Source organism: Actinoplanes oryzae (genome assembly GCF_030757795.1).
Classification (GTDB): domain Bacteria; phylum Actinomycetota; class Actinomycetes; order Mycobacteriales; family Micromonosporaceae; genus Actinoplanes.
In genome coordinates this window covers 1-57,671 of the sequence record NZ_JAUQWH010000006.1, presented here as the reverse complement: position 1 = coordinate 57,671, position 57,671 = coordinate 1, and the positions used below count along the sequence as shown (strand labels likewise).

Here is a 57,671-nt window from a genome sequence, read left to right as displayed (position 1 = left end):
GATCGTGCGGCGGCTGCTGGCCGTACCCGTGGTGCTGTTCTTCCTCGCCAGCATCGTCTTCGTGGCCATGCGGCTGCTGCCGGGATCCCCCGCGACCTCGCTGGCGGCCGGCGGTGCGAGCGGCGACACCAGCGCCGCGGAGATCACCCGCAACCAGGCGCGCATCAACGAGGCGCTCGGGCTGGACAAGTCGCTGCTGCACCAGTACGGCGACTTCCTGCACGACCTGGTGACCTTCAATCTGGGCTCGTCGTTCTTCGGCGGCACCAAGGTGACCAGCCTGCTGGGCGGGTCGTTGCCGGCGACCATCGAGCTGACCGTCGCCGCGATGGTCATCGCCGTCGTGCTGGGCCTGGTCACCGGCGTCATCGCCGCACTGCGCAAGGACACGTGGGTCGACAGCACCCTGCGTACGGTCGGCACCATCGGCTTCTCGCTGCCGTGGTTCGCGCTCGGCGTGCTCGCGGTGGTCGTCTTCGGCGTGTGGCTCGGCTGGCTGCCGGTCATCGGGCGGCTGCCCAACCAGCTGGACTACAAGCCGTTCACGAACTTCGTGCTGCTGGACGCGATCCTGCAGAACCGGCCCGAGCTCGTGTGGCCGTGGATCCAGCACCTGATCCTGCCCGCGACCACGCTCGCCCTGTCGATGGCCGGGTTCATCACGCGGATCGTGCGGGCGTCGGTGCTGGAGGTGCTCGGCGACGACTTCGTGCGTACGGCGCGGATGAAGGGCCTGTCCGGCGGGCAGATCCTGCGCCGGCACGTGCTGCGCAACTCGTCGCTGCCCATCGTCACGGTGCTCGGCCTGCAGTTCGGCTCGCTGCTCGGCGGGTCGGTCATCACCGAGACCGTCTTCAGCTATCCCGGCGTCGGCAACCAGCTCGTCAACGCGATCCTGCAGCGCGACTACCCGGTCGTGCAGGGCGCCGCGCTGGCCATCGCGCTGCTCTTCGTGCTGGTCAACGTCGTCGTCGACCTGCTCTACCTCGTCCTCGACCCCCGGCTCCGAAAGGCTTAAGCATGAATATCGTTCTCGTCCACGGCGCCGGTGGAACCCCCGTGACCTGGACCGAGGTGGCGCCCCTGCTGCGCGACGCGGGCCACGACGTCGTGGCGGTGACCAACCCGATGACGTCCCTGGAGGACGACGTCGCGAACACCGTCGAGGCGATCCGGTCCTTCGGCGGAGGGCCCGTGGTGCTGGTCGGGCACTCGTACGGCGGCGCGGTCATCACCAACGCCGGCCGCGAGCCCGGCGTCAAGGCGCTCGTGTACGTGGCCGCCTTCGCCCCGGACGAGGGCGAGACGGTCAACGGCATCGTCGAGAAGTACCCGCCGGCCGAGGTCTCCAAGTTCATGCGCCGCGGCCCCGACGGCGAGTGGTCCTCGGAGCACACCGAGGAGTACTACGCCGAGATCGCCTGGGACCTGGCGCCGTCGCAGCGCCGCGCGTGGGACGAGGAGTCGCGGCAGGTCTCCAACCTCATCTACACGCAGGCGACCGGCGTGCCGGCGTGGCGGACCGTCCCGGCGTACTACCTGGTCGCCGCGGACGACAAGACGCTGCGGCCGGAGATCCAGCGCGACATGTCCTCGCACGCGGGCATGACCGTCGAGGAGATCGAGGGCAGCCACTTCACGACGCGCGTGCACCCCGGGGCCGTGGTGGCGTTCATCGAGAAGGCCATCGCGGCATGAGTGAGCCGCTGCTGTCGATCCGCGGGCTGCGGGTCGAGTTCGACGTGCCGGGCGGGCGGCTGCCCGCGGTCGGCGGCGTGGACCTCGACCTGGGCGCCGGCGAGGTGGTGGCGATCGTCGGCGAATCCGGATCGGGCAAGTCCGCACTCAGCATGAGCCTGGTCGGGCTCAACCGCGGCCCGCGTGCCCACATCAGCGGGACGGCGGTCCTGCGCGGCAAGGACCTGATCGGCGCCAGCGAGGACGAGCTACGGACCGTGCGCGGCAAGGACATCGCCGTGGTGTTCCAGGACGCGCTCGCCGCGCTCAACCCGACGCAGAAGGTCGGCGCGCAGATCTCCGAGATGCTGCGCATGCACCAGAAGCTGTCGCGCAAGGCGGCCTGGGCGCGGTCGGTGGAGCTGCTGCGCGAGGTCGGCATCGCGAACCCGGAGCAGCGCGCGAAGGCGTACCCGCATCAGTTGTCCGGCGGCATGCGGCAGCGCGTGATGATCGCGATCGGGCTGGCCAACGAGCCGGGCGTGCTCATCGCCGACGAGCCGACGACCGCGCTCGACGTGACCATCCAGGCGCAGGTGCTGCGGCTGCTCAAGCGGCTGCAGACCGACCACGGCACCACGATCGTGCTCATCACGCACGACCTGGGCGTGGTGGCCGAGGTCGCCGACCGGGTCGCCGTCATGTACGCGGGACGGATCGTCGAGCAGGGCACGCGGGACCAGGTGCTTTTCGCGCCGCAGCATCCGTACACGAAGGCGCTGTTGTCCTCGGTGCCGCGCATCGACGGCCCGGCGCAGGACCGCCTGCCGGCCATCGCGGGCAGCCCGCTGACCGGGGTGACGCGCCCGCCCGGCTGCGCGTTCGCCCCGCGCTGCGCGTTCGCCCACGACGCCTGCCTGCCCGCCCCGCCGGCTCTCACCCATCGGTACGGACAACCCGGCCAGCTGGACGCGTGCGTGCTCGGCCCCGACAGGAACCTGGTGGCTGTCCCATGACCACACCGTTGATGGAGGCCGAGGGTCTCCGCGTCGAGTTCGCCAATCGGGTGCGCGCCGTACGCGATGTGGACCTGACGGTGTACGAAGGCGAGACGCTGGGACTCGTCGGCGAGTCCGGCTGCGGCAAGTCCACGCTGGGCAAGGCGCTGCTGCGGCTGATCGAGCCCAGCGCCGGAGCCGTGCGCTACCGGGGCCTCAACATCACCGGCCTGCGCGGCACCCTGCTGCGCAGCACCCGCGCCGAGCTGCAGATGGTGTTCCAGGACCCGTTCGGCTCGCTCAACCCGCGGCGCAAGGTGGCCGACATCATCGCCGAGCCGCTCCTGCGCGCTCGGGGCGCCGACAAGGCCGCCGCGCGGAAGAAGGCCGCCGAGCTGCTGGAGTTCGTGGGCCTGGGCGCCGAGGCGGGTGACCGGCGCCCGCACGAGTTCTCCGGCGGCCAGCGCCAGCGCATCGGCATCGCCCGCGCGCTTGCCCCGGACCCGAGGTTCATCGTCGCCGACGAGCCGGTGTCCGCGCTCGACGTGTCGATCCAGGCGCAGGTCATCAACCTGCTCGCCGACCTCACCCGGGACCGCGGGCTGACCATGCTGTTCATCTCGCACGACCTGGGCGTGGTGCGGCACGTCGCCGACCGGGTCGCCGTCATGTACCTGGGCCGGATCATCGAGATCGCGCCGCGCGACGACTTCTTCGCCGCGCCCGCCCATCCGTACAGCGAGGCGCTGCTGTCCTCGGTGCCGCAGCTGAATCCCGAGCCGGCCCGCGAGCGGATCGTCCTCGAAGGTGAGCTGCCCGACCCGGCCGCGCCGCCGCCGGGCTGCGCCTACCACACCCGTTGCCGGCTGGCGATCGACAAGTGCCGGACCACCGAACCGCCGCTCGCCGAGATCCAGCCGGGTCGTTCCGTCCGTTGCCACCTTCCGCTCATCCCCGTTTCGTCCTTGAGGGAGCCAGTCAGTTGATCATCGATGCGTACAACACCACTCAGGACGTCCGCGGGCGCTCCGACTATCTGACCGGGGCCCGGCCGGGGCAGGCGCCGCCGCCGTACACCCCGTTCGACCCGCAGCGGATCCTCACCCGCATGGACGCGGCCGGCGTGGACATGGCGATGGTCTGCTCGCTCGCCCAGCGCATCGAGAACGACTTCATCATCGACCTGGTCAAGAAGCACCCGGACCGGCTGTTCGGCTTCGGCATGGTGATGCCGCAGGCCGACGACGCCCTCGACGAGATCGAGCGGATCGCTTCAGAAGGCCTGTCGGGGCTGAAGCTGCACCCGAGCCTGCACGGCTACCACGTGGCCGATCATGGGCTGCTCGACCCGGTGTTCGACAAGTGCGCCGAGGTGGGCCTGCCGGTGCTGATCAACGCATTGGACGACGCGTTCTGTGCGCCCCTCGCCATCGAGGAGATCGCGAAGGGCCACCCCGAGGTGCCGACGATCATCGCGCACATGGGCGCCGTGTGGAACGTGCCCGAGGCGATCATCGTGGCGGAGCGCAATCCGCACATCTACCTGGAGACCTCGGCGACGCTGATCGCGGACGTCAAGCGCGCGTACGCCCGGATCGGCCCGGACCAGATCCTGCTCGGCACCGAGTGGCCCGGCTCCGACTTCGACCTGGAGCGCATGAAGATCGCCAAGGCCGTGCCGGACGCCATCGACCGGGCCAAGATCGAGGGCGGCAACATGGCCCGGATCCTCAAGCTGGACGCGAAGTGATCACGCCGGTCAGGGCGCCGCAGTACATGCCCCCGGCCGACGTGGAACTGCTCCGGCTCGCCGAGCAACTGCTGGAGAAGGTGTACGTGCACGGACGGCACGAGGTCGCCACGGCCCTGCGTACGGCCGACGGCAGTGTCTTCACGGGTGTGCACCTCGAGGGCTCGTGCCGCCGCAGCTCGATCTGCGCCGAGGGGATCGCGCTCGGCGCGGCCCGGGGCGGCCTTCCGCAGGGCACGCCGCTGCACGTGGACGTGGTGGTGTCGGTGCAGATCAAGCCGGCGGACACCTTCCGGATCATCGCCCCGTGCGGGGTGTGCCGGGAACTGATCAGTGACTACAGCCCGGACGCGACAGTCTGGCTGACCACCGACGACGGCCCGGCGCCGATGAAGGCGCTGGACCTGTTGCCGGAGAAGACGAGGCGAGCATGGTGAACGCAGTGCACTGGGAGGACCAGACCTTCGCGGAGGCCGGCGCGGCCGGTGACGCGGTCATCATCCCGATCGGCGCGATCGAGCAGCACGGGCCGCACCTGCCGCTGTCGGTCGACACGACGATCGTCACCGCGGTGGCCGAAGCGGTGTCCGCCCAGACGGGCGTGCCGGTGATCCCGACGCTGTCCTACGGTGTGTCCGCCTCGCACGGCGACTTCCCCGGCACCATCGCGCTGCGCCCCGAGACGGTGATCGCGATGATGGAGGACATCATCGACTCGCTGCACGCGAGCGGGATCCGGCAGTTCGTCATCATCAGCGGGCACATCTGGAACAGCGGCTCGCTCGACGTCACCGCCGAGAAGCTGCGGGTACGCCACAAGGACTCGCGGATCCGGTCGATCGGCTACGTGACCATGTACCCGGGGCCGGAGGTCGACGGGCACGTCACGTACGGCCGCGGGCTGATGCACGCCAACTTCTTCGAGACGTCCGTGATGCTGCACCTGCGCCCCGACCTGGTCCGGATGGACCGCGCGGTGTCGCACCAGGACGTGGACTCGTTCTGGGACTACCGCATGGACCAGGTCAGCGAGACCGGGGTGTGGGGCCGCGACGTGCAGACCGCCAACGCGGAGCACGGCAAGGCCGAGTTCGACCGCTGCGTGTCCACCACCGCCGCGGCGGTGTCCAAGGCCGTCCGCGAGCCGTGGCCGTCCGCGGCGCACCGTCCCTGAAAGGCAAGCTCATGGAGATCTTCGACATCACCCTGCCGATCCACCCGCAGATGCTGCACTGGGGCCGCAAGCCCGAGGTGGAGATCGTCGAGTCGGTGGACAACGGCGACGCCTCGAACGTCACCCGCTGGCGGCTCGGCGCGCACACCGGCACCCACGTGGACGCGCCCGCGCACTTCGTCAACGGCGCCACCCCGATCGACAAGGTGTCGCTCCACTCGCTGGTCGGCCCGGCCGTCGTGGCGGACATGACCCACCTGACCGGCGACATCACCGTGGACGATCTGGCGGCCGCCGGGCTGCCGGGCGAGCAGAAGCGGATCCTGTTCAAGACGTCGAACTCGGCCGGCCCGCTGAAGGAGACCGAGCGCGCCCCCTCCTGGGTCGGGCTGTCCCCGGAGGCCGCGAAGGCGCTCGTCGACGCCGGTGTCGAGCTGGTCGGCATCGACTACCTGACGATCGAGAGCCACTCGCGCACCGACACCTGGGACGCGCACCACGTGCTGCTCGGGGCCGGGCTGCTCATCCTGGAGAACGCCGACCTGGACGCGGTGCCGCCCGGGGACTACGAGCTGGTCTGCCTGCCTGCGAAGCTGGTGGATGCCGATGGCTCCTTCACGCGGGCCATCCTGATCAAGAGGGATGCATGACCGTGTCTGTTGCACTCGCCGCGCCGCACCCCGCGGCGGTCGAGGCCGGGCGGGCCGCGGTGGCGGCGGGCGGGAACGCGCTCGACGCCGCCCTGGCCGCCGCGGCCGCGCTGACCGTCGTCTACCCGCACCAGTGCTCCATCGGCGGCGACCTGATCGCCGTCGTCCGCCCGGCCGGCGGGGCACCGCGGGCCGTGCTGTCGATCGGTGCGGCCGCGCGGAACGTCGACGTGGCCGCCTTGCGCGCCGCGGGCGAGCGCATGCCCATGAACGGCCCGCTCAGCGTGACCGTGCCGGGCGTGGTCGCCGGTTGGGCCGCCCTCGCCGACCTGGGCGCCCGCCTGTCCTGGGCGCAACGGCTCGCCCCGGCGATCGAGCTCGCCTCGGCCGGCGCCCCGGTCAGCGCCGGCCTGGCCCGGACCATCCGCGATCGCGCGGACATCGTCGAGGCCGACGCCGGGCTGTCCGCGGTCTTCGGCGGGCTGAGCGAGGGCGACACGGTCGCGCAGCCCGCACTGGCCGCATCGCTGACGGCCATCGCGCGCAACTGGCGCACGTTCTACAAGGGCCACCTCGCCCACCGGCTCGCCGCCGGGCTGGCCGCGCTGGGGAGCCCGCTCACCGCCGACGACTTCGCCGCGCACACCGCCGAGGTCACCGAGCCGCTCACCGCCGAGGCGCACGGCGCCCGGTGGTACGCCGCTCCCCCGCCGAGTCAGGGCGCCACCTTCCTGGCCGTGCTCGGCGCCGCCGACCTGCTGACCACCTCCCGCCGCGCGCAGCTGGCCCGCGACGCGCTGCTCGGCGACCCGCGCACGGGCGACGTGGACGTGGACGGCCTCCTGCTGCGGACGACCGGGGCCTTCGCGCCGGTGGCCGCCGGGCCCAAGCCCACCGGCGACACCGTGGCCGTCACCGCGGTCGACGAGGACGGCACCGCGGTCACGCTGATCCAGAGCGTGTTCCAGAGCTTCGGCTCCGGGCTGCTCGAGCCGGACACCGGCATCGTGCTGCACAACCGCGGCTCGATGTTCAGCCTCGACCCGCGCCACCCCGGCCGCATCGCCCCCGGCGCCCGCCCGCCGCACACGCTGTGCCCGTCGATCGCCCTGACCGGCGACACCGTGCTGGCGCTGGGCTGCCAGGGCGGCCGCTCCCAGCCGTGGATCCTCGCGCAGGTCGCCGCGGACACGCTCGCCGGGCCCGACCCGGCCGCGGTCGTGGGCCGCCCCCGCTGGGTCATCGGCAGCCGCGACGTGGGATACGACCAGTACACCCTCGTGCTCGAGCCCGGCCTCCCCGCATCCCTCGCCGAGACCGCCGCCGGCCTCGACCTCGACGTCGTCACGACGACCGGGTTGCACGACGACGCCGGTCACGTGCAGGTCGCGCGGCTCTCCGGCGGCGTGCTGAGCGCCGCGAGCGATCCGCGCGCCGACGGCATCGCGGCCGTTCTGTGACTCATCTGCTCATCACGGGCCGGGTGCGGACCCAAGACCCGGACCAGCCGGTTGCCTCGGCGGTCGCCGTCGCCGGCTCCCGCATCGTGGGGGTCGGTGACCTTTCCTCGGTACGACGTGAGGTCCCGGCCGGCACGCCTGTGCTGGACCTTCCCCACGTGGCCCCCGGTTTCGTGGACAGCCACGTGCACGTGCTCTGGGCCGGCCGGGCGGCGGCACGGCTCGATCTGCCCTCGGCTTCCGGGGTGCTCGCCGCGGTGGCCGGCTTCGCCGCGGCACACCCGGAGCGGGAGTGGATCGAGGCCGACTTCCACGGCGAGGGGCGGCTGCCGTCCGCGGCGGAGCTCGAGGCCGCCGCCCCGGGCGTCGGCGTGGTGATCGACATCAAGGGGCACGACGCGCAGGTCAGCGAGACGGCGCTGCGCCGGGCGGGCATCGGGGCGGACACTCCCGACCCTCCGGGCGGCCGCATCGAGCGGGAGGCGGACGGGACAGCCACCGGGCTGCTCGTGGAACACCCCGCCGTGGCGCTGGTGCGGGCGGTCATGCCCGAGGCCACGGTGGCCGACCGCGCCTCGTGGATCGCGGCGGCGCAGGACGAACTGCTGCGGCACGGGATCACGACGGCGGTGGATCCGGCGGTGGACGGGGGCGGGCTGGTCGCGTACTCGGAACTGGCCTCGGCCGGAAAGCTGAAGGCGCGGATCGTGGCCATGCCGCACGGCGTCGCGTCCCCCACGCTTGGGGAGTCCGACCGGCTGCGTCTCGGGCCCACCAAGATCTTTCTGGACGGTGGCGGGTCGCTGGGGACGGCGCTGCTGTCCACGCCGTGGCCCGGCACGGACGGCTATCACGGCAACCAGACGGTGTCGCGGGACGACCTGGTGGCGGCCGTGCGGTCGGCACCGCGCGGGGTGGGCGTGCACGCGGTCGGCGACGCGGCGATCGACCTGGTGCTGGATGTTCTCTCCGAGGTGCGGCCGCAGGCGCCCTGTCATCTGATCCACGCGTATCTCGGGCCGTCGGCGGCGGCAATGGAGAAGGCGCGGGCGCTGGGTGTGGCGGTGTCGGCCCATCCGGCGCTGCAATGGGACTTCGGGGCGGGGCTGATCCGGCGGCTGGGTGTCGCGCGGGCGGCCGAGGCGAACCCGCTGCGCTCCTGGCTGGACGCGGGCGTGCTCGTGGGCGGCGGCTCGGACGCGCCCGGGCCGCCGGTGTCGGTGCTGCACGGCATGTGGCAGGCGCGGACCCGTAGGGTGCGCGGTGTGGATCAACCTCTCGGGCCGGGGCAGGCGGTGAGCGCTCTTGAGGCGTTCGACCTGTTCACCCTCGGGGCGGCCGCCGTGGCGGGGTTCGGTTCGACCGGGCGGATCCGGGTAGGCGATCCCGCGGACATCGTGGGACTGTCCGTGGACCCCCTTTCAGACATTTCTGATTTATACGACGGTCGCGTGCTGGCGACGATCGTGGACGGCAACGTGGAGTATTCAGCGTGAGCATCTGGGAAGCGCTCGCCCTGCTCGGGGCGGGCCTGGCGGCGGGCGGCATCAACGCGATCGCGGGCGGCGGGTCACTGATCTCGTTCCCGATCCTGGTCGGCATCGGGCTGCCGGGCGTCGCGGCGAACGTCACGAACGCGCTGTCGGTCGCCCCCGGCTACTTCGCCAGCGCCCTGAGCAGCCGGCCCGAGCTGACCGGCCAGCGCCCGCGGATCCTGCGCATCATCCCGACCGTGGTCGCCGGCACCCTGGGCGGCAGCGCGCTGCTCCTGCTCACGCCGCGCGAGGCGTTCGACTACGTGGTGCCGTTCCTGGTGCTGGGCGCGACGGCGATGATGGCCTTCCAGACCAAGCTGCGCGGGCTCACCGGACATCCGGAGCGGCACACGCCACGCAAGGCGGCGCTCCTGCTGCACCTGACGGTCTTCCTGTGCGGCCTGTACGGCGGGTACTTCAACGCCGCCCTGGGCGTCCTCCTGATCGCCGGGCTGTCCCTGGTCCTCGACGAGAGCATCAAGCGCATCGGCGCGCTCAAGAACGTCCTGTCCGCCGTGGTCGGCTCGACCACGGTCCTGATCTACAGCATCTTCGGCCCGGTCAACTGGGCCGCCGTCGCCGTTCTCGTCCCGGCCACCGTCGTGGGCGGCGTCTTGGGCGCCCGCCTGGCCCGCCGCCTGCCCGCGGCCCTCCTCCGCCGTCTGATCATCGGCTTCGGCGCCGTGGTCGGCGTCGTCCTGCTGGTCGAAGCCTTCTCCTGAGCCGTCACCCGGAGGGCGGCCGCTTGGCGCGGCGCGCCGACCCGGAGGCCTTGCCCTGGCCGGGCTCCTTGACCCCGCTGCGGCGCGGCTTGGGGCCGTCCGCGAGCTCGGGACGGCACGCGAGGATCCACCTCTCGACATCCTCGCGACGCCAGAGACGGCCCATGGCGAGCACGTCGAAGGGCGCCGGGAAGCTGTCCAGGGCGATCAGCTGCTGAACGCGCTGCCTGCTCAGCCCGAGCCGCTTCGCGATCTCCTGCGCGCCCATGAGATGCCGTGTCACCCATCGAAAATAGGCAGAGGTCAACTAGTCACTCCACAAGAGTGAGGGGCCTCACCACCGGGCGGCCCCCGCCGGCCCGGCTCGCGGGCCCGCGGGCCGGCCGATGGCACGCGCTGTCCGTTGCCGTCGATCCCCCGGCGTGATTACCTGGCGGGGCCGTGCCGCCGGACCTCACCGCTGGAGCTGCTCCATGCCGGACGATCCCGCCCGCCCCGGCGGCCCGTGGGCGGCCGCGACCTTCCTGGGCGGACTCGCCGCCGGCACCGCGACGGAGCTGCTCGCCATGGGAGTGCGCCGCCAGTACGCCTCCGGCACGGTCATGCTGCGCGAGGGCGCGGTCGCGGCGCACGCCGTCCTGCTGCTGACCGGCTTCGCCAAGGTGACCACGGCCGTCGAGGGGCTCGCCACGCTGCTCGGCATCCGGCTGCCCGGCGAGGTGATCGGCGAGATCGGCGTGCTCACCGGCGAACCGCGCAACGCGACGGTCACCGCGTGCGGGCGGGTCGGTGCGGTGCTCGTGCCCCGCGCCGACTTCGAGGCCTTCCTGCGCCGCCGCCCGGAGGCCGCGACCTCGGTGACCGCCGCCGTGGTCCGCCAGCTGCGCTGGGCCAACCGCCGGCGGAGCGACTTCGCGGCGTTCCCCGCGCACCTGCGGCTGGCGCGGGTGCTGACCGAGATCGCGGAGGTGTGCGGCAGGGAACGCCCCGACGGCAGCATCGAGATCACCGTGCCGCTGAGCCAGCCCGAGCTCGCCACGATGATCGCCATCGCCCAGGCGACCATGCACAAGGCCGTCGGCGAGCTGCGCGAACGCAACCTCGTCGCGACGGGATACCGCCGGGTGGTGATCCTGGATCCCGCGGCCCTGCGCCGGCTGGGCGACGCGCGATGACCCTGCCCGCGCGCCCGGACATTCCCGTCGGCAACCCGACTTCCTCCCCGGATCTCCTACTTCTGGCCGGTCTCCCCCGCCGCCTCGCCCCACCATCGGTCGTGTCGATCGGCCCACCGCCGGGCCGCGCCAGCCGAGGGAGGACCGATGGCCACGCGCCTGGACACACCGCGGGGACGCCTCACCGGACGCGACCGTGAGCTCCGCCTCGCCTGGGCGGCACTCGACGACGCCCGCGCCGGGCAACTCTCGGTGCTCCTCCTGACCGGCCCCGGAGGCAGCGGGCGCTCCCGGATGCTGCGGGAGACGGCCGCCGCGGCCCGCGACCGGGGACACGAAGTCGTCGCGGAGGTGCCCGACCGCCCCGCCGCGGGATCCACGCTCGTCGTCTGCAGCGACCACCCGCACCGCATCGCCGCGGCGGACTGGGACGGGCTCGATCGGCTCGCGGACTCCGTACCCGTGCTCGTGGTCCTCACCGCCCGCACCGGCCACGACCCGGTGCCGCTCGACCGCCTCGCCTCCCCGCGCGTGCGGCGGGTGACACTCTCGCCGCTCGGCCCGGCCGCGGCGACCGCCCTGACCGCCGGCCTGCTCGGCGCCGAGCCCGGACGCGACCTCGCCGACCTGCTGCGCGTCGCCGCGGGCCGGCCGCGGGTGCTCCACGACCTGATCACCGGACTCCAGGAGGAGGGCCTGCTGCGCGGCGGCCGGCCCGGAACGCCGGTCACGCTGACCGCGGTGCGGCTTCCCGCCCGTACGGCCGGGTGGGTCCAGGAACAGCTCGCCGCCCTCTCCCCGCAGGCCCGCCACCTGGCGCACGCCGCGACGACGCTACGGGCGGCGTTCCCGCTGGTGCAGCTCACCCGCCTGCTCGCCGTCCCGCCGCTGCACGTGGTGCCGGCCGTGGCCGAACTGCTCGACTCGGGGCTGCTGGCCGGCGACGGGGAGCTGCTGACCTTCACCCACGATCTGGTACGCCGGGCCGTGTCGGCCGATCTGCCGCGCCCGGTGGCGGCCGCGCTGGCGGGGGCGCCGGGGTGGGCCGCGCCGGCGGGGGCGCCGGGGTGGGCGGCGCTGAGCCCGCGCGAACGGGAGATCGCCCTGCTGGCCGGGCAGGGCCTCACGAACCAGCAGATCGCCACGCGGGTCGGCCGCACCACGCACACGGTCAACTTCCACCTGCGCCAGATCTTCCCCAAGCTCGGCGTGGCGTCGCGCGTGGAACTGGCCGCCCTGATCCGCGACACCCACCCCTGATCTTGCGCGTGCCCTTCCTCCCGCCCGCGCGCTTCGCCGTCCGGCTGTCCGCGTCCCCTTCCCTTCCCTTGTGTGCGCGTCCCTTGTATGCGCGCTTCGTCAGCCGGCTGTGCGCGAGTCCTTTCCTTTGTGCGCGCGTTCCGGCAGCCGGCTGTGCGGGAGTCCTTCCTCTGTGCGCGTTTCGTCAGTTGGCTTCTGCGCGTTCGTGCATCAGGTCCGCGGTCAACGCCGCCGTCGACGCCGTGACAGCGCAGCTGCTCGCCGCCCACCGCAGCGCCCGCAGGTGATCGGCCCGGCTGAAACCGGCCAGCGCGTCGCCGGCCAGAAACGGCTGCACGTCCCGCACGAACGCATCCGCCGCCGTCGCAACACACCCGATGTGCGCGAACACCCCGCACACCACGAGCTGATCGCGCTCCCCCAGCCGCTCCGCCAGATCGGTACGCGCAAACGCGCTGTATCGAAACCGCGTGATTACACACTCGCCCGCCGCCGGCGCCACCGCGTCGAGCACGGCCCGGTCCTCGGCCGCGCCACTCATCCCCGGCCCCCAGAAATCGTGCAGCAATCCCCGCTCGTCCCGGCTCATGTCCCCCGGCTGAGCGGTGTAGATCACCGGCACCCCCGCCGCCCGCGCCGCGCGCAACAGCCGCTGCACGTTCGCGATCAGCTCCACGGTCGGCGACCGCCCCGCCGGCAGGAACCGCACGAAGTAGCGCTGCATGTCATGCACGAGCAGCACCGCCCGCCGCGCCTCCAACCGCCATCCCACCACCGGTTCCGGGATCTCCCGCGCCCCCGGCATCGCGTACTCCCCGATCACAGGTACGCCCACAGCCCGCCATCCCCTCGCATCGTCAAACTCCCAGTGACGCCCCGCCGTCGACGGTGAGCGTGTGCATCGTGATGTGCCGCGCCCGCTCCGACACGAGAAACGCCACCGCCGCGGCCACGTCCTCGGGCTCGGCGATCCGGCCCAGCGGAATGCCCAGCTTGAAAAGCCCGGGACTCCCCGCGACAACGCCGGCCGCCCCGGTCACCGGGTCGTCCCACAGGCCCCGCTGCATGGCCGTGTCGGTGGATCCCGGCGAGACCACGTTGCACCTGATCCCGTACGGCGCCAGCTCCACCCCGAGACAACGGGTGAAGTGGGCAGCCGCCGCCTTGGCCGCCGCGTACGCCGCCATGTGCGCCCGAGGAACCGAGGCCGAGTTGGAGGCCACGGTCACCACGGCGCCCCGCCTCCTGGCCACCATGCGCCGCGCCACCTCCCGGCTGACCCGGAAGACCCCTGCCGCGTCCACATCGAACACGTCGTCCCAGTCCTCGTCACTGGTGTCCACCACCGGCCCGGTACGCAGCACCCCCGCCACGTTGACCAGCACATCGATCGCCCCGACCTCCGACTCGACCCGCGCAACGACATCCCGGACAGCCGCCCCGTCGCGAACGTCCAGAACGAACATGCGCGTTCTGCTCGTTCGCACAATCGCCGGCTCCCGGTCGGTGGCCGCAACGGTGTACCCGTCCGCCACCAGCGCCCGCACCACCGCAGCCCCGATCCCCCGCCCCGCCCCCGTCACCAACGCGATCCCTCCGCCTGCCACCCGACCACCACCAGTCATCGGCGCGCCCTCTGCGCCCGCCGCCCGCCCGCCGCCAGTCATCGCCGCACCCCTCCCGCCCGCCGCCCGCACGCCACCGACCCTCGGCACAAACCCCTCGCCTGACACCCGCCGCCGGCACACACTCCTCGCCTGCCGCCCGCGCCGTACCCGGCGTCGGCGCATCCTCCGCGCCTGCCGCGCGTGCGCTGCCCGGGTCGGCCATCGGCGCGGCTTCTCCGCGGGCCGTCCGCCTCCGCCCGTACCGGAGAAGGGCTCACGACCGTGCTGCGCCGCCGGGATCATCGGGACATCACCGCCGCCGCGCCGGGGGCGTACAGCCAGTCGAGCTCCGCCGTCCCCGCAGCGAGCCGGGCGTCACGCTCCCGCTGCGCCGGCCCGTCCGGCAGGTGGTGATCCACGGCACCGGCCGCGGCCATGGCAGCGACCCGGGCCGCCCGCGGCATGCGCGAACGCTCATACCGCGCAAGTCCGTTCCGCCACCCGGACGCTGTGGCGGGCATCCGCCCACGGTCGTCGCGCAGACAGGCGACGAGAGCAACCGCGTCCTCGATGCCCTGCGCGGCACCCTGAGCCAGAAACGGCAGCATCGGCTGAGCAGCGTCCCCGACCAGCACGACCGGCCCCGAGAACCGCGACTTCGGAGCCGGCCGCATCGCCAGCCCGTGCAGCTCGACCCGACCCGCCACGGCCATCAACGCGCGCAGCACCGGATCCCACCCGCCGAACTCCGCCAGCATCTCCGCCGCGACGACCTCCCGCCCGGCCCGGGGCGGCACCGGCGCCGGCACCACGGCCACGAGATTCAGCGCCCGCCCGCCGTCGATGGGATACACCACGCAATGCCGCCCGGGCCCGAGCCACACCCGCACCTCGGCCGTCCCCTGCCCACCGATCGCGAAGCGCTCCCCCTGGGCACCGAGCCCCGCACGCCCCCGCCGGGTCCCCGGGATCCCGGAGGCCCCCCACCCGACCCTGCCGGCAGGGATCACACACCGGTAGACAGCCCACCCGCTGTGCCCCACGGGCGCGGGATCCACGCCGTCCCGAACCGTCGACCGCAACCCGTCGGCACCGACAATCAAGTCCCCCGTCCACAAGGAGCCGTCGCTCAACCGCGCGAAGCCCTCCGCGCAGGACCATGGGCGGCCGCCCGAGCCGCGCTGACCGCCCGCATCGCGGTCAGTGCCCGGGCCGGCTGAGCCGGGGACGCCCACGCCGGTGCAGCGCACCCCGAAGCGCACCGCCCGCGGCCCCTGCACGCGCTGCACCTCGGCCAGCAGCGCACGGCACAGGGTCGCCCGGCGCACGGTCAGATACGGCGACCGGTAGATGTCCAGGGGCACCCGGCCCAGCACCCGGCCGTCCCGCCACCGCATCAGCTTGCGCCCGGCCGGGTGGACCACGTCCGCTGGCGGCAGCGTCACACCGAGCCGCTCGAGCTCCGCGGTGGCATTGGGCGAGAGTTGAATGCCGCCGCCGGAAGTGGGCAGTTCGTTCGCACGTTCGATCACGTCGCACGCGAACCCGGCCCGGCCGAGAGCGAGCGCGGTGGTGAGGCCGGCGATCCCGGCGCCCGCCACAAGGATGCGAGTCACGACAATCCTCCTCAGTAGTAGCGCAGCGCCTTGTCCCAGTCCTCGCCGGGCCCGAACAGCCCCCGCGGCTTCAACACATCCGGCGCGGAGGTGAGCAGGCTCGCCGGAACCAGCGAACCCGGCGCCAACGGATCCACCACCACCTCGACACCGAGCGCCTCGCGCAGCGACGCATCCAGTGCGCGCACCGCGGCCCCCCGGAACCGGTCCGCCACCTCGATCTGCACCCGAAGCCGGACCCCGCCGCCCGGACCACGGACCCTGCCGCCGGGACCACGGACCCCGCCGCCCGGACCACGAGTCCCGCCGCCCGCACCACCAGCCGCGTCAGCGACCGCCACGCCGGACGAGCCCCGGGCCGACTCCACACGCGCACGCCAGAACATGACCCCGTACTCCCGCGGCAACCGGAAAACCCGCTCCTCCACGTCGATCTGGCCGAACCCCGGCTCGTCCCGGCCGGAGCTCGCGCCCCGGCCGAGCACCCGCACCACCGGCAACGCCCATCCGCACGGACACGCGTCCCCGTCGCTCACGTCCACCTCGTCCGCGATGGCATACCGCAGCAGCGGCATCGCATCCCGGTACAGCGGCGTCACGACAAGCTGCCCCCGCCCCATCGGCGTGACGCGTCCCGTCCGCGGGTCGTGCACCTCGAAGATTGCGCGGTCCGCCCACAGGTGCAGCCGCCCGTGCGGACACTCGCCGGCGAGGCTGCCGGTCTCGGTGGCGCCGTACTCCTCGACCACCGGGGCCTGCCAGATCTCCTCGATGCGCGTTCTGCGCGCCGTACTGAGCGTTTCGCCACCCACGAACAAGGCGCGCAGTCCCGCGAAGTCCCGGTCCGGCCGGTACCCGGCATGACCGGCCGCGGCGGCCCACAACAGCGCGTCGGTCGGCAGCGACCAGGTGAGCGACACGCGCAGGTCGTGCACCAGCCGGACCACCTTCGCGTACGGGGTGGCAAGCGACCGGTTGTCCGCGGGAACCACCGTCGCACCCGCAGCCCGGGCGGCCGCGTGCGCGAGATGCCCCGTGATCATGAGCGCGTACGGCGTCCGCACCAGGAGCGTGTCGTCCGCCCCGATGCCGACGTGCTTACGGGCGTACCGTTCGGTCAGATCGAGCCAGTCCTCGGCGGTGTAGTACGAGGCGGTCGGAGTCCCGCTGCTCCCGCTGGACTCGTGATAGGTCGCCAGCTCCCGCCGATCGACGGCCAGCATCCCGAAGGGATACGCCGCCCGCAGATCCGCCTTCGTCGTGAGCGGACACGCATTCAGCTCCGCGCGGTTCGCCGGCACGCCGTCGCCCCGGGCCCGGTAGAACGGCGACCGCCCGGCCGCCGCGAGCACCCGGGGCAACGCCGCATCCTGCAAGGCCGCCAGCTCGTCGGCGTTCCGCCAGTCGCCCAGCCGCGGGCGCCAGGACATGACAGTACTCATTCTTGTTCTCCCCTCACTTCCGCGCCGACGCATCCGGGGAACTCCCTGCGACTCAACCGCGGCGCAATTCGCTTGCCTGCCGGGACGACGGGCCCCGGCCGAGCATCGGGATCTTCACCGAGCAGCCGGCAGGCGTTGCCCCACATCACCTGCCGCCGGGTGTCCGGGGACAGCCGGAGCGCCGCCACTTTGGCCAGCTCCACGGCGGGGTCCTGCAGCGGGTACTCCGTGCCGAACAGCACCCGTCCGGCACCGAGCCGGTCGACGGCGGCACGGGCCGTCACGGTGAGGCAGCCGGAGAGCTCGGCCAGGACGTTCGGTTCGTCAGCCAGGTCCTCGAGTCCGGACACGTCGATCCCGGTGTGACCGCAGTGCCCCCAGACGAAGGCGACCTGCCGGAATCTGCGGGCCAGCGCCGCGAGATCCGACGGGCGGACCCCCGGCCGGGCGAGCGTGACCGTGTAGACCGGGTGTCCGGCGGCCCCGGCAATGGTGACCAGTTCGGCCACCTCCCGGGAGTCGTATCGGAACCCGTGCACGGCCGGCGAGATCTCCAGCCCTCGGAACTGCGCGACCACCCGCCGGTACGCGCGGACGTCCCGCACCGGATCGGCGAAGTAGAACGGCACGAGACGCCCTCCCGCGCGATCGCACACGTCGAGCGTCGCGGCATTGTTCGCTTGCGCGTCCGCCCGGCCGCCGTCGTTGATCTGGCGGGACAGCTGCCGCAGGGGAACCACCCCACCGGCGGACACCGCCGCACGCGTGATCCCGTGGTTGTCCAGGACGGACAGCAGAGCATGCTCGTCTCCCGCCCACCGGACGTGGAAGTCGAACACCCCACGACCGGGCGGGTGGGTACGGGCGGCGGGCGGTTCCGGCGAACTCATTGTTCGTAGCAGAGTTCGTCGATGGGGTAGCCGACGTGGCGCTCGCGGCCGGGGAGGTGACCGAGGACCTGGTCGCCCGGCTTGAGATCGGTGGAGTTGCGCACCGTGCCGCCGGGACCCAGGACTCGGACGTGCCAGTCGTCCTGCACGATGAGAGTGGCCCGCTCGCCGGTGGGGGCGGTGGCGTGGATGGCCAGCAGCGGGCGGGTCTCGATCTTGACGCGGCCGACCGTGACGCGCCGGGTGCGGCCGTCGGCGGAGACCGCCAGGACCGTGCCGCCGGCCGTCAGTTCGCTCAGGTAGCGGGTGTGCTCCTGGTCCGCCAGCGTGTACGACATGACGGCGCCCGCGTTCACCCGGAACGGGCGGGTCGGCATGTAGGGCAGCGGGTGCGTCTCGCTCACGCAGAGCATCAGGGCGCGGGAGCGTGATCCGACCAGGATGCCCTCGTCCGGCCGGAGCCACGTGCACGTGTCGATGCAGGCGCGCTCGCCCGTACCGGCGTGGGCGACCGCGTCGACGGTGAGGGTGACCAGCTCGATGTCCGGCGAGTGGTCCCGCACGACGGCGGCCAGGCGGGTGGCGTCGCCGGGTTCGCGCGGGGCGAGCAGGACGCCGTCGGGGCCGTGTTCGAGCACGCTCAAGTGGACACGCGCGTCCTGCACGTCGCGCACAGCCGTGATGATCGTGCCCGGGGCGCCGTCGGCGGCGGCGAGCACGATCTCCATCGGGATGTTCGTCGGGTCGCGGAAGCTGAGCAGCGTGCACTCGTCCTGGCGGACGGCGCGGCAGGCGGCTTCGAGCGTGGCGGGGTCGACGACGTCGTGGCGGGTGCCGAAGCGTACGCCGGGATGGCCGGCCGCCTCGTGCAACCGGTCGGGTGTGACCAGCACCAGGTCGACGGCGCCGAGCTCGGCGGGGACCGGGCCGGCCGGCGCGAGGACCCGGGTGACCGTCGGCGGCAGGCCCTCCAGGCCGGCGGGATCCTCGGCGAGCACGGCGTCGAAGCACTGGTGGATCGCCTCCGTCCGGGCCGCGTCGAGCCAATGGCCGGCATCGCGCAGATCCAGCCAGCACTGCCGGGTCCCGCGGGCGGAAGCGTGGTAAGCAGTGGAGACAGTCATCCGACAAGCACCCCCGGGGCATGCGACGAAGAGGAGAGAAGGGCAGTGAGCCGCCGCACCATCGCGCCGGGGTCGGGAGCGGTGAAGACGAGCCGCCCGGCCGCGATCCCGCCGGCCCCCGCGCCGACGGCCACGGCGAGCCGGTCGAAGCTGTCGCCGTCCACCGCGCCCCCGGCGGCGAGCACAGGCACCGGGCACCCGCCCACCACCCGCGCCGCAGCGGCCGGCGACGACGGAAGTGCCGTCTTCACGAGATCCGCGCCGAGTTCCGTGGCGACGGCGAGGGCGTGGGCCAGCCGCCCGGGATCCGAGCCCGCCGAGCCGGCATACGAAGCGGCCGGCCGGACGTACATCATGGCGAGCAGGGGAATCCCCCACCGCGAGCAGTCCGCGGCGACCTCGGCCAGATGCCCGACCTGCCGGTCCTCGGTCGCCGAGCCGATGTTGACGTGCACGCTCACGGCGGTGGCGCCCAGGCTGAGCGCCTCGGGAACAGTCGCGACCGGGTACTTCGCGTCGGGGTCCGGGGCGAGCGCGGTGCTGGCGTTGAGGTGCAGCACCAGTGACATGCGGCGGAAACGGGCGGGATCCACGCGGCGCAGGGCGCCCTTGTGCAGGATCACCGCGTCGGTGCCGGCGGCGTCCAGCTGGGCGAGCAGGCCGTCGAGGTCGGGGCGGGCGAGCGGCCCGCTGCCGACGGCGTGGTCGAGCGGCACGACGAGCAGGCCGGGGCCGTCCCGGCGGGACAGCCGGCGCAGCCGCAGCCGCCGGGCGAACGGGATGGTGTCGTCCATGGGAGCGCCTTTCGTCGGACGCGGAGTGACGGTCTGCGTCCGACGCTAGGGACGGGCGCGGCGGCCCGGTACTACTCGTTCCGGTAGGTACCGGACGGCCGCCCGGCGCGCGACTCTGCTGTCATGACGAACGCGTTCGCCCTGCTGCGGAGGGCACCGGACCGGGTCGAGCTGCTGGCGTGCGAGCCCACGGACGCCCCCGGCGACCGGGAGACGCTGACCCTGCTGCCGTACCGGAACGCCGCCGGGGAGGGCGGGAAAGCGACGGTGCTGGCGGTGACCGGACGCGAGGAGATGACGGTCGCCGAGGCAATGCGCCGGCTGCCCGAGGCGCTGCCGCCGCTGCGGGTGCAGGGCTTCGACCGCAGCGACGCCGAGTACGAGTCCATCGTGCGCGACGTGATCGACGGCAACATCGCGCGCGGCGACGGATCCAACTTCGTGGTGCGCCGGACCCTCCGGGCGCGGTACGACGGGTGGTCGCCCGACGCGGCGCGCGCGTTGTTCCGCCGGTTCCTGCCGGCCGAGCGGGGCGCGTACTGGACGTTCGTGGTGCACGCCGGCGGCCGTACCGTCGCGGGCATGTCACCCGAGTGTCACGTGCGCCTGCGGGGCGGCCGGGCGATGATGAATCCGATCAGCGGCACCTGGCGTCTTCCTCCGGCCGGCGCGGATCCCGGCGGCCTCGAACGGTTCCTGGCCGACGGCAAGGAGACCGGCGAGCTGCTCATGGTGCTCGACGAGGAGCTCAAGATGATGGCCCGCGTGTGCGACCGCGGCCTGCCCCGGGTCGAGGGTCCCCGGCTGCGGATGATGTCCCGGCTCGTGCACACCGAGTACGTGATCTCCGGTCCCACCAGCCGCACGCCGGCCGAGGTGCTGCGCCTCACGATGCCGGCCCCGACGGTGACGGGCAGCCCGGTCGCGCGCGCCTGCGAGGTGATCGCCGCGCACGAGGGCACCGACCGCGGGGTCTACGGCGGCGTCCTGGCCCTGAGCAGCCACGGCGAGCTGGACTCGGTCCTGCTGATCCGCACGGCGGAGATCACCGCGGACGGGCGGGTGACGGCCGGCGTGGGCGCGACGCTGGTCCGGGGCTCCGACCCGCGCGCCGAGGCCCGCGAGACCCACGCCAAGGCCGCCGCGCTCCTGGCGGCCCTGCGCGGCGACCCCATTCCCGCGGCACCGAACCCGCACCCCCCGATCACTGCCGCCGTACGCCGTCAGCTGCGCGACCGCAACGCCGGCCTCTCCCGCTTCTGGCTCCACGGGCCGGACGCGACGGGACCCGATCCCCGCCTCGCGGGCCGGCGTCTGGTGATCGTGGACGCCGGCGACGACTTCACCCGGATGCTCGCGCGGATGGCGGGGACGCTCGGCGCCAACGTGCAGGTGCGGAGCTGGCGTGACGGCGTGGCGCCGGAGGCCGACGTCGTGCTGCTCGGCCCGGGACCCGGCGACCCGCTCGACCGGCGGGATCCCCGGGTCGACCGGTTGCACAGCATCGCGCGGTCGCTGCTCGCCGCCCGTACGCCGCTCGTAGCGGTCTGCCTTGGTCATCAGGTCCTCGCTGCGCAACTCGGCTTGCGTATCACCCGTAAGAGTGAACCTGCTCAGGGCGTCCGTGCCGATGTCACGCTCGGCGGACGGCGTTACTCGGTGGGCTTCTACAACTCGTACGCCGCCGTCAGCGCCGGCGACATTCTGGACAGTCCGCTGGTCAGGTGTCCCGTACGGGTGGTGCGGGATCCGGCATCGGGCACCGTGCACGCGCTCGCCGGTCCCGGGATCCGTTCCGCGCAGTTCCACGTGGAGTCGGTGCTCACCGAAGACGGCCCCGGCCTGCTCAGGGGCATGCTGGCGGGCGCCTTGACGGACAGGACGGCCGGCGGCCCGGCGGCCCGATCCGGCGAGGATGCACGTCTGACCATGCGGTGATACAAAAATCATCCGGCCCGTAACCCGCTCCGGAAAGCGCAGCGGAACCGTCCGAACGGGTCTTCAGTGGATCTCCGGAAACGGACAGAATCGCCCCGTAACGCCGAGAACCGGCAAGCCCGCACAACCACAGCAACGCAGGGCACATCGATGCACCGGAACAACCGCACATTTTGGAGCCGGTCCTGAGCGAGCACACTTTCGGCCGCGACGGGGAGCTCGCCGCTCTCCGGGGCGCCCTCGCCGACACCGCGGCGGGCGCCGGTGGGTGCCTGGTGCTGCGGGGCCAGGCGGGGGTCGGCAAGTCGCACCTGCTGCGCGCCACCGTGACGCTGGCCGGGGGCCTCGACGTGGCGGTCGCGCACCGCGAGGCGTTCAAGCTCGACCTCGCCGCGCCCCTGGTCACCCTGGCCGGGGCGCTGCGCGCGTGCACCCAGGAGGCGCCCGAGTTCGGCTGGCTGTTCGAGGGCCCCCGCGGCGAGGAGCCGTTCCGGACCATCGACCGGCTGCGCACCGCGCTGGAGGACTTCGCCGCGCGGCAGCCGCTGCTGGTCGTGATCGACGACGCGCAGTGGATGGACGAGCTGAGCGCGCTGGCCGTACGCGAGCTGGTCCCCGCCCTTGCCTCCGCCCCCGTGTGCTGGCTGCTGGCCGGGCGCCCGGACGGCGGCAGCACCCCGGGCATGCAGACCCTCGACTGGCTCGCCGCGCACCACGCCACCAGCATCGACGTCCCGATCCTGGACGAGGATGCCGTCGCCGGGCTCAGCGCCGCCGTGCTGGGCGCCGACGTGGACAACACCGTGCTCGCGCTGGCCGGCAGCTGCGGCGGCATCCCGCTGCGCGTCACCCAGCTGATGCGGGCCCTGCGCGCCAGCCACCAGGTGCTCATGCAGGCCGGGCGCGCCACGGTGACCGGCGACGAACTGCCGTCCAGCTTCATGGACACCGTCGAGAACGTACTGACCAGCCTGTCGGAGGACGCGCAGTGGCTGGTCCGCGCCACCTCGGTGCTGGACCGCCCGTTCGGCATGGCCGCGGCGGCCCGGCTCACCGGCCGCCCGGGCCCGGCCCTGTTCTCCCCGCTACGCGAGGCGCTCGGCGACTTCCTCACCGACGGCACCGGGCTGACGTTCACCCACGACCTGGTGCGCCAGGCCGTGCGCAACAACCTTCCCCATGCCGTACGCGAACAGCTGCACCGCACCGCCGCCGAGATCGCCCGCGACGAGGGCCGCCCCGCCCTCGAAGTGGCCGAGCACCTGCTGCGCAGCGGTCACGACGGCACCGGCGAGGCCGTGACGATGCTCAGCACCGCCGCCCGGGAGGTCGCCGTGGCCGCCCCGGCCACCGCCGCCGACCTCATGGTGCACGCCCTCGACACCCTCGGCGCCCATGATCCGAAGCGGACGCCGCTGGTCGCCGAGGCCGTCGGGCTGCTCGCCTCGGCCGCCCGCCTCGACAAGGCCCGCGAGCTGGGCGAACAAGCCCTCGCCGCTGGCCTGGACGCCGAGACGGAGGCGAAGCTGCTGCTCGGGCTCGCCGAGGCGTTCAAGCACGCGGGACACAACGAGACCGCCGAGGCGTACGCCGACCGCGCTCTGGCCCTCGAGGCGGTCACCACCGGGACCCGCGCCCGGCTGCACGCCATCCGCGCCCACGCCCGCGTCTACACCGACGATCTCGCCGGGGCCGACGCCGACGGCACGGCCTCCGACGAGCTGGGCCGCGAGGGCGGCGAGTTCGGGGCGGCGGTGTTCGGCCTGACCGCCCGCAGCCTGGCCGCGCAGGCCCAGGGCCGGATGGCCGACGCCTTGGCGCACGCGGCGACCGCGACCCGGCTGGCCGACCAGGCCCGCGGGCACGCCCGCCACCGCCACCCGCGCATCTGGCTGGCCAGCGCGCAGACGACCCTCGACGACTTCACCGGCGCCGAGCAGACCCTGCTGCGCGGCAGCACCGACGCCGACGCGCTGGGCACGGCCTGGGACAAGCCGCTGTGGCACTACTACCGCACCGCGCTGCTGGCCGCCCGGGGCAGGCTCGACGAGGCCGCCGCGGAAGCCGACGCGGGCGTGGACACCGCCGAGCGGCTCACCGCGATCCAGCTGGCCGTGCCGCTGCTCGGGGCCCTGTCGCGGATCTCGGTGCTGCGCGGCGATCTCGTGGCCGCCAACGCCCAGCTCACCCGGATGCGCGCGTTCATCGCCTCGGGCATCACGGCCGCGCCCGAGGACGTGGTCTGGTCCGAGGCCGTCTACCTGCACGCCACCGCCGACGACGAGGCGGCGTACGGGCTGCTGACCGGCCTGTACGAAGCCCTGCCGCACCGCCTCGCCCTGCTCGTGCTGGAGCCCGGCGCCGCCGCGACGCTGGCCGGGGTCGCGCTCGCCGCCGGGGATCCCGCCCGGGCGGCCGCGGTGTCCGAGGCGGCGGCCGAGCTGTCCCGGCGCAACCCCGGCTCCCGCTCGGCCGCCGGCGCGGCGGCGCACGCGGCCGGGCTGGTGCTCGGCGACACCGCGCGGCTGCGGCAGGCCGTCGACGAGTTCCGGCACGCCGGCCGCCCCCTGGCCGTGGCCGCGGCCCTGGCGGATGCGGCCGCCGCCGGGCAGGGCCGCGAGGACCGGGCCGTGCTGGAGAGCTGGTACGACGAGTCGCTGAGCATCGTCACCGACTGCGGCGCCGACGGGGCGCGCCGGCAGCTCGAGGAGCGTCTCGGCGCGTGGCGCGTGACGCCGCCCGACGGCAAGGCGGTCCCCCCGCGGCTGCTGCCCGAGCTGTCCCCGGCCGAGGAGCGCGTCGCCCTGCTGGTGGCCGACGGGCTGACCAACAGCCAGGTGGCCGCCGAGCTCTACCTGTCCCGGCACACTGTGGACAGTCACCTGCGCAAGATCTTCGTCAAGCTGGAGATCAAGCGCCGCGTCGAGCTGGCCGCGCGGGTGGCCGCCCGGCGGCATCCACCGTAGAACCCCGTGGACACGTGATAGCCGCACGCCCGGATCCGCCCCAGCATGGCCCTGTCAGGCCGTCCGGGGGAAGGAATCCCATCATGACCACGCTGCGCACGCCCGTCCTCATCGTCGGGGCCGGCGTCGCCGGTTCGGTGCTCGCACTGGAACTGGCCCACCACGGCGTGCGGAGTACGGTCGTCGAGCGCTCGGCGAAGCCCCCGCATCAACCCGGCCTCGCCCTGGTCAGCGGGCGCAGCATGGAGTTGCTGCGCCGCCTCGGGCTCACCGGCTGGATCCGCGGGCACGGGCTCGACCCCGACTCCCCCGCCGACGTGATCTGGACGCGGCGCCTCGACCAGCCGCCCGTGCACGTGTCGCAGATGCCCTCGGCCAACGAGCTGCGCCGCGCGTACGCCGGGAGCACCGACGGCACGCCGCCCGTCGAGCCGTACTCGCTGCTGCCGGCCGAGCTGCTGATCGCCGGGCTGCGCGAGGCGGTCCGCGGCAGCGAGCTGGTCGACCTGCGGGAGGGCTGGACGTTCGCCGACCTGCGCCCCGAGCCCACCGGCACGGTCGCCACGCTGCTCGAGGCGGGCACGGGCACCCGGCACGTGGTGCAGGCCGGCTTCCTCGCCGGGTGCGACGGCGCGCAGAGCACCGTACGCCGCTGCCTGGGCGTGCCGATGGAGCATCTGACGCCGCCCGTGCACCACTGCACCGTGTGGTTCCGGAGCGCGGACGTCGCCCGTACGACGGCGCATCCCTGCACGGTGATCGCGGGCGACGTCACCCTCACCTGGCACCACGACCGGCAGCTGTGGATCGGGCACCTGCCGCTGTCGGCCGAGGAGGCCGCCCTGCCCGACCCGGCCGTGCTGCTGGCCCGCCTGGGCATCCGCGCCGGGACCGCCGAGGTGCTCGGGGTCGCCCAGTCGGAGGAGGCGCTGCGCGTCGCGGCGGCGTACCGGCAGGGCACGGTGTATCTGGCGGGTGAATCGGCGCACCGGTTCCATCCCGCCGGGGACACCGTGGACACGTGCGTGGGCGACGCGGTGGACCTGGGCTGGAAGCTGGCCGCGACCGTACGCGGCTGGGGCGGCCCGGCGCTGCTGGCCAGCTACGAGGACGAGCGCCGCCGCCGCGCGCTGATCGACCGCGAGCTGGTGGCCCGGGCGCTGGAGACCCGGCACCGCTTCGGACGGCTGGCCGCGGCGGGCGCCTCGACCGAGGTCCTGGCCGGGGTGCTCAGCCAGGAGGCGCCCCAGGTGGACGTCGCCGGCACGGCCGAGGCGGGGGCCCGGCTGCCCGCCGTCCGGCTGCCCGGCGGGGCCAACCTCTTCGACCGGCTGGGTCCGCAGCTCACGCTGGTGGACCTGACCGAGGAGCGGACGGGCGAGCCGATGGTCGCCGCCGCCGGCAAGCGCGGGATCCCGATGACCCACCTGACGCTCGAGGACGCGACCGTGCGCGCGAACCTGCTCAGCCGCCTGGTGCTCGTGCGCCCGGACCAGCAGGTGGCGTGGGGCGGCGACCACGCGCCGGCCGACTGGGACCGCGTCCTGGACGCCGTGACCGGTCGTGTCCGCCAGGACCACGTGAACGCGTGATGCGGCCGGCGCCCCCGGCCGGTCACTCTCGAATCGCCTCCAGCCGACGTGAAAGGGACACACCGCGATGTCGTCGATGATCACAATGGACCTGCAGCACACCGTCATCGGTGACTGGCACGCCCGGCTGTCCGCCAACCGGTCGCCGCGCCGCAACCACTGGCACACCAAGATCGTCTACTTCCAGGCGGTCGCCGAGCTCCTCGCCGCCCGCCCCGGCGCCCCGCTCACCTGGAAGAGCGTCGTCGGCGCGGCCCGCCCCTACGGCTGCCGCAGCACCTTCTACGAGGTCGCCGGCGCCCACGCCCGGCACCGCATGGTCGACGACCTGATCGCCGCCGGCAGCCCGGACGCCATCCAGCTCGCCCTGCGCTACCTGCGCACCGACCCCGTCGAGCAGCTCATCGACGAGACCAAGGTCTGGTCCTACTGGCCGTACCGCACCCGCCTGCTCGACCGCCTGACCGGCGCGAACCTGACCCCCGAGCAGCAGGAAAACGAACTGGCCGACAGCGTCCGCACCTGGGCCCGCCGCCACGAGGCCCTCGCCGCCGCCGTCAACCACAGCCCGCCCGCCTGCGCCGTCGAAGACCTGACCGTCCTGCACCAGGGCCGCCTCGCCGCCCTGCGCGCCGCCGGCAAACTCTCCGAGATCCTCCGCGGCGCCTGACCCGGGACCGCCACGACGCCGGGCGCGGCTTGGTCGTGGCGCCGGCCGGTCATCATGGGTACGTGACCCGCACGTACCGCCACTGGCCATGGATCGTCGTCAACGCCGCCATCCTGCTCGGGGTGGCGGCGTTGATGGTGACCCTGGTCGTGCGGGCCGTGCGCGCCCCCGGCTTCGAGCTCGTCGTCACCACGACGCTCGCCGAGGTGCTGCTGGCCGTCATCGCGCTGCTGCTGGTCCGCAGCCGGCGCATCCGCACCGAGATCGACGACACGGCCGTCACCCAGCACTGGGTGACGCGCAGCTTCCGGATCCCCTTCGACGAGATCACCGCGGTCGAGGTCACCCCGGAGTGGGGTCGCTGGTTCCTCCGCATCCGCTGCGGCGAGCGCACCTACGAGGTCATCCCCTGCCACAACATCATGTTCTCGATCCGTCCCGCCAATCGGCCGCCCCGCGCCCTGTCCGCCGTGCTCGACGATCTCGAACTCCGCCTCGCCGCCCGCTGACCGGGGTTCGCGGTGTCACGCCGCGCGTCCCGCACGGTCAGAGGCGGCCGGCGCGGAGGAGGGGCAGGAGGTGGTCGGTGAGGAGGGGAGCCAGTTCGAGGTCGCCCGGGGCGAGGAGGTCGACCCAGCGGGCCTCCTCGAGCTCGGCCAGCGGCACGACCGCGGTGGGCGACGGCGCCGTGTAGACGTCGGCGTCGATCAGGAAGCCGGTCTCGTTGGCGGCCCGGGCGGTGAAGCGGCCGACGTGGGTCAGGTCGGCCGGGCTGACGCCGAGGTCCAGCTCCTCCTCGAGCTCGCGGACGAGGGCCTCGGCGGGGGCCTCACCGGCTTCGAGCTTGCCGCCGGGCTGCATGAAGGCGGTGGTGCCGCGCTTGCGGACGAGCAGCCATCGGCCCTGCGGGTCACGGATCACGGCGGCGACGATGCGCAGGGTGGGCACCCGGCGATCATAATCAGCCGGGAGCAGTTCCCCGGAAACCCCCAAGCACCGAAAAATACTCATATACGGTACGGCCTGAGCAGTCTCGACCGGGGACGAGGCAGGCATGCTGCGAGTACATCGGGCCGAACGGGCGGACCGCCTCGCCGACGCGCTGGCCGGCGTCCTGGGCGAGCGCCTCGGCGATCCCTTCACCCCCGAGGTCGTCGGCGTCCCGTCGCGCGGCGTCGAGCGGTGGCTCGCCCAGCGCCTGAGCCACCATCTCGGCACCGGGCCGGGCCGCGGCGGCGTGTGCGCGAACGTCGAGTTCCCCGGCGTACCCGAGCTGATCGGCCGCGCCACCGACAAGGCGGACACCGACGCCCCGCGCGAGGATCCCTGGCACCCCGACCGGCTCGTCTGGCCGGTGCTCGACGTCATCGACCGGTCGCTGCACGAGGACTGGTGCCGCCCGCTCGCGGCCTACCTGGACGGCGACGAGATCCGCCGCGGCCGCCGCTACGCCACCGCGCGTCACCTCGCCGGCCTCGTCAGCTCGTACGCCCTGCACCGCCCCGAGATGCTGCGGCAGTGGACCGCGGGCACGGACGCCGGCATCCCCGCGGACCTGCGCTGGCAGCCCGAGCTCTGGCGCCGCCTGACCCGGCAGCTGCCCGAGCCGGACCCGGCCACGCGGCTGCGGACCGTGCGCGAGCTGCTGCACGCCGACCCGGACGTCTCCTCCCTGCCGGGCCGCGTGTCGGTCTTCGGTCCCACCCGGCTGCCCGCCGCGCACATCGCCGTCCTCGCGGCCCTCGCCGAGCACCGCGACGTCCATCTCTGGCTGCCGCATCCCTCGCCCGCGCTGTGGGAGGCCCTGCGCCCGTACGCCCACCAGCGCCCCCGCCTCCCGAGACGCGCCGACCCGACCACCGCCGTCCCCCGCCACCCGCTGCTCGCCTCGCTCGGCCGCGACGCCCGGGAGCTGCAACTCCTCCTCGCCGCGCCGGGCGTCCCGATCGAGGACCGCCACTACCCCGCCGGAACCGACCGGCCCGCCACACTGCTGAGCCGTCTGCAACAAGCCATCGCCCGGGACGAGCCACCCGCCGCGACGACGAGCGACGCCAGCGACGACGACCGCAGCGTCCAGGTGCACGCCTGTCACGGCCCCGGCCGCCAGGTCGAGGTGCTGCGGGAGATCGTGCTGCACCTGCTCGCCGCCGATCCGGCCCTCGAACCGCGGGACATCCTCGTCATGTGCCCGGACATCGAGACGTTCGCCCCGCTGGTGTCCGCGTCGTTCGGGCTGGGATCCGAGGCGGCGCACCCCGCACACCGGCTGCGGGTCAAGCTGGCCGACCGGGCGCTGCGCCAGGTGAACCCGCTGTTCGGGGTGGCGGCGCGGCTGCTCGAGCTCGCCGGCGCCCGGGTGAGCGCGGCGCAGGTCCTCGATCTGGTCGCCGCGGCGCCCGTACGCCGGCGTTTCGGCCTGCGCGACGACGACCTGGACCGCCTCCGCGACCTGGTGGTGCAGTCGGGCGTGCGCTGGGGCCTGGACGCCGCGCACCGGGCGCGGTGGCAGCTCGACGGGGTGCGCCCGAACACGTGGGAGGCCGGGCTGGACCGCGTCCTGCTGGGCGTGGCGATGGGCGAGGACGAGCTGGGCTGGCTGGGCACGGCGCTGCCGCTCGACGACGTCGACGCCGGCGACGTGGACCTCGCGGGCCGGCTCGCCGAGTTCGTCGACCGGCTGACGACCGCGCTGACCAGCCTGTCCGGCGAGCATCCGCCGCAGGTGTGGCTGGATGCGCTGGTCACGGCGGTGGATGCGCTGACCGCGGTGCCGGATGCGGACTCGTGGCAGGTGACGCAGCTGCGGGCGGAGCTGACGAGTGAGCCGGTCGGCACCACGCTCACGCTGCCGGACGTACGCTCGCTGCTGGACGAACGGCTGCGCGGCCGGCCGACCCGGGCCAACTTCCGCACCGGCGACCTGACGATCTGCACGATGGTCCCGATGCGCTCGGTGCCGCACCGCGTGGTGTGCGTGCTGGGCCTCGACGACGGGGTCTTCCCGCGGTCGTCCGGGGTGGACGGCGACGACGTGCTCGCCCGCGATCCCTGTGCCGGCGAGCGGGATCCGCGCGGCGAGGACCGCCAGCTGCTGCTCGACGCGATCATGGCGGCGACGGACCGGCTCGTCCTGCTCTACTCGGGCGCCGACGAGCGGACGAACGCGCCCCGCCCGCCGGCCGTCCCCCTCGACGAGGTGCTGGACGTCCTGGGCACAACCGTCGTCCGCCACCCGCTGCAGCCCTTCGACCGGCGCAACTTCGCCGCGGAGGCGCCGTTCAGCTTCGATCCGGTGGCGCTGGCCGGGGCTGCCGCCGGGGCCGGGCCGCGCCGGGCCGATCCGCCGTTCCTGCCCGCTCCCCTGCCACCCGTCCCGGGCGACGTCCTCGCCCTGGACGACCTACGGTCCTTCGTGGAGCATCCGACGCGGGCGTTCCTGCGGCGGCGGCTGGGGCTCAGCTTCTTCACCGACGACGCCGACCCCGGCGAGGGGCTGCCCGTCGAGCTGGACGGCCTGCAGCGCTGGGCGGTCGGCGAGCGGCTGCTGCGGGCCCTGCTGCGCGGCGCCGACCTGGACCGCTGCGTGCAGGCCGAATGGCGGCGCGGCACGGTGCCGCCGGGTCCCCTCGGACGGCGGCTGCTGCAGGCGATGGCCGACGAGGTGGCGCCGCTCGCGGCCGCGGCGCGGACCCACCTGACGGGTACGCCCACCGCCCTCGACCTGTCCCTGAAGCTGCCGGACGGACGCCGCCTCGACGGAACGGTGTCCGGCGTGCACGGGCACTGTGCCGTCGCGGTCTCGTACGCCCGGATCAGCCCGAAGCACCGCCTCCGCGCGTGGCTGACCTTGCTCGCCCTGACCGCCGCCCGGCCCGGCACCCCGTGGCAGGCCGTCACCCTCGGGCGGGGCGCCGGCGGGGTGCGCCGCTGCACGTACGGCCCGCTCGATCCGGAGACCGCCCGGCAGACCCTGCACGATCTGGTGAGCCTGCACGACGAGGGGCTGCGGGAGCCGTTGCCGCTGCCGGCGAAGAGCTCGCACGCGTACGCCCGATGCCGGCTGCGCAACGGCAGCGTGGAGACCGCGCACACCAAGGCCGCCGCCGAGTGGTCCCGGTTCCGGGGCGCCGGCGAGAACGAGGACGCGGGCCACGTCCTGGTGCTCGGCGACCACGCCCCCTTCGAGCGGCTGCTGGCGACGGCGGGCACGACCGAGCCTACCCGGTTCGGGGAGCTGGCCATGCGGCTGTGGCGGCCCCTGTGCGCCGCCGAGCGCGAGGACCAGCCGTGACGGCCACCCTGACCCGGGGCGTCGCCGCGTTCGACATCGGGGGCGAGCTGCCGACGGGGACGGTGGTGCTGGAGGCGAGCGCGGGCACCGGCAAGACGTTCACCATCGCCGCGCTGGCCACCCGCTACGTCGCCGAGGGCCGGGCGAGCCTGGACGAGCTGCTGCTGGTCACCTTCGGCCGGGCGGCGACGGCGGAACTGCGGCAGCGCGTCCGGGAGCACCTGGTATCCGCGGAACGCGGCCTGGCGTGCGCATCCACGAGAGCGGGGACAGGCCCGGCCGACATGCCGCCGGAGGAGGTCGCCCGGCGGCGGGCCCGGCTGGCCGCGGCGATCGCCGGCTTCGACGCGGCCACGATCGCCACGACCCACCAGTTCTGCCACGAGGTGCTGGCGAGCCTCGGCGTCGCCGCGGACACCGACCGGGACGCTGTGTTCGTCGAGGACCCGGACGACCTGGTGGTCGAGGTGGCCGACGACCTCTACCTGCGCAAGTACGCGCACCCCGGCGCCCCGGCGCCGGCCCTGTCCCGGGAGTGCGCGCTGGACGTCGCGCGGCAGGCGGTCGCGGACAGCCAGGCCCGCCTCGAGCCGTGCTCGGCGCCGCCCGGCAGTGAGGCCGAGGCGCGCTACCGGTTCGCCGAGGCCGTACGCCGCGAGGTCGCGCACCGCAAGCGCACCCGGCGCCTGACGGGATACGACGACATGCTCACGGGACTCGCCGCCGTGCTCACGGATCCCGTCCGCGGGCCGGAGGCGTGCCGGCGGCTGCGCGAGCGGTACCGGGTGGTGCTGGTCGACGAGTTCCAGGACACCGACCCGGTGCAGTGGACGATCGTGCGCACGGCGTTCCACGGCCACGCGACGCTGGTGCTCATCGGGGATCCCAAACAGGCCATCTACGCGTTCCGGGGCGCCGACGTGGTCAGCTATCTCGCCGCGGCCGGCGCCGCACCGCACCACGCGACGCTCGCGACCAACTGGCGCAGCGACGCCCCGGTGCTGGCCGCCTTCGAGACGGTGCTCGGCGAGGCGGCGCTGGGAGACGACCGCATCGCCGTACGCCCGGTGGCCGCCGCCCACGCCGCCCGGCGCCTGCAGCCGGGCGCACCGTTGCGGATCCGCTTCGTGCCCCGCGCCGGCCTCCCGGCGAACAAGAGCGGTCTCGTGGCGACCGACGCCGCCCGGGAGGCGATCGCCCGGGACCTGACCGCGGACCTGGTCGCCCTGCTGAGCGGCGGCACCCGGCTGGGCGACCGGGAACTCGCGCCCGGCGACGTGGCGGTGCTCGTCCGGACGCACCGGCAGAGCCAGCAGGTGCACGACGCGCTCACCGCCGCCGGGGTGCCGGCCGTGCTCGCGGGCACCACGAGCGTCTTCGGCACGGTCGCCGCCCGCGACTGGCTGGCCCTGCTGGAAGCCCTCGAACAGCCGCACCGCGGGACGCGGGTCGCGGCTGCCGCGCGTACCGGCCTGGTGGGATGGACGACCGGGCAGCTGGCCGGCGCCGGGGAGCGGGAGTTCGAGGAACTGGGTGTCATCCTGCGCGGCTGGGCCGGGCTGCTCGCCACGCGCGGGGTCGCGGCGCTGCTGGAGGCCGTGACCGCGGCCGGGATGCCGGCCCGGCTGCTGGCGTGGCGCTCGGGCGAACGGCATCTGACCGATCTGCGCCACGTCGGCATGGCCCTGCACACCGCGGCGACCGAGGGCGCGCTGGGGCTGACGGCGATCGCCGAGTGGCTGCGCCGGCGCATCGACGAGGCCCCGCACGACGTGAGCCTGGAACGCAGCCGGCGCCTGGAGTCCGACGCGGACGCCGTGCAGATCCTCACCGTGCATGCCAGCAAGGGGCTGGAGTATCCCGTCGTCTACCTGCCCTTCGCGTGGGACCGGCACGTCGGCAGGCCCGATCTGCTGCACCTGCACGACGACACGGGCGCCCGCGTGCTCGACGTCGGGGGGCCCACCGGGCCCGGCTACGCCACCGGGGCCGCGCGACACCAGGCCGAGGACGGCGGCGAGGACCTGCGGCTGCTCTACGTGGCCCTCACCCGGGCCGCGTGTCAGGTCGTCACGTGGTGGGCGCCCACCGCGAACACCAAGGCGTCGGCGCTGCACCGGTTCCTCTTCGGTCGTCCGGCCGCTGGGCAGACCCCGAAGCCGGAGTACCCGGTGCCCGATGACGCCACGGCCTGGGCGCACCTGCAGTCGCTCGCCGGCCCGGCGGTCGCCGTGGAACGGGTGGTGCCGGCGCCGCCGGTACGCCTGCCTGCCCCGGAGATCGCCCGCCCGGCGCTGGCGGCCGCGCAGTTCTCGCGGTCGCTGGACTTCGGGTGGCGGCGGACGTCGTACTCGCGGCTGACCGCCGGGGTCCACGAGGCGCCCGGGGTCGGCAGCGAACCGGACACCGGCGTCATCACCGACGAGGAACTCATATCCCTTCCGGACACGGAGGGATCCGGTGAGCATTCGCCGATGGCCGATCTGCCGAGCGGTGCCTCCTTCGGCACGTTGCTGCACACGATCCTGGAGGACCTCGACGTCACCTCGCCCGCCCTGCCCGCCGAGCTCACCGCCCGCGCGGCCGAGCTGCTGGCCCGCACGGCGCTGACGGTCGAGCCCGGCGAGCTGGCCGCCGCCCTGCTGCCCGCGCTGCACACCCCGCTCGGACCGCTGGCCGGCGGGCGGGCCCTGGCGGACTTCGCCCCGGCGGACCGGCTGGCGGAGCTCGACTTCGAGCTGCCCCTCGACGGCGGCGACCGGTCCCGCGACACCGCGCCCGTCACGCTGGGCGCGCTGGGCGACGCGCTCGCCCGCCATCTCGCCCAGGACGACCCCCTTGCCGGGTACGCCGACCAGCTGCGCGCCCCGGGCCTCGGCGACCAGCGGCTGCGCGGCTATCTGACCGGCAGCGTCGACGCCGTGCTCCGGCTGCCCGGGCCCCGGTACGTCGTCGTGGACTACAAGTCGAACTGGCTCGGCGAGCCCGGGCAGCCCCTCACGCTCCACCACTACCGCCCGGCGGCCCTGACCCGGGCGATGATCGCCGCCCACTATCCGCTGCAGGCCCTGTTGTACGCCGTCGCCCTGCACCGGTATCTGCGCTGGCGGCAACCGGGATACGACCCGGCGCGGCACCTCGGCGGCGTGCTCTACCTGTTCCTGCGCGGCATGGCCGGGCCGGACACGCCCGCACCGGCCGGCGTCCCGTACGGCGTCTTCAGCTGGCAGCCCCCGGCGGCGCTGATCGTGGAACTGTCCGACCTGCTGGACGGCGTCTCATGACCGTCCTGCTCGCCCGGCGCGCCACCGGGCTGCTGCAGCAGTTCAACGCGGCCGGGATCCTCGGCCTCGCCGACGTGCACACCGCCCGCCGCGTCGCCGCCCTCGGCGGCGAGCCCGACGAGACCGTGCAGCTGGCCGTCGCGCTGACCGTCCGCGCGCTGCGGCTCGGCTCGGTGTGCCTGGACCTGCCCCGCGTGCACCTGACCACCGTCACCGACGAGCCGGTCGCCCTGCCGTGGCCCGAGCCGCGGGCCTGGCTCGCCGCCTGCCGCCGGAGCCCGCTCGTGACGGCCGATCAGGGCCCGGTGCGGCTGGTCGGCGAGCTGCTCTATCTGGACCGCTACTGGCGGCAGGAGGACCAGGTACGCCACGAGCTGCTGACCCGCGCCGCCGCACCCGGCCCCGCCGTCGATCACGCCCGGCTGCGCGCCGACCTCGACCGGCTCTTCCCCGCCGACGGCGGATGCCAGCGCCTCGCCGCGGCCGTCAGCACGCTGCGCCCGGTGTCCGTGCTCGCGGGCGGCCCCGGCACCGGCAAGACCACCACCATCGCGCGCCTGCTGGCCGTCCTCGCCGCGCAGCCCGGCGGCCCGCTGCGCATCGCGCTCGCCGCGCCCACCGGCAAGGCCGCCGCCCGGCTCGAGGAGGCCGTCCGCGAGGTGACCGCCACGCTCCCCGGCGCCGACCGGGCCGCGCTCGGCGACCTGCACGCGTCCACCATCCACCGGCTGCTCGGCCGCCGGCCCGGCTCGCACACGCGCTTCCGGCACGACCGGAGCAACCGCCTGCCGTACGACGTGGTGGTCGTCGACGAGACGAGCATGGTGTCGCTGACGCTGATGGCCCGGCTGCTGGAGGCCGTACGCCCGGAGGCCCGCCTCGTCCTGGTCGGCGACCCGGACCAGCTCGCCTCGGTGGAGGCCGGTGCCGTGCTCGGCGACATCGTCCGCGCCGGGGGCCCGCCCGAGCCCGCGCTCCACGAGGCCCTCGCCGGCCTCCTCGAACCCGGGCAACAGGTGGTCAACGGCGTCGTCACGCTCACCCGGACGTGGCGCTTCGGCGGTGCGATCGCCGCCCTGGCCACGGCCGTCCGTACGGGCGATGTGGACGCCGCCCTCGACGTGCTCGCCTCCGGAGATCCCGCCGTCGTCTTCACGGGTCCCGATGACGTCGACGGCCTCCGCTCGGACACCCTCGCCGCCCTGGGCGCGGTCACCGGCGCGGCCGTCGCCGGGGACGCCGCCGCCGCGCTGGCCGCCCTCGACGCCCACCGGGTGCTGTGCGCGCACCGCGAGGGCCCGTACGGCGTGACCCGCTGGACCCGCGAGATCGCCCGCTGGCGGGGCGTGGACGCCACCGCCGACCTCGACCCCGGCCGGCCGTTGCTGATCACCGCCAACGACTACGACTCCGGGCTCTACAACGGCGACACGGGTGTCATCGTCGACACGCCCGACGGTATGCGGGCGGCCTTCGCGCGGGGCGGGACACCGGTGCTCGTACCCCCGTCGCGGTTGTCGTCGGCCGAAACCCTCTACGCCCTGACCGTGCATCGCAGCCAGGGCAGCCAGTTCGGCAAGGTCTCGCTGATCCTGCCGGAGGCCGGCTCGCCGCTGCTGACGCGCGAGCTGCTCTACACCGCCGTGACGCGCGCGCGGACCGGTCTGCGGATCCTCGGCACCCCGGACGGGATCCGCGCCGCCGTCGAGCGCCCGGTCGCCCGCGCCACCGGCCTGCGCGACAGCCTGGCGGCCCCGACGTCGAACGGGGGACGCGAAACGCCCACCCCGGGGTGATCATCAGCGTGCCGAGCTGGGCGTCTCCCGGTGCGGCGGGGCATCGTACGGGGATGTTCGCCGCCGTTGTGCCGACCGTCGCCCTGCTGCTGGCCGCCCTGCCCGCCCCGGCCGCTGCCCGGCAGGGACCGGATCCCGCTGCCGCCGCCCGCCTGCACGCGACCTGGCACGCCGGACCCATCGCGGGCACGATCGGATCCAGCCCCACGTACGCCGGCGGATCCGTCTACTACACCGAGGACGCCCAGCCCGCGACCGCCCCGGGCACCGCCGTGCGGATCACCCGCCGCGACGCCGCCACGGGCGCCCGGCTGCCGTTCGCCGCCGACCCCGTGGCGACGCTGTTCCTCACGCGACCGCTCGCCGCCGGGGGACGGATCCTGACGCTCAGCGCGTACGAGCGGGCGCGGGTCAAGGCGACCGTCCGGGCGTACACATCGGAGGGCCGGACCGCCTGGAAGCGTGACCTGCCCGGCGAGAAGTTCCCCACCGAGCTCGTCGCGGCCGGCCCGCTGGTCCTCGCGGCGGCCGAGACCGGCTGCGACCGGCCCGGCGCCACGGGCTGCGCGCACACCACCGTCACCGCCTGGTCGGCCGCGGACGGCACCCCGGCCTGGCAGCGCACCCTCGCCGGCGGCTCCCCGCGCCTGGCCTCGGCGGCCGGCCGTCTCGCGATCCACCTGCTGCCCCCGACGGGTACGCCCGCCACCGGCACGCTGCACGGCCTCGACGCCGCCACGGGCCGCCGGCTGTGGTCCCGCTCCCGCGTGCCGGAGGGCGTCCTGGCCACCGACGCCGCCGCGGTCTATGTCGCCGCGGGCCGCGTGCAGGCCTTCCGGGCCACGGACGGCAAAATCCGCTTCAGTACGCCACCCGCCCGCTACACCGACGTCACCGCCGGCCGCGCCGGGATCTACGCCGCCACCGCCACCCGGCGCGTCGTCGCCCTCGACCCCCGGGGCCGCACCCGGTGGACCTCCCCCGCCCGCCCGACCGGCCCCCTCACCGCCGCCACCGGCGTCCTGTGGTTCCAGCACCACCCCGGCGCCGACACCGAGCCGACCTACCTGGCCGCCGTCGACACCCGCACCGGCCGCCGCCTGCGCACCCTCGAAGTCAGCAAGGGCTACAGCCCCGGCGCCGTCGCCGTGGGCGCCGGCCGCGTCTTCACGACCGCCTACCTGACCCAGGTCCGCGCCTACGCTCCCGAGTAACATCCGGCGGTGCCCACCGATCTGCGCGCCGTCCTCCGAGCCGCCCCGGCGGACCTGAAGACCTACTTCGCCACGTACACCGGCCGCCACTTCGAGCAGCTCGGCGGCGGCGGTGACCGGCGGGAAACCCGCGACACCATCACCGCGACCGACCTGGTCGCCGTGACGATGCTCAGCGTCAGCGTCCCCGCCGCGGTCGCCGCCGACCTGCTCGAGGGTCAGCTCGGCCGCGACCTCTCCCGCCACCTGACGGAGATCCCGGCGGACGTGTCGCTGGGCACGCCCGAGGCGGCGGGTCACGTCCGGCCCGGGTCGCCCGCCGACAAGGCCTGGCAGCTGCTCAAGACCCAGGACGGGGTCGGCTGGGTCACCGCCGGCAAACTCCTCGCCCGCAAGCGTCCCAAGCTGATCCCCGTCTGGGACCGGGTCGTCCGCTGCCAGCTCGCCCTCCCCGGCGACGTCTGGCGCACCCTCGACACCACCCTGGCCGACCCGGCCGTGCGCACCGACCTGGCCGCGCTCCGCGACAACGCCGGCCTACCCCCCGAGGTCACCCTCCTGCGCATCCTCGACGTCGCCCTGTGGATGCGCCACCACAAGCAGCACCGCGACGCCGCCTGCCCGGGCTACGCCACCGTCTCGTCCTCAACGACATCACCGTAGGGGTAGCCGATCCACGGTCCCGGGCCCTCGGCCGGACAACGGTCGTCGATCGCCTTCTTGACCACGACGTAGTCCGCGGCACCCCATGGTGCCATCCCGCCACCGGCGCCGCCTGTCACCGCCCGCGCTCCGCAGCCTCCCCGGCCACGAGGTGGCCCACGCTCGTCGCTGCTGGTGGCTTGCCTGCGAGTGGGTGCCAGGTCATGACGCGCAGGCGCCATTTTGGGGACGTGGGCGCACACAGCCGGCACGGCGCGCCGGAGGATGGGACGCATGAACAACGAGCCTCCGGCAGGGTCACCGATCCTCAGCATTCAGCGCGGTGACGCGGCAGAAGTCGAGAAGCGGCCGACCCATTCCCATCCCGAGCCGGTGCTGCTGGGTAGCACGAGCGCGACCTTGATGGGTACCGCCGGGTCTCGGGACTGGTTGATCCCGCCTGGTTACGGGCTCTGGGTGCCGGGCGACGTCGAGCACGGCGGCCGGGTGTTGCACGACGGCGATCTGTCGATCCTTCACCTCGACGCGGAACGCTGCCCCATCGCCTGGACCGAGCCCACCGGCGTCACCGTCGGGCCGCTCCTTCGCGAACTGATCACCCACCTGATCCGGACCGCGCCGGACGATGCGAGCCGCGGTCCGAGTGAGGCCCTCCTGTTCGCGCTGCTCAGTCCCTTGCCGGCGACTGACATTCAGATTTCGGTGCCCACGGACCCGCGTGTGCGCGCCATCGCCGAGCGGCTCCTGGCCGACCCTGCCGACACACGCGAACTCACCGACTGGGCCGACGAGGTCCATGCCGGCGCGCGCACACTGTCACGGCTGTTCCCGGCCCAGACGGGTCTGACCTTCGCGGACTGGCGGACCCGGGTCCGGATCCGCGCCGCCATCCGGCTGCTCGGACAGGGTGCTGCTGTCAACACGACCGCCCGAGCCGTCGGCTACCGCCGGCCGAGCGCCTTCATCAGCGCTTTCCGCCGCATCACCGGATACACACCCGGCGCCTACATCAAGGCCGATCCGGGCGAAACGGATCCACCGTTGTACCGGTGAAATGCCCCGTCCCGGACGACGGCGCGTACGCGACATCGGTTGACCGCCACCCGCGCGACAGCCCACCTAGGTTGCTGGAGAGAAACGTCCGTCATACCGAAAGGGACTTCCCGTGCAGCGACACATCGCGTTTGTCGGCCGTGACGGGGCCGGTCACATCAACCCGACCCTTCCCGTCGTGGCCGAACTGGTCCGTCGTGGCCACCGCGTCACCTACGCCGCCGGTGACGCCTACGGCGACGCGGTCGAGCAGGCCGGGGCCCGGCATCTGCCGCTGCCCGCCAACGACTTCGGCGGCGGCCGGGCAGGACAGCAGTCGCTGACCGGTGCGGACCTAGACCCGGCCGCGATGATCGCGCGGATGCTGCTGGCACGGACCGAACGCGAATTCCCGGTCCTGCGCGACGGACTCGCGGCTGACCGGCCGGACGCGATCTGTTACGACGCCAGTTCGCTGTCCGGTGCCATGGTCGCCGACCTGCTCGATGTCAAGACCGTTCAGCTGCGGCCTACCTTCGCAGCCAATGAGCACTACAACCCCCTCCAGGAGTTCATCCCCGATCCGGGCCGCCGGGCCGCCGGCATCGCCGCGGCGGACAAGCAGGTACAAGCGTTCGCGGAACCGCTCGGCGTCTCCGGGAAGCCGGCCACCGTCTTGAACTCCGGCGCCGCCGACCTGACCGTCGTCTTCCTGCCCCGACGTTTCCAATACGCAGGTGAGACCTTCGACGAGCGATACGTCTTCGTCGGCCCGACGGCGTACACCCGGACGGCCGCGGACCCCTGGAAGGCGCCCGTGGCCGGCACCCGGCTGCTGTTCATCGCCCTCGGCACCATGATGAACGAACACCCGGAGTTCTTCCGCCTCTGCATCCGGACGTTCGGCGGCACCGCCTGGCGGGTCGCCATGGCCATCGGGAACCGCGTCAACCGCGATGACCTGGGCCCGCTACCGGCCAACTTCGACGTACGCCCGTACTTTCCACAACTCGAGGTGCTGCGGCACGCCACCGCGTTCGTCACCCACGCCGGCATGAACTCGACCATGGAGGCTCTGCTCAACGGGGTGCCGACCGTGTGCGTGCCGCAGATGCCCGAGCAAGCGGCCAACGCCCGCCGCATCCAGGAGCTGGCCCTGGGCGTACACCTGACTGAGATCACGTCCGCCGCCCTGCTCGACGCGGTGACCGAAGTCGAAGACAGCGAACCGATCCACAAGAACCTGGCCGCGATGCGAGACCTGCTCCACGCTGCCGGCGGAGCGCTCACGGCCGCCGACGCCATTGAAAAGCTGATCTCCGGGGCTTCGGTAGCAAGCCTTCGGTAGCAGGACGACGGCGGCCCCGATCGGCTCCCGCGCCGTCCGGGACCGCGGATGAGGCAGCACCGGGGGCTGTGATCTGCCGGGCAGCGCGAGAGGGCCGTCCCGGCCTAGGGTCGCGGCTATGAGCTTCGACAGCGCGGCGCGCGCGTTTCTGCGGGAGCACGGGGCGGAGGCGATCGAGCATCCGGGCGGCACGCTCTACGCCCACCTGTGCCGGGTGGAGGAGCGGCTGGCGGAGTTCGGGGCCGCCGAGGAGGTGCAGCTGGCCGGGCTCACGCATGCGACCTACAGCACGGACGGCTTCGACCTGGCGCTTGTCCCGTGGACCGAGCGGGAGCCGCTGCGGGCGGTGATCGGGGCGGAGGCCGAGGAGCTGGTCTACCTGTACGGCGCCTGCGAGCGGCGGCTCAGCTGGCCGGAGCTGGCCGAGACCGGCACCGTGCACGACCGGTTCACCGGCCGCGAGACGGTGCTCGCGCCGGAGCGGGTCGGGCCGTTCGTGGATCTGAGCATCGTCAACGAGCTCGACGTCATCGAGCAGAACCCGGGGCTGCTCGACAAGCACGGCACCTATTTTCGTACCCTCTTCGCGGCCTGGGCGCCGGTGACGTCGCCCGGGATCCGGCGGGTTGTGGAGGGGATGTAGTGCAGATCGATCTGGTGGCCCTGATCGTGGACGAGTACGATCCCGCGATCGACTTCTTCACCGGCGTGCTCGGGTTCGAGCTCGTGGAGGACTCGCCGTCGCTGACGAACGACGGGCGGCCGAAGCGGTGGGTGGTGGTGCGTCCGCCCGGGGCGCAGACGGGACTGCTGCTGGCCCGGGCGGACGGGGAGCACCAGCGCGCCGCCGTCGGGGCTCAGGCGGCGGGCCGGGTCGGGTTCTTCCTGCGGGCCGACGACTTCGACGGCACGTACCGGCGGATGGTGGACGCCGGGGTGACCTTCGTGCGGGAGCCGCGCACCGAGCCGTACGGGCGGGTGGCGGTCTTCCTCGACATCGCGGGCAATCGATGGGATCTCTTGGGGCCCGGCCGGTCCGGCTGATCTTCGCGCCCGGGGGAACGCGAAGATCAACGGGCGGTGGAAGGGGCCCGGGGGCAGGACCGGACCGGCCGGGGGCTCTACACGGTCGCCGTGCAGGGCGTGCCGTTGAGGGCGAAACCGCTCGGCGTGCCCGGGGATCCGGTGAAGGTCGCCTGGAATCCCGTGGTCACCGAGCCGCCGTTCGGCAGGCCGCCCGCCCACGACGGGTTCGCCACGGTGACGGTGGTGCCCGACTGGCTCCAGACGCCGTTCCAGCCGTTGCTCACGCTGACCGTCGAGCCGACCGTGAAGGTCAGGCGCCACGAGGAGAGCGGCGGGCCGCCGTTGGTGATGCGCAGGTCGGCCGTGAAGCCCGTCGCCCACTGATTGCTGGAGTAGGAGACCGCGCAGGCACCCGGGTTGGCCGGCGTCGAAGCGCTGGGAGTCGGAGCGCTGGGCGAGGTCGGCACGGGACCGGCGGCGATCGCCAGGTCGTACGCCCGCTGCGGCACGAACTGGCCCGCCGCGGCGATGCACCCGTCCGCCTCACCGGGCAGTTTGATCCACAGGTACGCGTCCAGAATGGGATCGGCCACCTGATCGGTCGACGGGGTGCCGATCGCCCGCCCGGCCGGGTCGCACCACTCGCTGCCCGCGGGCCCGTTGCCGTTGCGGCTGGTGTCGATGACGCCCTTGAGGCCGCTCACGCCGGTCGCGGCGATGACGTTGCGGACGTACGGGATGGTCTCCGCCGTGGTCCGGTAGTTGGACACGTTGACGGCGATCCCGTCGGCGCTCGTGGCGATCTCGGCGCGGTTGAGGCGGGCGGCGATGTCGGCGGGGGCCAGCCACGCCGAGTGTCCCGCGTCGAAGTAGACCTTGGCGCGCGCGGAGGCCGCCTTCAGCTTCTTACCCGCGTACGCCATGGAGGCGTACACCTGGTTCTGCAGGTCCTGGCTCTGGCAGTTGCTCATCAGGCTGAGTACGTCCGGTTCCAGGATGATGGCGGCGGCGCGGCCCTGCAGTCCCGCGGCGACCCGGTCGATCCAGGCCCGGTAGGAGGCGTGGTCCGGGGCGCCGCCCGCGCTGGCGCCGGAGCAGTCGCGGCCGGGGATGTTGTAGAGCACCATGATCGGGGTCTTGCCCGCCTGCGCCGCGGCGGCGGTGAGGCTGTCCACCTCGGACTGGACCGTGCCCGGGTTGTAGGAGGCGAACCAGCGCGCCTGCGGGACGCTCGCGATGCGGTCGCGGATGACGGCGGCGCGCGAGTCGCCGGGGTTGGCGGCGACCCAGCGGGCGGCCGAGGTCTGCGGGTCGACGTAGTAGGGGGACTCGGCGGCGTCGGCGGCCGGCGCGGCGAGCATCGTGACACCGGCTACCGCGACGGAGGCGAGCGCGGCGGCGAGGACGTGACGTGGACGCACGGAAACTCCCAGGGGATGGCGGACCCGTGGCGGTGGAACCACGGGCCCGCGCCGGCAAAGGTCAGACGGGCGCGCAGGTCAGGTCGGGCAGCGATGTGGGTCCGGTGCCGCTGCCGAGGAAGCCGACCGTGGCCGTGCCCCCGGCCGCCAGGCTGCGGTTCCACGATTCGGGGCTGACCGTCGCCGCGGTGCCGGCGGTGCTGATGACACCGCCCCACGCCTGGCTCGAGCTCTGGCCACCGGGCCAGGTGAAGCGCACCGCCCAGTTGGCCACCGCGGTGGTCGCGGTCACCTTGATCTCGCCCTGGAAGCCGCCGGTCCACGAGCTGCTCAACGTGTACGCGGCGGAGCACGAGCTGCCGGCCGGAGGCGGCGTCGTGGGGTTCGAGGGCGGCGGAGTGGTGGGCTGGGTCGTGCCGTCGCCGACCCCGGTCACCTCGCCGTTGCCGCCGTCGAAGACGACGTCCGAGCAGCCGTAGAACGTCTCCTGGCTGTCCGAGCGCGCCCACACCGAGTAGATGAGGTGCCGGCCGCTCTTGCCCGACGGCAGGTTCGCCGTCCACGAGTAGCGCCCGTCCTCGGTGCCGGGCCCGCCGACCGACTCGGGGTTGGTGACCGTCGAGAACGGCTGGGACTCCAGGTCGCTCCAGGCGAGCGGGCGGGTCGGGCTCCACGTGTCCTTGGTGATGTAGAGCCGGAAGGTGCCCGGGTGTTTCGCCCAGTTGTTGTAGTCGAAGCGCAGCGGCGCGCCCGAGGTCAGGTGCGTGACGGGCCAGTCGGCGCGGGCCAGGTTGAAGCCGGTGAAGTCGTACGGGCCGCCGGTGCCCCCGCTGCACGGCTGGCCGTCGGGGATGAAGCCGGAGGTGCGGCCGGCGCCGTCGGAGCGCAGCACGGCGAACCAGTTGTACATCGAGCTGGGGCCGCTCTGCGCGATGGCGGCCGCGCACGCCGGGTTCTTGGGCTGCACCTGGCCGGTCGAGCCGACGCTGTCCTTCCAGCACAGGTACGTACGGCTGCCGGGCACCATCATCGCGCCGTGCGCCTCGGCCGGGCCGCTGGTCAGGACCACCACCCCGGCGGTCGCGGCGAGGATCGCGCTCGCCGCCGCCAGCAGGAATCTGTTACGGACTTTCATCGAGGTCCCCTTTCAGGAGCGCGCGCAGGTGAGCGTGGGAGCGGTGGCCGGGCCGGTGCCGGTGAGGCCGAACGTCGTGCCGGCCTGGGCGGCGAGGGAGCCGTTGTAGGCGGCGTTGCGGACGGTGACGGCCGAGCCGGACTGGCTGAGCACGCCGTTCCAGACCTGGGTGACCGCCTGACCGGACGGCAGGGTCCACGTGGCGGTCCAGGCGGTGCTCGCGGTGGCGCCGTTCTGCACGGTCACCTCGGCCTGGAATCCACCGGACCAGGAGTTGGTCACGCGGTAGGTCGCCGTGCATCCCGTGGCCGGAGGCGGGGACGCAGACGCGGATGCGGACGCGGACGCGGATGCCGACGGTGTGGCGCTGCCGGACGAGCTGGGCGTCGAGCCGCCGAGCCGGTCGGCGTAGAGGATGCCGCGGCCGTTGGTGCCCAGGTAGACGCGGCCGTAGACGTTCGGGTCGGCGGCGAGCGCGTCGCCGGAGTTGCCGTACTGGTGCTGGGCGTCGTTGATTCGGACCCAGGTGGCGCCCGCGTCGTCGGAGCGGAACACGCCGTCCATGCCGTCGACCACGCCGACCAGGTAGACGGCCGGGTAGGAGGCGCCGGGCGCCGCCTTGCCGAACGCCACGTTGATCGCCGAGGTGACGGACGCGACCTTGGTGAACGTGGTTCCGGCGTCGGTCGAGCGGTGCAGCCCGGACTCGCCGGCCAGCCACACGTCGCCGGTCCGGCCCGGGACCGCCTTGAGGTTGCGGGCGGTGAGGGCGGCCGTGGCGGCGAAGGTGGCGCCGCCGTCCTTGCTGACGTAGACGCTGCTCCCGGCGTACGCGTAGAAGGTCTTGGGGTTGACCCTGTCCGACTCGACCCTGGCGCCCGCCGGCACGCCCGTGGCGGCGGTCCAGCTGCTGCCCCGGGTGGTGGAGTAGTGCACGCCCACGCCGGCCGGCGACCACACGAACGAGCCCGCGTCGGCGCCGACCGCGATGGTGCCGCCGCCCGTGACGCCGGCGGGTTCCTGCCCGGCGTACCAGTTCTTGCCGCCGTCGCTGGAGACGCCGAGGTGCGGGGCCGCGTCGCCGTTGCCCACCCGGGCGAACACCTGCGGGCTCAGCTCGGCGAAGTCCAGGCTCGTGTTGGATCCCAGGCTCGGGGTGTCGTGGAAGGTGGGCGGGACCGCGTCGAGCGAGGCGTGGTGGAAGCCGCCGATGTCGCCGAGCGCGCTGACCAGCGGGGCCCCGGTGGGCGGGGCGGCCAGGTCGAGCACGGCCGTCTCCTCGATGCCCTTGGCCATCGGCTTGATCGTGAAGGTCGTGTTGCTGTCCCAGTTCGTCAGCTGCGTGGTGCCGTAGAGCGTGGCGCCGGTGCCGTAGAGCAGCCGGTTCGAGTCGAAGGGGTCGATCTCGAGCGACTCGTTCATCCAGCCGAGCTTCGGCGTGGACTCCGGCGGCTGCGGGTTGGTGTTGAAGTCCAGCCAGGGGTTCGCGGAGATGTCCATGGTGTACCGCTTCGCGACGCTGGGATACCCGGCGAAGTCCCAGATCCGGGTCCACGTGGCGCCGTAGTCGGTGCTGCGGAAGAAGATCGCGTCCGGCCACCACGAGATCTGCGTGGCGACCATGATCGTGCCCGGGTGCTGCCGGTCGGCGGTCAGCCCCGCATAGCCGTAGTACGCGTCGGAGGTCCCGGCCGGCGTCGGGCTGATGTCGGTCCACGTGCCGGTGGTGGTGTCCAGGCGCTGCACCTGCCCGGCCCCGCCGTCGTACGGGCCGCCGGTGTCGCTCGTGGCGATGAACAGGTACTTGCCCTGCACGACGCCCTTGTGCGCGAGATAGCCGGTCGGCTGGCCGGGGATCCGCTCCCACGTCGTCCCGCCGTCCGTACTGCGGTAGACGGGGTTCTGCTTGTCCGCCACGCCGACGAAGACCGTGCCCGCCTCGCCGAAGGTGACCCAGGTCAGCCCCTGGTTCTGGCTCTGGTAGCCGCTGGTGTCCGACGGGTCGGCGACGTAGTTGCCGGCGTTGGGGAAGGCGGTGACCTTCGCCCACGTGGCGCCGGAGTCGGTGCTGCGCCACAGCCCGTTGCCGCCCTCGGCCGCGAAGTAGACGGTGCGGTTGTTCGCGGGATCCACGGCCAGCCGCTCGCCCATGCCCCGGCCCGGCATGTTGCCGCCGACCTTGAACGGCAGCGTGGTCGCCTGCCACGTGGCGCCGCGGTCCGACGAGCGCAGGATGGCGCCGTTGTTCGGGTCCCAGCTGTTGGTGTACATCCCGACGGCGGCGTAGACCCGGTCGGCGTCGACGGGATCCGCGGCGATGCTGAGCACGCCGTTCCAGCCCCACTTGTCGCGTCCCACCCAGTCCAGCAGCGGGGTCCAGCTCTGGCTCGACTGGTTCCACCGGTAGGCGCCGCCGATGTCGGTGCGCGCGTAGATCAGGTTGCGCTCGGCCCGGCTGAAGACGACGCCCGGCACGAAGCCGCCGCCGTCGATGCGGACGTTCTTCCAGCTGTACGCGTCGGCGGCCGCGGCCCGGGCGCCCTGCTGAGCGACCAGCGGCACGGCGACCGTGGCGGCTCCGGTCAGCGCGAACGCGGCTATGAGAACGGCTGTGCGTAGGGGGCGCACGTGGGATCCTCCCATATACATTGACGTACGTCGTTGTGGGAGCGCTCCCATACCATTCCGCCGCGTTACGTGGATGTCAAGTTCCCGAAACAAACTGGCACCGACCGGGTGGATTCCGGCCGCGCTGTTGACTTCTCGCCGGCGCCGACATACAAAGACCGGCGTCAATCCATCGTGGGAGCGCATCCACAGCGATGGAGGGCTCCCCGTGACAAAGAAGATCCTGGCCGCCCTGGCGGTCCTGGTCGCCGCGCTCGCCGTCGGGCTCGCCGCCCGGCCGGCCTTCGCCGCGTCCGGATTCACCGTGAGCGGCACCCGCGTCCTCGACGCCACCGGCACCGAGTTCGTCATGCGCGGCGTCAACCACCCGCACGCGTGGTACACCAGCCGCACCCCGCAGGCGCTCGCCGACATCAAGGCGCGCGGCGCGAACACCGTACGCGTGGTCCTGGGCAGCGGGCAGCGCTGGGGGCCGACCAGCGCCGCCGAGATCACCACGCTCATCGGCCAGTGCAAGGCCAACCGGCTGATCTGCGTGCTCGAGGCGCACGACACCACCGGCTACGGCGAGCAGGCCGGCGCCGCGACCCTCGACCAGGCCGTCGACTACTGGATCAGCGTGAAGTCCGCCCTCGCGGGCCAGGAGGCCTACGTCATCCTCAACATCGGCAACGAGCCGTACGGCAACACCAACGCCACCGCCTGGACCGGCGCCACCACGAACGCGATCACGCGGCTGCGCGCGGCCGGCTTCGAGCACGCGATCATGGTCGACGCGCCGAACTGGGGCCAGGACTGGCAGTTCGTCATGCGCGACAACGCGGCCGCCGTGTTCGCCGCCGACCCGCGCCGCAACACCATCTTCTCGATCCACATGTACGGGGTCTTCGACACCGCCGCGGAGGTGACCGACTATCTCGGGCGCTTCCGCACGGCCGGGCTGCCGCTGGTGATCGGCGAGTTCGGCAACCTGCACTCCGACGGCGACCCGGACGAGGACGCGATCATGGCCACCGCCCAGCAGCTCGGGGTGGGCTACCTCGGCTGGTCGTGGAGCGGCAACGGCGGCGGCGTCGAGTACCTCGACCTGGTGACCAACTTCGACAACGCCGCGCTGACCTCGTGGGGCCAGCGTCTGTTCGCCGGGGCCAACGGCATCGCCGCCACCTCCCGCGAAGCGGCCGTCTTCGGGGGAACCTCGCCGTCCACGCCGCCGCCCTCGCAGCCCTCGCAGCCCGCGGGCTCCTGCGCGGCGACGCTGTCGGTCAACTCGTGGAGTGGCGGATTCGTCGCCACGGTGAAGGTGACAGCTCTTTCCTCGCTGAACGGCTGGACCGCGACCCTTGCCCTCCCGACCGGCACCTCCGTGACCAGCACCTGGAGCGCCGCGGCCGGGTCGTCGACCGGGACCGTGCGGTTCACGAACGTCGCGTACAACGGCCGGCTGGCCGCGGGCGCGAGCACGGAGTTCGGCTTCCAGGGCACCGGCGCCGCCCCCTCGGCGACCCCGTCCTGCGCCGGGGTTTCCTGAAAGTTTCGGATTCATTAACGGCCTATTGCGCTGGGAGCGCTCCCATGTCAGGCTGTGATGCAACAGACACCGATGAGTGTCGATCCCCTGTCTTGCTCTCCGTCCTCTGAGGAGCAATCTGCGATGAGTCTCCGACTTCCCCCCGCGGCCAGACGGCTCGTGACCGTGGCCGGCGCCGCCGCGCTGGTCACCGGTCTCGGCGTCGTGGCCGCCACCCAGGCCAGCGCGGCCGCCGGCTGCCGCGTCTCCTACTCCGCCAACTCGTGGAGCACCGGCTTCACGGGCAACGTCAGCGTCACCAACCTGGGCGACCCCATCACCGGCGGCTGGCGCCTCGAGTGGGACTTCGCCGGCAACCAGCGCGTCACCCAGGGCTGGAGCGCCACGGTCACCCAGAGCGGCACGCACGTCACGGCCACCGGCCCGTCGTGGGCCTCCTCGCTGGCCACCGGCGCGTCGGCGACGTTCGGCTTCAACGCCGACTACTCCGGCACCAACACCGCCCCGGCGTCGTTCTCGCTCAACGGCACGGTCTGCACCGGCAGCGCCGGCCCCGGCACGCCGTCGCCGTCGAACCCGACGCCGTCCAACCCCGGCCCGTCGAACCCGACCACGCCGCCGCCCGCCGGCAGCAAGGTCGACAACCCGTACGCCGGGGTCCAGGGCTACCGCAACCCGGAGTGGCAGGCCAAGGCCAACGCCGAGCCCGGCGGCAGCCGCGTCTCCAACAACCCGACCGCGGTGTGGCTCGACCGCATCGCCGCCATCGAGGGCACCGAGGACAGCAGCTCCAACGGCTCGATGGGCGTGCGCGACCACCTCGACCGGGCGCTGACCCAGGGCGCCGGCTACATCCAGTTCGTCATCTACAACCTGCCGGGCCGCGACTGCGCCGCCCTGGCGTCCAACGGCGAGCTGGGCCCGAACGACCTGCCCCGCTACAAGAGCGAGTACATCGACCCGATCGCCGCGATCCAGGCCGACCCCAAGTACGCGAGCCTGCGCATCATCAACATCATCGAGATCGACTCGCTGCCCAACCTGGTCACCAACACCTCGGGCCAGGCCGGCGGCACGGCGATGTGCGACACCATGAAGGCCAACGGCGGCTACGTGCAGGGCGTCGGGTACGCGCTGAACAAGCTGGGCGCCCTCGGCAACACCTACAACTACGTCGACGCCGCCCACCACGGCTGGATCGGCTGGGACAGCAACTTCCTGCCCACCGCCAACATCCTGCTGCAGGCCGCCCAGGCCTCCGGCAGCGTGAACAACGTGCACGGCTTCATCGTCAACACCGCCAACTACTCGGCGCTGCGGGAGCCGTACGTGCAGCCGACCACCACGGTCAACGGCGTCTCGGTGCGCCAGTCCAAGTGGGTCGACTGGAACCAGTACACCGACGAGCTCACGTTCGCCCAGGCGTTCCGCAACCAGCTCGTCTCGGTCGGCTTCAACTCCGGCATCGGCATGCTGATCGACACCTCCCGCAACGGCTGGGGCGGCTCGGCCCGGCCCACCGGCCCGAGCACCGCGACCGACGTCGACACCTTCGTCAACCAGTCGCGCATCGACCGCCGGATCCACGCCGGCAACTGGTGCAACCAGAGCGGTGCCGGCCTCGGCGAGCGGCCGCAGGCGAACCCGGCCTCCGGCATCGACGCCTACGTCTGGGTCAAGCCCCCGGGCGAGTCGGACGGCTCCAGCACGCTGATCCCGAACGACGAGGGCAAGGGCTTCGACCGGATGTGCGACCCGACCTACACCGGTAACGCCCGCAACGGCAACAACCCGAGCGGCGCCCTGCCGAACGCGCCGATCTCCGGCGCCTGGTTCTCCGCGCAGTTCCAGCAGCTGATGGCGAACGCGTACCCGCCGCTCAGCTGACCCACGGCTCGACCCGCACCCGAGTAGGGGCCCGCGGACCGCCACCTTCCCGGCGGTTCGCGGGCCCTCGGCGTGTCCGCCCTACGCGCCCAACGACCAGACCATGCCGCTGTCCGCCTTATGCGCGCAGCGACCGGACCATGCTTCGCAGGAGTCGCAGCGCCTCGGCCTGATCCTCCTCGGAGAGGCCGGCCAGCATGCGGACCTCGACGGACCGGACCGCCACGGTCGCCTTCTCCAGGCTGCGCCGCCCGCGCGGGGTGAGCCGCGCCGGGAGCACCTTGCCGACCGGCGCCGCCGCGGGCCGGGTCACGTAGTCGTCCCGCTCCAGGGCCTGCAGCAGCGTGTTCATCGACTGCCGGGTCACGAACGCGCCCCGCGCGAGCTCGGAGTTCGACAGCCCCGGCCGCTGCGCCAGCAGCTCGAGGCACGAGTAGTGCGTCACGCTCATCCCGAGCGGCCGCAGCACCTCCTCCATGGCCGTGCGCAGGGCGCTCGACGCCTCCTTCAGCAGGTAGCCCAGGGACTTCTCCAGGTCGATGCCGGCGCCGCCTTGACTCATGTCAGCATTCTGACATACCGTGGTACGTGTCAGGATACTGACACGCACCACGCCGCCACGCGAAGGAGCACCGACATGCCCGCCACCGGCCCCGACTTCCTCTCCCTGCAGGCGCGCGACCTCGACGCCTCGCAGGCCTTCTACGAGCGCTACCTCGGCCTCGTCCGCTCCCCGGCCGGCCCGCCGCACGCCGTCGTCTTCGACACCGAGCCGATCGCCTTCGCGCTGCGCGACGTCGTGCCGGGCACCGACCTCGACGCCGTCGCCCAGCCCGGCATCGGCGCGGCGATCTGGCTGCACGCCACCGATGTACAGGCCATCCACGACGCCCTCGCCGCCGACGGCCACACCATCGTCGCCGCGCCGACCGACGGCCCCTTCGGCCGCACGTTCACCTTCGCCGACCCCGACGGCTACCGGATCACCCTGCACGACCGTGCCTGAGTTCTGGATCAACACCGTCACGCTGGACCACGTCGAGGCGGCCGTCCGGGGCGGCTTCACCCAGGCGGACCACGGGGCGGGCACGCGGCTGCGCCGGCCCCGGCCGGGCGACGGGATGGTCTTCTACTCGCCGCGCACGACGCTGCACGGCGGCAGGCCCGTCCGGCAGTTCACCGCGTGGGCCACCGTCACCGGCGACGCGCCCTACCAGGTCCGGGTCAGCGACGACTTCCAGCCGTGGCGGCTCGCGGCCGACTTCCACCCCTGCCTCCGGGTGGACGCGAAGCCGCTGGTCGAGCAGTTGTCCTTCGTTCCGGATCCCGCCCGCTGGGGCCTGCCGTTCCGCCGCGGCCTGTTCCGGATCCCGGAGCGGGACTTCGCGACGATCACCGCCCGGATGGCGGTGCCGTGACTGTGCCCGTGCTCTCTTTCCCGGACTTTGCGCAGGCCGGCGGCTTAGGCTTCGTCGACGGTTAGCTGCGGCCGGACGGGGAAGGCGGCGCGGATGCGGATAGCGGTGCTGGATGTGGGATCCACGACGGTGAACCTGGTGGTCGCCGACGCGGAGTCGGGCGTACCCGTGCCGGTGCACACCTGGAAGGCGCGCACCCGCGTCGCCGAGCAGGTCGGGCCGGACGGGTCGGTGGCGTCCCGCGGCCGCAAGCGCATGATCGCGGCGGTGCGGGAGGCCACGCGCGAGATCACCGGCGCGCGGGTGGACTCGCTGTTCGCGTACGCGACCGCGGTGGTGCGCGACTCCCCCGACCGCGACGAGGTGCTGGCCCAGGTCGAGGAGGCCACCGGCGTACGCCTGGGCCTGCTGTCCGGTGTGGAGGAGGCGCAGCTCACCTTCCTGGCCGCCCGGCGCTGGCTGGGCTGGCGGGCCGGGCCGATGCTGCTGGCCGACATCGGGGGCGGCTCGATCGAGCTGGCGTTCGGCCGCGACCGGCTGCCCGAGAGCGCGCTGTCCCTGCCACTGGGCGCCGGCCGGCTGACCCGCGAGTTCCTGAGCGACGGGGATCCACCCTCCCCCGCGGCCGTCGCCGGCCTGCAGCGCCACGTCCGCAGCCGGATCAAGCGCATCGCCGCCCGCACGTCCTGGGAGGCGCCGGCGACCGCGGTGGCCGCCTCCAAGACGTTCCAGCAGCTCGCCCGGCTGACCGGCGCGGCACCCCAGCGCCGCGGCCCGTTCGTCGACCGCGAGCTGCGCCGCCGCGCCCTGCGCCCCTGGATCGAACGCCTCGGCGCGCTGCCCGCCGAGCGCCGCGCCGAGCTGCAGGGCGTGTCCTCGCACCGGGCCCGGCAGATCCTCGCCGGCTCGGTGGTGGCCTACGAGGTGATGCGCGGCCTGCGGATCGACTCGCTGCGCATCTGCCCGTGGGGGTTGCGCGAGGGGATCCTGCTGCGCCAGCTCGAGGTACGCCGCCCCGAGCTCGAATCCGCCGGCTGGGTCGACTGGCCGGGACGCGAGGGCGGTCGCGGCCGTACGCTGTCGGTGGTGTGAGGGTTCCGGCCGTCGTTGCCGGGCCGCGTGCGGCGAGGGGGTCGGCATGGGTGACGACGGCGTCCTGACCCGCCTCGCGCAATGGGTCTTCGCCAAGGCCTGGCTGGGCTGCGTCTTCTCCGGCGTCTACGCGGCCGGCGGCCACTTCGGCTGGCCCCGCGGCGTCCTGACGGCCGCGGCGGTCCTGGCGGCCGTGGCCCTGGCCGTCACGGTCGCCTGGCTGCCCGGCTGGACCCACGAGCGCCCGACCGGCATCCGCGTGGCCGACCTCGGCGCCCGCGTCCTCGTCTGGACCGGCCTCGCCGCCGCCGTGGCCGGCCTGCTCCTCGGATCGCCCGCCGTCGGCGCGGTCGCCGGGGCCCTGCTCCTGGACACCGCCCGCCGCACCTTCGCCCCGGGCTGGGACCCGCTCCGCGCCATGCGCCCCCGTCCCCTGCCGCCCCGCTCCCGCCCGCTGACGCCGCAGTCCCGCCCGCCCGCGCCGCCACGACCCGCCCCGCCACCACCGGCCGCCGCGCCGCCAACACCCGCCGCGCCACCCACCACGCCGCCACCACCCGCCGCGCCACCCACCACGCCGTCACCGGCCGCCGCGCCGCCGCCGGCCGTCGCGCGGGCCGCGGGCTCTCGCGCGCGTAAGGCATCCCCGCCGGGCCACCTCGGATCCCGCCCGCGCTCGGTGGTGCGCAAAGCCTCCTGAGTCAGCTTCCCCAGTGGACGAGTGAGACGCACGGGCGGATTCGGGGTCGAGGGCCCATTGCTTCACGGCGTGGCTGCGGTCGAACAGCTTCGCATCGTCGGGGACGGCGTAAGCCTCCGCGGGGACGGCCGGCCTGCGAAGACCGTCGATCAGTTGCTCTAGTAAGCCAGTAGGATTTGTAGGTACGCTGCGCCTGTGTCGGATCGGGCAGGCGCGGTGGCGCTGGAGTTCGCCGGGGTGGGCAAGGAGTTCGCGGTCGGGCGGCAGCGGCGGGCCGTCCTCGGCGGGGTGTCGCTGGCCGTCGCGCCCGGCGAGATCGTGGCGCTGCTCGGGCCGTCCGGGTGCGGGAAGTCGACGCTGCTGCGGCTCGCGGCCGGCCTCGACACGCCGACGGCGGGCACGGTCCGGGTCGACGGGCGCCCGGTGCGGGGCAACGAGCCGCGGTGCGCCGTGATGTTCCAGGAGCCTCGGCTGCTGCCGTGGCGCACGCTCGAGCGCAATGTCGCCTTCGGACTGCCGCGCGGCGTGACCGGTGCTGCCGCGCGGGAGGCGGTGGCGTACTGGCTGGACGTGGTGGGGCTGGCGGCGTTCGCCCGGCATCGGCCCCGGCAGGTGTCGGGCGGGATGGCGCAGCGGGCCGCCTTGGCCCGGGCGCTCGCGCGGCGCCCCGGGGTGCTGCTGCTGGACGAGCCGTTCGCCGCACTGGATGCGTTGACGCGGCTGCGGATGCAGGACCTGCTGCTCGGGGTCCAGCGGACGGCGGGGACGACGGTGCTGCTGGTGACGCACGACGTGGACGAGGCCGGGTACCTCGCCGATCGCGTCGTGCTGCTCGGGTCCCGGGCCGGCGGCCCCGCGGGCGTGCGGGCGATCCGGGAGATCGCGGCGCCCCGGCCGCGGGACCGTGGAGACGCGAGCCTGGCCGCCTTGCGCGCCGAGCTCTTGACGACCCTGGGTGTGGGCACCGTGGAGCGGGAGGCAGTGGGATGAGAATCGTGCGGGCCGGGCTGGCGGCGGTCGCGATGGTGGCCCTGCTGGTCAGCGGCGGATGCGTGGCCGGCGAGGACGACAGCGGCAGCAGCAGCAGCACGGCCGGGACGCAGCTGCGGCTCGACTACGCGTACTACAACCCGGCCAGCCTCGTGCTGCGCGACCAGAAGTGGCTGGAGACCGAGCTGGCCGCCCGGAACGTGACGGTCAGCTGGCAGCTCTCCGCCGGCAGCAACAAGGCCAACGAGGGGCTGCGCGGCGACGCCCTCGACATCGGATCCACGGCCGGCGCGGCAGCGCTCGTGGCGCGGGCGAACGGATCCCCGATCAAGACCATCGCCGTCTTCAGCCGACCGGAATGGGCCGCGATCGTGGTGCCGAAGGGCTCCCCGATCACCGGCGTGGCGCAGCTCAAGGGCCGGAAGGTGGCGGCCACCAAGGGCACCGACCCGTACTTCTTCCTGCTGCGCGCCCTCGACGAGGCCGGGCTGTCCGGCAAGGACGTCACCGTGGTCAACCTGCAGCACGCCGACGGGCGCACCGCCCTGGAACGCGGCCAGGTCGACGCCTGGGCCGGCCTCGACCCGCTCATGGCCCAGTCCCAGCTCGACGCGGGATCCCGGCTGCTCTACCGCAACGTCGCCTTCAACTCGTACGGGGTCCTGAACGCCCGCGAGTCCTTCCTGGCGGCGCAGCCCGAGGTGGCCCAGGCGGTCGTCGACGCGTACGAGCGAGCTCGCAAGTGGATCGTGGAGCACCCGGCCGACGCGGCGGCGCTCTACGCCCGGGAGGCCAGGATCTCGCCCCGGGTCGCCGAGCTCGTGCTCACCGAACGCACGCAACTGGATGCCGACCCGGTCCCCGGGGATGCGCAGCGGGCGGTGTTCGACGCGATCCTGCCGGTGCTCGTGGCGGACGGCGACGTGAAGAGCGAGCAGTCCGTCCGCGACGCGGTCGGCACCCTCTTCGAGCCCCGCTTCGCCGCCGCGCGGAGCACGCCGTGACGCTGGGACGGGGCCGTGCGGCGCTCGGGGTCGTACTCCCGCTGGTGTTGCTGGGTCTGTGGCAGTGGGCGGCGACGTCGGGTCGCTTCTCGCCGGCGCAGCTGCCCCCGCCGGCCGACGTGACCGCCGCCGTCGGTGAGTTGCTGGGCCGCGGCGAGCTGTGGCACCACATCGCCATCAGCACCCAGCGCGTCCTGATCGGCTTCGCGGCGGGCGCCGGGCTCGGGCTGGCGCTGGGCGGGCTGGTGGGCCTGTCGCGTACGGCCGGCGCCGCCCTCGCCCCCACCGTGCAGGCGGTCCGGGCCGTGCCGTCGCTGGCGTGGGTCCCGTTGCTGCTGCTGTGGCTGGGCATCGGCGAGACCCCGAAGATCGTGCTCGTGGCGATCGGCGCGTTCTTCCCCGTCTACACGACGGTGTCCACGGCCCTGGCCCACATCGACCCGCACCTGGTGGAGGTGGGCCGGGCCTACGGCCGGTCCGGCGTCGCCCTGCTCGCCACGGTCCTGCTGCCCGCGGCCACCCCGGCCGTGCTGTCGGGACTGCGGCTCGGCCTGGCGCAGGGCTGGCTCTTCCTGGTCGCCGCCGAGCTGATCGCCTCGTCGATGGGGCTGGGCTTCCTGCTCATCGACAGCCAGAACACCGGTCGTACGGACATCATGCTCCTGGCCATCATCCTGCTCGCGCTGCTCGGCAAGCTCACCGACACCCTGGTCGGCCTGGGCGAGCGCCGCCTGGTCGCCACGCACCGCTGAGCGGAAGCCGTACGAGGTAGGTGCCACTTCCTGGCACCTACCCCTGCGAGTCTCGGTGCAACGCCGGCGCACCAAGCGCCGAGCCCGGACCAGGAGTCACCGTCATGGCCATCACCACCACCACCCACCTCAACTTCCGTGGCGACGCCCGCCAGGCCCTGGAGTTCTACCAGTCCGTGTTCGGCGGACAGCTCACCGTCGTCGCCTACGGCGACTTCGGGATGCCCCGGGACCTGCCGGACGCCGACAAGGTCGTCTTCGGCCAGGTCAGCGCCGACAGCGGCTTCCGCATCGCGGCCTACGACGCGCCCAGCCACTCCCCGGCCGCACCCGCACCGACCGCCACGACCCGCGCCGACGGCCTGACCCTGACCGGCGAGAAGTTCTTCGTCGCCGTCGGCGGCGACACCGTCGAGGAGGTCGGCACGCTGTGGGACAAGCTGTCCGCCGGCGCCACGATCGTCGAGAAGTTCGGCCCGTCGCCCTTCTCGCCCGGCTTCGGGATGCTCACCGACCGGTTCGGCGTCACCTGGGTCCTGCAGGTCAACGCCGGCTGACCCGAAAGCCACCGCCGCGGACGGCGGGCGGCCCGGCCGGGGCCGCGACGGACGGGCGGCGGGCGGGTGGCGGCCCGGCCGGGGCCCGCCACGAGCGGCGGGCGGCCCGGTCAGGGCCGCGACGGGCGGCGGGCGGCCCGGTCAGGGCCGCGACGGGCGACGGGCGGCGGCCGCGGCGACGGTTGCCAGGTCCTCACCCGGGAACCCGCCGCGGCTCAGCACCGCCAGCGACTTGTTGGCCGCCACGGTGCACAGCGCCAGCTCGGCCGCCTCCCGCTCGTCCGCGCCCGCCGCCAGCAGCGCCTGCTCCAACATCGCCCGGAGCCGGCCCACCGTCTCGCGGACCAATGCCTGGCTCTCCGCGTCGAGGGCCGGCAGCTGCGCCACCGACATCGTGAGCAGGCAGCCGTCCGGGACGGCCGGGTCGGCGATGCGGTTCAGGGTCACCCGCAGGAAGGCGGCCACGGCGGCGCCCGGGTCCGGGTGGGGGCCGGCCAGGGCCTGGTCGTAGAGCGGGTGGTAGGTCTCCGCGTACCGCAGCAGGCTCTTGCGGAAGAGGGCGCCCTTGTCGCCGAAGGTGCCGTAGAGCGAGCCCCGGCCCAGGCCCGTGCCCTCGGTCAGGCGCTCGACCGAGGCCTCCGCATAGCCCCAGCGCCAGAAGACGAGCATCGCCCGGCGCAGCGCCTCGTCCACGTCGAATTGTTTGCGGCCTGCCATGGTTCGTCAACCTACACATCTTGTACCGATCGTTCCAACATGGGTATGGTCCCCGGCATGACAGACCTGAGCTCGCTGCCGCTGCCCGACGGTTTCACCGACGTCTTCACCAGCCGGTTCGTGGAGGCGGACGGGCTGCGGC

51 protein-coding genes (1 of these 51 running past the window's edge) are annotated in these 57,671 nt (G+C 73.7%); 37 read left to right on the top strand and 14 right to left on the bottom strand.

The window, feature by feature from the left end:
- The 11 genes in view from RBH18_RS03985 to RBH18_RS03935 are tightly spaced (at most 23 nt apart) and all read left to right on the top strand, a layout consistent with a single transcriptional unit that may run on beyond the window.
- On the top strand, positions 1–1,018 hold the 3' portion of the coding sequence (locus RBH18_RS03985; protein WP_306204510.1) for an ABC transporter permease. 71 nt of this gene lie to the left of the window's left edge; the window shows 1,018 of its 1,089 coding nt (coding positions 72–1,089); its start codon lies beyond the left edge, outside the window; the stop codon is at positions 1,016–1,018.
- Positions 1,019–1,020: 2 nt separating this feature from the next.
- Positions 1,021–1,698, top strand: coding sequence for an alpha/beta fold hydrolase (locus RBH18_RS03980; RefSeq protein WP_306204509.1), 678 nt, complete (start codon positions 1,021–1,023; stop codon positions 1,696–1,698).
- Complete coding sequence (locus RBH18_RS03975; RefSeq protein WP_306204508.1) at positions 1,695–2,693, top strand: ABC transporter ATP-binding protein; 999 nt, start codon at positions 1,695–1,697, stop codon at positions 2,691–2,693. Before RBH18_RS03980 ends, RBH18_RS03975 begins: the two co-directional genes overlap by 4 nt.
- Positions 2,690–3,661 carry an ABC transporter ATP-binding protein gene (locus tag RBH18_RS03970; RefSeq protein ID WP_306204507.1) on the top strand — a complete coding sequence of 324 codons (972 nt, stop codon included), beginning with the start codon at positions 2,690–2,692 and terminating at the stop codon, positions 3,659–3,661. The genes RBH18_RS03975 and RBH18_RS03970 overlap by 4 nt, the downstream gene beginning before the upstream one ends.
- Positions 3,658–4,425: an amidohydrolase family protein gene (locus RBH18_RS03965; RefSeq protein ID WP_306204506.1), complete on the top strand. Its 768-nt coding sequence runs from the start codon at positions 3,658–3,660 to the stop codon at positions 4,423–4,425. The genes RBH18_RS03970 and RBH18_RS03965 overlap by 4 nt, the downstream gene beginning before the upstream one ends.
- Entirely contained in the window at positions 4,422–4,862 is a 441-nt protein-coding gene (locus tag RBH18_RS03960; RefSeq protein WP_306204505.1) for a cytidine/deoxycytidylate deaminase family protein, read from the top strand. The genes RBH18_RS03965 and RBH18_RS03960 overlap by 4 nt, the downstream gene beginning before the upstream one ends.
- Positions 4,856–5,599, top strand: a complete 744-nt coding sequence (locus RBH18_RS03955; protein ID WP_306204504.1) for a creatininase family protein — start codon at positions 4,856–4,858, stop codon at positions 5,597–5,599. Before RBH18_RS03960 ends, RBH18_RS03955 begins: the two co-directional genes overlap by 7 nt.
- A gap of 11 nt (positions 5,600–5,610) precedes the next feature.
- A complete protein-coding gene (locus RBH18_RS03950) occupies positions 5,611–6,249 on the top strand; it encodes a cyclase family protein (protein WP_306204503.1) in 639 nt (212 codons plus the stop codon).
- Entirely contained in the window at positions 6,246–7,709 is a 1,464-nt protein-coding gene (locus RBH18_RS03945) for a gamma-glutamyltransferase family protein (protein ID WP_306204502.1), read from the top strand. Before RBH18_RS03950 ends, RBH18_RS03945 begins: the two co-directional genes overlap by 4 nt.
- A 23-nt stretch (positions 7,710–7,732) precedes the next feature.
- On the top strand, positions 7,733–9,205 hold the full coding sequence (locus tag RBH18_RS03940) for an amidohydrolase (protein ID WP_306204501.1): 1,473 nt from the start codon (positions 7,733–7,735) through the stop codon (positions 9,203–9,205).
- Positions 9,202–9,966, top strand: a complete 765-nt coding sequence (locus RBH18_RS03935; RefSeq protein WP_306204500.1) for a sulfite exporter TauE/SafE family protein — start codon at positions 9,202–9,204, stop codon at positions 9,964–9,966. Before RBH18_RS03940 ends, RBH18_RS03935 begins: the two co-directional genes overlap by 4 nt.
- Positions 9,967–9,970: 4 nt before the next feature.
- On the opposite strand, the gene RBH18_RS03930 is transcribed toward RBH18_RS03935, so the two are convergent.
- Entirely contained in the window at positions 9,971–10,249 is a 279-nt protein-coding gene (locus RBH18_RS03930) for a helix-turn-helix transcriptional regulator (RefSeq protein WP_306204499.1), read from the bottom strand.
- A gap of 190 nt (positions 10,250–10,439) precedes the next feature.
- On the opposite strand from RBH18_RS03930, the gene RBH18_RS03925 reads away from it, so the two are divergent.
- Entirely contained in the window at positions 10,440–11,141 is a 702-nt protein-coding gene (locus RBH18_RS03925; RefSeq protein WP_306204498.1) for a Crp/Fnr family transcriptional regulator, read from the top strand.
- A gap of 147 nt (positions 11,142–11,288) precedes the next feature.
- Positions 11,289–12,401 carry a helix-turn-helix transcriptional regulator gene (locus tag RBH18_RS03920; RefSeq protein WP_306204497.1) on the top strand — a complete coding sequence of 371 codons (1,113 nt, stop codon included), beginning with the start codon at positions 11,289–11,291 and terminating at the stop codon, positions 12,399–12,401.
- A gap of 184 nt (positions 12,402–12,585) precedes the next feature.
- Here the strand turns inward: RBH18_RS03920 and RBH18_RS03915 are convergent, their stop codons facing one another.
- The 7 genes from RBH18_RS03915 to RBH18_RS03885 all read right to left on the bottom strand — a co-directional run bounded on the left by RBH18_RS03915 (position 12,586) and on the right by RBH18_RS03885 (position 19,874).
- Positions 12,586–13,224, bottom strand: coding sequence for an isochorismatase family protein (locus RBH18_RS03915; RefSeq protein WP_306204496.1), 639 nt, complete (start codon positions 13,222–13,224; stop codon positions 12,586–12,588).
- A 34-nt stretch (positions 13,225–13,258) separates the two neighbouring features.
- The gene (locus tag RBH18_RS03910) at positions 13,259–14,026 is read right to left on the bottom strand and encodes a 2,3-dihydro-2,3-dihydroxybenzoate dehydrogenase (protein WP_306204495.1); all 768 of its coding nucleotides are present in this window, start codon (positions 14,024–14,026) and stop codon (positions 13,259–13,261) included.
- A 281-nt stretch (positions 14,027–14,307) separates the two neighbouring features.
- Entirely contained in the window at positions 14,308–15,624 is a 1,317-nt protein-coding gene (locus RBH18_RS03905; RefSeq protein ID WP_306204494.1) for an FAD-dependent monooxygenase, read from the bottom strand.
- An 11-nt stretch (positions 15,625–15,635) separates the two neighbouring features.
- Complete coding sequence (locus tag RBH18_RS03900; RefSeq protein WP_306204493.1) at positions 15,636–17,066, bottom strand: phenylacetate--CoA ligase family protein; 1,431 nt, start codon at positions 17,064–17,066, stop codon at positions 15,636–15,638.
- A complete protein-coding gene (locus RBH18_RS03895) occupies positions 17,063–17,956 on the bottom strand; it encodes an amidohydrolase family protein (RefSeq protein WP_306204492.1) in 894 nt (297 codons plus the stop codon). Before RBH18_RS03895 ends, RBH18_RS03900 begins: the two co-directional genes overlap by 4 nt.
- Complete coding sequence (locus RBH18_RS03890) at positions 17,953–19,080, bottom strand: 3-dehydroquinate synthase II (protein ID WP_306204491.1); 1,128 nt, start codon at positions 19,078–19,080, stop codon at positions 17,953–17,955. Before RBH18_RS03890 ends, RBH18_RS03895 begins: the two co-directional genes overlap by 4 nt.
- Positions 19,077–19,874, bottom strand: coding sequence for a beta/alpha barrel domain-containing protein (locus tag RBH18_RS03885; protein WP_306204490.1), 798 nt, complete (start codon positions 19,872–19,874; stop codon positions 19,077–19,079). The genes RBH18_RS03890 and RBH18_RS03885 overlap by 4 nt, the downstream gene beginning before the upstream one ends.
- Positions 19,875–19,997: 123 nt before the next feature.
- Here RBH18_RS03885 and RBH18_RS03880 point away from each other — a divergent pair, with 123 nt between their 5' ends.
- From RBH18_RS03880 to RBH18_RS03860, 5 genes are all read left to right on the top strand, one after another.
- Entirely contained in the window at positions 19,998–21,812 is a 1,815-nt protein-coding gene (locus RBH18_RS03880; RefSeq protein WP_306204489.1) for an anthranilate synthase family protein, read from the top strand.
- 173 nt (positions 21,813–21,985) lie between these two features.
- A complete protein-coding gene (locus RBH18_RS03875) occupies positions 21,986–24,778 on the top strand; it encodes a LuxR family transcriptional regulator (protein WP_306204488.1) in 2,793 nt (930 codons plus the stop codon).
- Between the two features lie 83 nt (positions 24,779–24,861).
- Positions 24,862–26,370, top strand: a complete 1,509-nt coding sequence (locus RBH18_RS03870; protein ID WP_306204487.1) for an FAD-dependent monooxygenase — start codon at positions 24,862–24,864, stop codon at positions 26,368–26,370.
- Positions 26,371–26,446: 76 nt separating this feature from the next.
- Positions 26,447–27,040, top strand: coding sequence for a hypothetical protein (locus RBH18_RS03865; protein WP_306204486.1), 594 nt, complete (start codon positions 26,447–26,449; stop codon positions 27,038–27,040).
- A 62-nt stretch (positions 27,041–27,102) separates the two neighbouring features.
- Entirely contained in the window at positions 27,103–27,549 is a 447-nt protein-coding gene (locus RBH18_RS03860; protein ID WP_306204484.1) for a hypothetical protein, read from the top strand.
- A 37-nt stretch (positions 27,550–27,586) separates the two neighbouring features.
- On the opposite strand, the gene RBH18_RS03855 is transcribed toward RBH18_RS03860, so the two are convergent.
- Positions 27,587–27,988 carry an NUDIX hydrolase gene (locus RBH18_RS03855; protein WP_306204483.1) on the bottom strand — a complete coding sequence of 134 codons (402 nt, stop codon included), beginning with the start codon at positions 27,986–27,988 and terminating at the stop codon, positions 27,587–27,589.
- A 106-nt stretch (positions 27,989–28,094) separates the two neighbouring features.
- Here RBH18_RS03855 and recC point away from each other — a divergent pair, with 106 nt between their 5' ends.
- The 9 genes from recC (at position 28,095) to RBH18_RS03810 (ending at position 41,715) form a co-directional block, all read left to right on the top strand.
- A complete protein-coding gene (gene recC / locus RBH18_RS03850; protein WP_306204482.1) occupies positions 28,095–31,334 on the top strand; it encodes an exodeoxyribonuclease V subunit gamma in 3,240 nt (1,079 codons plus the stop codon).
- Positions 31,331–34,618 carry a UvrD-helicase domain-containing protein gene (locus RBH18_RS03845; RefSeq protein WP_306204481.1) on the top strand — a complete coding sequence of 1,096 codons (3,288 nt, stop codon included), beginning with the start codon at positions 31,331–31,333 and terminating at the stop codon, positions 34,616–34,618. The genes recC and RBH18_RS03845 overlap by 4 nt, the downstream gene beginning before the upstream one ends.
- On the top strand, positions 34,615–36,414 hold the full coding sequence (recD, locus tag RBH18_RS03840) for an exodeoxyribonuclease V subunit alpha (protein ID WP_306204480.1): 1,800 nt from the start codon (positions 34,615–34,617) through the stop codon (positions 36,412–36,414). Before RBH18_RS03845 ends, recD begins: the two co-directional genes overlap by 4 nt.
- A gap of 53 nt (positions 36,415–36,467) precedes the next feature.
- Positions 36,468–37,628: an outer membrane protein assembly factor BamB family protein gene (locus tag RBH18_RS03835; RefSeq protein WP_306204479.1), complete on the top strand. Its 1,161-nt coding sequence runs from the start codon at positions 36,468–36,470 to the stop codon at positions 37,626–37,628.
- 9 nt (positions 37,629–37,637) lie between these two features.
- On the top strand, positions 37,638–38,291 hold the full coding sequence (locus tag RBH18_RS03830; RefSeq protein WP_306204478.1) for a DUF6308 family protein: 654 nt from the start codon (positions 37,638–37,640) through the stop codon (positions 38,289–38,291).
- A gap of 273 nt (positions 38,292–38,564) precedes the next feature.
- Positions 38,565–39,344, top strand: coding sequence for a helix-turn-helix domain-containing protein (locus RBH18_RS03825; RefSeq protein WP_306204477.1), 780 nt, complete (start codon positions 38,565–38,567; stop codon positions 39,342–39,344).
- Positions 39,345–39,456: 112 nt separating this feature from the next.
- Positions 39,457–40,671 (top strand): macrolide family glycosyltransferase, encoded by a 1,215-nt coding sequence (locus RBH18_RS03820; protein ID WP_306204476.1) that lies wholly within the window; start codon positions 39,457–39,459, stop codon positions 40,669–40,671.
- Positions 40,672–40,789: 118 nt separating this feature from the next.
- Positions 40,790–41,314 (top strand): DUF6817 domain-containing protein, encoded by a 525-nt coding sequence (locus RBH18_RS03815; RefSeq protein ID WP_306204475.1) that lies wholly within the window; start codon positions 40,790–40,792, stop codon positions 41,312–41,314.
- Positions 41,314–41,715: a VOC family protein gene (locus RBH18_RS03810; RefSeq protein ID WP_306204474.1), complete on the top strand. Its 402-nt coding sequence runs from the start codon at positions 41,314–41,316 to the stop codon at positions 41,713–41,715. Before RBH18_RS03815 ends, RBH18_RS03810 begins: the two co-directional genes overlap by 1 nt.
- 77 nt (positions 41,716–41,792) lie before the next feature.
- Here the strand turns inward: RBH18_RS03810 and RBH18_RS03805 are convergent, their stop codons facing one another.
- The 3 genes from RBH18_RS03805 to RBH18_RS03795 form a co-directional block, all read right to left on the bottom strand.
- On the bottom strand, positions 41,793–43,118 hold the full coding sequence (locus tag RBH18_RS03805) for a glycoside hydrolase family 6 protein (protein ID WP_306204473.1): 1,326 nt from the start codon (positions 43,116–43,118) through the stop codon (positions 41,793–41,795).
- Positions 43,119–43,179: 61 nt separating this feature from the next.
- Entirely contained in the window at positions 43,180–44,253 is a 1,074-nt protein-coding gene (locus tag RBH18_RS03800) for a lytic polysaccharide monooxygenase auxiliary activity family 9 protein (protein WP_306204472.1), read from the bottom strand.
- 12 nt (positions 44,254–44,265) lie between these two features.
- Complete coding sequence (locus RBH18_RS03795; protein WP_306204471.1) at positions 44,266–46,881, bottom strand: cellulose binding domain-containing protein; 2,616 nt, start codon at positions 46,879–46,881, stop codon at positions 44,266–44,268.
- Positions 46,882–47,089: 208 nt separating this feature from the next.
- Between RBH18_RS03795 and RBH18_RS03790 the strand changes: the two genes are divergently transcribed.
- Together RBH18_RS03790 and RBH18_RS03785 are read left to right on the top strand one after the other, a co-directional pair.
- A complete protein-coding gene (locus RBH18_RS03790) occupies positions 47,090–48,412 on the top strand; it encodes a cellulase family glycosylhydrolase (RefSeq protein WP_306204470.1) in 1,323 nt (440 codons plus the stop codon).
- A gap of 123 nt (positions 48,413–48,535) precedes the next feature.
- Entirely contained in the window at positions 48,536–50,299 is a 1,764-nt protein-coding gene (locus tag RBH18_RS03785; protein ID WP_306204469.1) for a glycoside hydrolase family 6 protein, read from the top strand.
- Positions 50,300–50,417: 118 nt separating this feature from the next.
- Here RBH18_RS03785 and RBH18_RS03780 read toward each other — a convergent pair whose 3' ends face one another.
- Positions 50,418–50,861, bottom strand: a complete 444-nt coding sequence (locus tag RBH18_RS03780) for a MarR family winged helix-turn-helix transcriptional regulator (RefSeq protein ID WP_306204468.1) — start codon at positions 50,859–50,861, stop codon at positions 50,418–50,420.
- Positions 50,862–50,936: 75 nt separating this feature from the next.
- Here RBH18_RS03780 and RBH18_RS03775 point away from each other — a divergent pair, with 75 nt between their 5' ends.
- The 8 genes from RBH18_RS03775 to RBH18_RS03740 all read left to right on the top strand — a co-directional run bounded on the left by RBH18_RS03775 (position 50,937) and on the right by RBH18_RS03740 (position 56,812).
- A complete protein-coding gene (locus tag RBH18_RS03775) occupies positions 50,937–51,305 on the top strand; it encodes a VOC family protein (protein ID WP_306204466.1) in 369 nt (122 codons plus the stop codon).
- Positions 51,298–51,717, top strand: coding sequence for an EVE domain-containing protein (locus tag RBH18_RS03770; protein WP_306204464.1), 420 nt, complete (start codon positions 51,298–51,300; stop codon positions 51,715–51,717). Before RBH18_RS03775 ends, RBH18_RS03770 begins: the two co-directional genes overlap by 8 nt.
- A 93-nt stretch (positions 51,718–51,810) precedes the next feature.
- Positions 51,811–52,809 (top strand): Ppx/GppA phosphatase family protein, encoded by a 999-nt coding sequence (locus RBH18_RS03765; RefSeq protein WP_306204463.1) that lies wholly within the window; start codon positions 51,811–51,813, stop codon positions 52,807–52,809.
- A 46-nt stretch (positions 52,810–52,855) separates the two neighbouring features.
- Entirely contained in the window at positions 52,856–53,509 is a 654-nt protein-coding gene (locus RBH18_RS03760) for a hypothetical protein (RefSeq protein WP_306204462.1), read from the top strand.
- 195 nt (positions 53,510–53,704) lie between these two features.
- Positions 53,705–54,499 carry an ABC transporter ATP-binding protein gene (locus RBH18_RS03755; RefSeq protein WP_306204461.1) on the top strand — a complete coding sequence of 265 codons (795 nt, stop codon included), beginning with the start codon at positions 53,705–53,707 and terminating at the stop codon, positions 54,497–54,499.
- A complete protein-coding gene (locus tag RBH18_RS03750) occupies positions 54,496–55,503 on the top strand; it encodes an aliphatic sulfonate ABC transporter substrate-binding protein (protein ID WP_306204460.1) in 1,008 nt (335 codons plus the stop codon). The genes RBH18_RS03755 and RBH18_RS03750 overlap by 4 nt, the downstream gene beginning before the upstream one ends.
- The gene (locus RBH18_RS03745; RefSeq protein ID WP_306204458.1) at positions 55,500–56,255 is read left to right on the top strand and encodes an ABC transporter permease; all 756 of its coding nucleotides are present in this window, start codon (positions 55,500–55,502) and stop codon (positions 56,253–56,255) included. Before RBH18_RS03750 ends, RBH18_RS03745 begins: the two co-directional genes overlap by 4 nt.
- A 104-nt stretch (positions 56,256–56,359) precedes the next feature.
- A complete protein-coding gene (locus RBH18_RS03740) occupies positions 56,360–56,812 on the top strand; it encodes a VOC family protein (protein WP_306204457.1) in 453 nt (150 codons plus the stop codon).
- A gap of 141 nt (positions 56,813–56,953) precedes the next feature.
- Here RBH18_RS03740 and RBH18_RS03735 read toward each other — a convergent pair whose 3' ends face one another.
- Positions 56,954–57,529, bottom strand: a complete 576-nt coding sequence (locus RBH18_RS03735; RefSeq protein ID WP_306204456.1) for a TetR/AcrR family transcriptional regulator — start codon at positions 57,527–57,529, stop codon at positions 56,954–56,956.
- Between the last annotated feature and the right edge of the window lie 142 nt (positions 57,530–57,671).

Excerpts from the sequence above, each read along its gene's own strand:
- RBH18_RS03980 (WP_306204509.1), top strand. The coding sequence starts at position 1,021 with ATGAATATCGTTCTCGTCCACGGCGCCGGTGGAACCCCCGTGACCTGG.
- RBH18_RS03975 (WP_306204508.1), top strand. The coding sequence starts at position 1,695 with ATGAGTGAGCCGCTGCTGTCGATCCGCGGGCTGCGGGTCGAGTTCGAC.
- RBH18_RS03970 (WP_306204507.1), top strand. The coding sequence starts at position 2,690 with ATGACCACACCGTTGATGGAGGCCGAGGGTCTCCGCGTCGAGTTCGCC.
- RBH18_RS03955 (WP_306204504.1), top strand. The coding sequence starts at position 4,856 with ATGGTGAACGCAGTGCACTGGGAGGACCAGACCTTCGCGGAGGCCGGC.
- RBH18_RS03950 (WP_306204503.1), top strand. The coding sequence starts at position 5,611 with ATGGAGATCTTCGACATCACCCTGCCGATCCACCCGCAGATGCTGCAC.
- RBH18_RS03945 (WP_306204502.1), top strand. The coding sequence starts at position 6,246 with ATGACCGTGTCTGTTGCACTCGCCGCGCCGCACCCCGCGGCGGTCGAG.
- RBH18_RS03925 (WP_306204498.1), top strand. The coding sequence starts at position 10,440 with ATGCCGGACGATCCCGCCCGCCCCGGCGGCCCGTGGGCGGCCGCGACC.
- RBH18_RS03920 (WP_306204497.1), top strand. The coding sequence starts at position 11,289 with ATGGCCACGCGCCTGGACACACCGCGGGGACGCCTCACCGGACGCGAC.
- RBH18_RS03910 (WP_306204495.1), bottom strand. The coding sequence starts at position 14,026 with ATGACTGGTGGTGGTCGGGTGGCAGGCGGAGGGATCGCGTTGGTGACG.
- RBH18_RS03900 (WP_306204493.1), bottom strand. The coding sequence starts at position 17,066 with ATGAGTACTGTCATGTCCTGGCGCCCGCGGCTGGGCGACTGGCGGAAC.
- RBH18_RS03895 (WP_306204492.1), bottom strand. The coding sequence starts at position 17,956 with ATGAGTTCGCCGGAACCGCCCGCCGCCCGTACCCACCCGCCCGGTCGT.
- RBH18_RS03890 (WP_306204491.1), bottom strand. The coding sequence starts at position 19,080 with ATGACTGTCTCCACTGCTTACCACGCTTCCGCCCGCGGGACCCGGCAG.
- RBH18_RS03885 (WP_306204490.1), bottom strand. The coding sequence starts at position 19,874 with ATGGACGACACCATCCCGTTCGCCCGGCGGCTGCGGCTGCGCCGGCTG.
- RBH18_RS03880 (WP_306204489.1), top strand. The coding sequence starts at position 19,998 with ATGACGAACGCGTTCGCCCTGCTGCGGAGGGCACCGGACCGGGTCGAG.
- RBH18_RS03870 (WP_306204487.1), top strand. The coding sequence starts at position 24,862 with ATGACCACGCTGCGCACGCCCGTCCTCATCGTCGGGGCCGGCGTCGCC.
- RBH18_RS03865 (WP_306204486.1), top strand. The coding sequence starts at position 26,447 with ATGATCACAATGGACCTGCAGCACACCGTCATCGGTGACTGGCACGCC.
- recC (WP_306204482.1), top strand. The coding sequence starts at position 28,095 with ATGCTGCGAGTACATCGGGCCGAACGGGCGGACCGCCTCGCCGACGCG.
- recD (WP_306204480.1), top strand. The coding sequence starts at position 34,615 with ATGACCGTCCTGCTCGCCCGGCGCGCCACCGGGCTGCTGCAGCAGTTC.
- RBH18_RS03835 (WP_306204479.1), top strand. The coding sequence starts at position 36,468 with ATGTTCGCCGCCGTTGTGCCGACCGTCGCCCTGCTGCTGGCCGCCCTG.
- RBH18_RS03825 (WP_306204477.1), top strand. The coding sequence starts at position 38,565 with ATGAACAACGAGCCTCCGGCAGGGTCACCGATCCTCAGCATTCAGCGC.
- RBH18_RS03815 (WP_306204475.1), top strand. The coding sequence starts at position 40,790 with ATGAGCTTCGACAGCGCGGCGCGCGCGTTTCTGCGGGAGCACGGGGCG.
- RBH18_RS03800 (WP_306204472.1), bottom strand. The coding sequence starts at position 44,253 with ATGAAAGTCCGTAACAGATTCCTGCTGGCGGCGGCGAGCGCGATCCTC.
- RBH18_RS03785 (WP_306204469.1), top strand. The coding sequence starts at position 48,536 with ATGAGTCTCCGACTTCCCCCCGCGGCCAGACGGCTCGTGACCGTGGCC.
- RBH18_RS03780 (WP_306204468.1), bottom strand. The coding sequence starts at position 50,861 with ATGAGTCAAGGCGGCGCCGGCATCGACCTGGAGAAGTCCCTGGGCTAC.
- RBH18_RS03775 (WP_306204466.1), top strand. The coding sequence starts at position 50,937 with ATGCCCGCCACCGGCCCCGACTTCCTCTCCCTGCAGGCGCGCGACCTC.
- RBH18_RS03765 (WP_306204463.1), top strand. The coding sequence starts at position 51,811 with ATGCGGATAGCGGTGCTGGATGTGGGATCCACGACGGTGAACCTGGTG.
- RBH18_RS03760 (WP_306204462.1), top strand. The coding sequence starts at position 52,856 with ATGGGTGACGACGGCGTCCTGACCCGCCTCGCGCAATGGGTCTTCGCC.
- RBH18_RS03750 (WP_306204460.1), top strand. The coding sequence starts at position 54,496 with ATGAGAATCGTGCGGGCCGGGCTGGCGGCGGTCGCGATGGTGGCCCTG.
- RBH18_RS03740 (WP_306204457.1), top strand. The coding sequence starts at position 56,360 with ATGGCCATCACCACCACCACCCACCTCAACTTCCGTGGCGACGCCCGC.
- RBH18_RS03735 (WP_306204456.1), bottom strand. The coding sequence starts at position 57,529 with ATGGCAGGCCGCAAACAATTCGACGTGGACGAGGCGCTGCGCCGGGCG.